General features: G+C 53.7%; 54 protein-coding genes (2 of these 54 running past the window's edge). 34 read left to right on the forward strand and 20 right to left on the reverse strand.

The annotated features are described in order from the left end of the window. From AB9F29_RS06130 to AB9F29_RS06145, 4 genes are all read left to right on the forward strand, one after another. Positions 1–725 carry the 3' portion of a DUF3108 domain-containing protein gene (locus AB9F29_RS06130; protein ID WP_369754976.1) on the forward strand. It extends 13 nt beyond the left edge of the window, so 725 of the gene's 738 nt are visible here — the last part of the coding sequence; its start codon lies off the left edge, out of view; it ends in the stop codon at positions 723–725. Beyond that, positions 664–3,204 carry an ATP-dependent helicase HrpB gene (gene hrpB, locus AB9F29_RS06135; protein WP_369754977.1) on the forward strand — a complete coding sequence of 847 codons (2,541 nt, stop codon included), beginning with the start codon at positions 664–666 and terminating at the stop codon, positions 3,202–3,204. Before AB9F29_RS06130 ends, hrpB begins: the two co-directional genes overlap by 62 nt. Positions 3,205–3,271: 67 nt before the next feature. After that, positions 3,272–3,727, forward strand: a complete 456-nt coding sequence (locus tag AB9F29_RS06140; protein WP_335584978.1) for an NUDIX hydrolase — start codon at positions 3,272–3,274, stop codon at positions 3,725–3,727. Between the two features lie 75 nt (positions 3,728–3,802). After that, positions 3,803–5,284, forward strand: coding sequence for an inorganic phosphate transporter (locus tag AB9F29_RS06145; protein WP_039002724.1), 1,482 nt, complete (start codon positions 3,803–3,805; stop codon positions 5,282–5,284). Between the two features lie 65 nt (positions 5,285–5,349). Here AB9F29_RS06145 and gndA read toward each other — a convergent pair whose 3' ends face one another. The 4 genes from gndA to AB9F29_RS06165 all read right to left on the reverse strand — a co-directional run bounded on the left by gndA (position 5,350) and on the right by AB9F29_RS06165 (position 9,914). After that, positions 5,350–6,774: an NADP-dependent phosphogluconate dehydrogenase gene (gene gndA / locus AB9F29_RS06150; RefSeq protein ID WP_369754978.1), complete on the reverse strand. Its 1,425-nt coding sequence runs from the start codon at positions 6,772–6,774 to the stop codon at positions 5,350–5,352. Between the two features lie 54 nt (positions 6,775–6,828). After that, positions 6,829–7,755, reverse strand: coding sequence for an ornithine carbamoyltransferase (gene argF / locus AB9F29_RS06155; protein WP_369754979.1), 927 nt, complete (start codon positions 7,753–7,755; stop codon positions 6,829–6,831). A 28-nt stretch (positions 7,756–7,783) separates the two neighbouring features. Beyond that, complete coding sequence (locus tag AB9F29_RS06160) at positions 7,784–8,965, reverse strand: aspartate aminotransferase family protein (protein ID WP_369754980.1); 1,182 nt, start codon at positions 8,963–8,965, stop codon at positions 7,784–7,786. Positions 8,966–9,170: 205 nt separating this feature from the next. Then, positions 9,171–9,914: an ABC transporter permease gene (locus AB9F29_RS06165; protein WP_369755091.1), complete on the reverse strand. Its 744-nt coding sequence runs from the start codon at positions 9,912–9,914 to the stop codon at positions 9,171–9,173. 217 nt (positions 9,915–10,131) lie between these two features. On the opposite strand from AB9F29_RS06165, the gene AB9F29_RS06170 reads away from it, so the two are divergent. Then, positions 10,132–10,698, forward strand: coding sequence for a GcrA family cell cycle regulator (locus tag AB9F29_RS06170; RefSeq protein ID WP_039002729.1), 567 nt, complete (start codon positions 10,132–10,134; stop codon positions 10,696–10,698). 58 nt (positions 10,699–10,756) lie between these two features. Here the strand turns inward: AB9F29_RS06170 and AB9F29_RS06175 are convergent, their stop codons facing one another. Further along, entirely contained in the window at positions 10,757–12,724 is a 1,968-nt protein-coding gene (locus AB9F29_RS06175) for an AsmA family protein (protein WP_369754981.1), read from the reverse strand. A gap of 131 nt (positions 12,725–12,855) precedes the next feature. Here AB9F29_RS06175 and rimO point away from each other — a divergent pair, with 131 nt between their 5' ends. Then, positions 12,856–14,238, forward strand: a complete 1,383-nt coding sequence (gene rimO, locus AB9F29_RS06180; protein WP_369754982.1) for a 30S ribosomal protein S12 methylthiotransferase RimO — start codon at positions 12,856–12,858, stop codon at positions 14,236–14,238. A gap of 2 nt (positions 14,239–14,240) precedes the next feature. Here rimO and AB9F29_RS06185 read toward each other — a convergent pair whose 3' ends face one another. Continuing rightward, entirely contained in the window at positions 14,241–14,693 is a 453-nt protein-coding gene (locus AB9F29_RS06185; RefSeq protein ID WP_335584986.1) for a nucleoside deaminase, read from the reverse strand. A gap of 73 nt (positions 14,694–14,766) precedes the next feature. Between AB9F29_RS06185 and AB9F29_RS06190 the strand changes: the two genes are divergently transcribed. From AB9F29_RS06190 to AB9F29_RS06215, 6 genes are all read left to right on the forward strand, one after another. Further along, positions 14,767–15,729 carry a pseudouridine synthase gene (locus tag AB9F29_RS06190; protein WP_369754983.1) on the forward strand — a complete coding sequence of 321 codons (963 nt, stop codon included), beginning with the start codon at positions 14,767–14,769 and terminating at the stop codon, positions 15,727–15,729. A 277-nt stretch (positions 15,730–16,006) separates the two neighbouring features. Continuing rightward, positions 16,007–16,879, forward strand: coding sequence for a 5-bromo-4-chloroindolyl phosphate hydrolysis family protein (locus AB9F29_RS06195; RefSeq protein ID WP_369754984.1), 873 nt, complete (start codon positions 16,007–16,009; stop codon positions 16,877–16,879). Positions 16,880–16,891: 12 nt separating this feature from the next. Then, a complete protein-coding gene (locus tag AB9F29_RS06200) occupies positions 16,892–18,085 on the forward strand; it encodes a toxic anion resistance protein (protein WP_039002734.1) in 1,194 nt (397 codons plus the stop codon). Further along, entirely contained in the window at positions 18,082–19,044 is a 963-nt protein-coding gene (locus AB9F29_RS06205) for a DUF2927 domain-containing protein (protein ID WP_369754985.1), read from the forward strand. Before AB9F29_RS06200 ends, AB9F29_RS06205 begins: the two co-directional genes overlap by 4 nt. Further along, positions 19,044–20,156 carry an SPFH domain-containing protein gene (locus tag AB9F29_RS06210; protein WP_369754986.1) on the forward strand — a complete coding sequence of 371 codons (1,113 nt, stop codon included), beginning with the start codon at positions 19,044–19,046 and terminating at the stop codon, positions 20,154–20,156. Before AB9F29_RS06205 ends, AB9F29_RS06210 begins: the two co-directional genes overlap by 1 nt. A 25-nt stretch (positions 20,157–20,181) precedes the next feature. Next, complete coding sequence (locus AB9F29_RS06215; RefSeq protein ID WP_369754987.1) at positions 20,182–21,279, forward strand: primosomal protein N' (replication factor Y) - superfamily II helicase; 1,098 nt, start codon at positions 20,182–20,184, stop codon at positions 21,277–21,279. Positions 21,280–21,919: 640 nt separating this feature from the next. Here AB9F29_RS06215 and AB9F29_RS06220 read toward each other — a convergent pair. Beyond that, complete coding sequence (locus AB9F29_RS06220) at positions 21,920–24,499, reverse strand: methyl-accepting chemotaxis protein (RefSeq protein ID WP_369754988.1); 2,580 nt, start codon at positions 24,497–24,499, stop codon at positions 21,920–21,922. A gap of 342 nt (positions 24,500–24,841) precedes the next feature. Between AB9F29_RS06220 and AB9F29_RS06225 the strand changes: the two genes are divergently transcribed. The 5 genes from AB9F29_RS06225 (at position 24,842) to AB9F29_RS06245 (ending at position 29,756) form a co-directional block, all read left to right on the forward strand. Then, entirely contained in the window at positions 24,842–25,306 is a 465-nt protein-coding gene (locus AB9F29_RS06225; protein ID WP_039003207.1) for an NUDIX hydrolase, read from the forward strand. A gap of 92 nt (positions 25,307–25,398) precedes the next feature. Then, on the forward strand, positions 25,399–25,878 hold the full coding sequence (locus AB9F29_RS06230; protein WP_369754989.1) for a DUF1178 family protein: 480 nt from the start codon (positions 25,399–25,401) through the stop codon (positions 25,876–25,878). A 121-nt stretch (positions 25,879–25,999) separates the two neighbouring features. Then, positions 26,000–27,238: an aspartate kinase gene (locus AB9F29_RS06235; RefSeq protein WP_335584996.1), complete on the forward strand. Its 1,239-nt coding sequence runs from the start codon at positions 26,000–26,002 to the stop codon at positions 27,236–27,238. 12 nt (positions 27,239–27,250) lie between these two features. Continuing rightward, positions 27,251–29,503, forward strand: coding sequence for a phosphoenolpyruvate--protein phosphotransferase (ptsP, locus tag AB9F29_RS06240; RefSeq protein WP_369754990.1), 2,253 nt, complete (start codon positions 27,251–27,253; stop codon positions 29,501–29,503). Positions 29,504–29,564: 61 nt separating this feature from the next. Next, positions 29,565–29,756, forward strand: coding sequence for a hypothetical protein (locus AB9F29_RS06245; RefSeq protein WP_369754992.1), 192 nt, complete (start codon positions 29,565–29,567; stop codon positions 29,754–29,756). On the opposite strand, the gene AB9F29_RS06250 is transcribed toward AB9F29_RS06245, so the two are convergent. Further along, positions 29,753–30,238 (reverse strand): GNAT family N-acetyltransferase, encoded by a 486-nt coding sequence (locus tag AB9F29_RS06250; RefSeq protein WP_369754993.1) that lies wholly within the window; start codon positions 30,236–30,238, stop codon positions 29,753–29,755. The two genes, AB9F29_RS06245 and AB9F29_RS06250, sit on opposite strands and share 4 nt — an antisense overlap. A 101-nt stretch (positions 30,239–30,339) precedes the next feature. Here AB9F29_RS06250 and AB9F29_RS06255 point away from each other — a divergent pair, with 101 nt between their 5' ends. Genes AB9F29_RS06255 through AB9F29_RS06265 form a run of 3 tightly spaced genes read left to right on the forward strand, consistent with a single transcriptional unit; the run spans position 30,340 to position 32,403 of the window. After that, positions 30,340–30,948: a flavin reductase family protein gene (locus tag AB9F29_RS06255; RefSeq protein WP_369754994.1), complete on the forward strand. Its 609-nt coding sequence runs from the start codon at positions 30,340–30,342 to the stop codon at positions 30,946–30,948. Positions 30,949–30,958: 10 nt separating this feature from the next. Beyond that, the gene (locus tag AB9F29_RS06260) at positions 30,959–31,837 is read left to right on the forward strand and encodes an S-methyl-5'-thioadenosine phosphorylase (RefSeq protein WP_369754995.1); all 879 of its coding nucleotides are present in this window, start codon (positions 30,959–30,961) and stop codon (positions 31,835–31,837) included. A gap of 29 nt (positions 31,838–31,866) precedes the next feature. Continuing rightward, positions 31,867–32,403 (forward strand): adenine phosphoribosyltransferase, encoded by a 537-nt coding sequence (locus AB9F29_RS06265; protein WP_335585002.1) that lies wholly within the window; start codon positions 31,867–31,869, stop codon positions 32,401–32,403. A 130-nt stretch (positions 32,404–32,533) separates the two neighbouring features. On the opposite strand, the gene AB9F29_RS06270 is transcribed toward AB9F29_RS06265, so the two are convergent. The 10 genes from AB9F29_RS06270 to coxB form a co-directional block, all read right to left on the reverse strand. Further along, positions 32,534–33,955, reverse strand: coding sequence for an FAD-binding oxidoreductase (locus tag AB9F29_RS06270; RefSeq protein ID WP_369754996.1), 1,422 nt, complete (start codon positions 33,953–33,955; stop codon positions 32,534–32,536). 8 nt (positions 33,956–33,963) lie between these two features. Beyond that, on the reverse strand, positions 33,964–34,548 hold the full coding sequence (locus AB9F29_RS06275; protein WP_039001465.1) for a GNAT family N-acetyltransferase: 585 nt from the start codon (positions 34,546–34,548) through the stop codon (positions 33,964–33,966). Next, positions 34,548–35,810, reverse strand: a complete 1,263-nt coding sequence (locus AB9F29_RS06280) for a pitrilysin family protein (RefSeq protein WP_039001466.1) — start codon at positions 35,808–35,810, stop codon at positions 34,548–34,550. The genes AB9F29_RS06275 and AB9F29_RS06280 overlap by 1 nt, the downstream gene beginning before the upstream one ends. Further along, complete coding sequence (gene thrC, locus AB9F29_RS06285) at positions 35,807–37,192, reverse strand: threonine synthase (RefSeq protein ID WP_369754997.1); 1,386 nt, start codon at positions 37,190–37,192, stop codon at positions 35,807–35,809. Before thrC ends, AB9F29_RS06280 begins: the two co-directional genes overlap by 4 nt. 13 nt (positions 37,193–37,205) lie before the next feature. Further along, a complete protein-coding gene (locus AB9F29_RS06290; RefSeq protein ID WP_335585005.1) occupies positions 37,206–37,883 on the reverse strand; it encodes an SURF1 family protein in 678 nt (225 codons plus the stop codon). Positions 37,884–37,975: 92 nt separating this feature from the next. Then, the gene (locus AB9F29_RS06295) at positions 37,976–38,776 is read right to left on the reverse strand and encodes a cytochrome c oxidase subunit 3 (RefSeq protein WP_335585006.1); all 801 of its coding nucleotides are present in this window, start codon (positions 38,774–38,776) and stop codon (positions 37,976–37,978) included. A gap of 20 nt (positions 38,777–38,796) precedes the next feature. Further along, the gene (locus tag AB9F29_RS06300) at positions 38,797–39,372 is read right to left on the reverse strand and encodes a cytochrome c oxidase assembly protein (protein ID WP_335585007.1); all 576 of its coding nucleotides are present in this window, start codon (positions 39,370–39,372) and stop codon (positions 38,797–38,799) included. Further along, positions 39,372–39,566 carry a hypothetical protein gene (locus AB9F29_RS06305; protein WP_039001471.1) on the reverse strand — a complete coding sequence of 65 codons (195 nt, stop codon included), beginning with the start codon at positions 39,564–39,566 and terminating at the stop codon, positions 39,372–39,374. Before AB9F29_RS06305 ends, AB9F29_RS06300 begins: the two co-directional genes overlap by 1 nt. Then, on the reverse strand, positions 39,566–40,510 hold the full coding sequence (gene cyoE, locus AB9F29_RS06310; protein WP_335585008.1) for a heme o synthase: 945 nt from the start codon (positions 40,508–40,510) through the stop codon (positions 39,566–39,568). The genes AB9F29_RS06305 and cyoE overlap by 1 nt, the downstream gene beginning before the upstream one ends. A gap of 86 nt (positions 40,511–40,596) precedes the next feature. Then, positions 40,597–41,517: a cytochrome c oxidase subunit II gene (coxB, locus tag AB9F29_RS06315; RefSeq protein ID WP_039001473.1), complete on the reverse strand. Its 921-nt coding sequence runs from the start codon at positions 41,515–41,517 to the stop codon at positions 40,597–40,599. A 178-nt stretch (positions 41,518–41,695) separates the two neighbouring features. On the opposite strand from coxB, the gene tldD reads away from it, so the two are divergent. The 9 genes from tldD to AB9F29_RS06360 all read left to right on the forward strand — a co-directional run bounded on the left by tldD (position 41,696) and on the right by AB9F29_RS06360 (position 52,284). Next, positions 41,696–43,117 carry a metalloprotease TldD gene (tldD, locus tag AB9F29_RS06320; protein WP_369754998.1) on the forward strand — a complete coding sequence of 474 codons (1,422 nt, stop codon included), beginning with the start codon at positions 41,696–41,698 and terminating at the stop codon, positions 43,115–43,117. Continuing rightward, a complete protein-coding gene (locus AB9F29_RS06325) occupies positions 43,117–43,584 on the forward strand; it encodes a GNAT family N-acetyltransferase (protein WP_369754999.1) in 468 nt (155 codons plus the stop codon). Before tldD ends, AB9F29_RS06325 begins: the two co-directional genes overlap by 1 nt. Positions 43,585–43,647: 63 nt before the next feature. After that, on the forward strand, positions 43,648–44,802 hold the full coding sequence (gene dprA, locus AB9F29_RS06330) for a DNA-processing protein DprA (RefSeq protein WP_335585012.1): 1,155 nt from the start codon (positions 43,648–43,650) through the stop codon (positions 44,800–44,802). Positions 44,803–44,887: 85 nt separating this feature from the next. Then, positions 44,888–47,623, forward strand: coding sequence for a type I DNA topoisomerase (gene topA, locus AB9F29_RS06335; RefSeq protein WP_335585013.1), 2,736 nt, complete (start codon positions 44,888–44,890; stop codon positions 47,621–47,623). 141 nt (positions 47,624–47,764) lie between these two features. Continuing rightward, positions 47,765–48,460, forward strand: coding sequence for a CoA transferase subunit A (locus tag AB9F29_RS06340; protein WP_335585014.1), 696 nt, complete (start codon positions 47,765–47,767; stop codon positions 48,458–48,460). Between the two features lie 3 nt (positions 48,461–48,463). Then, a complete protein-coding gene (locus tag AB9F29_RS06345) occupies positions 48,464–49,087 on the forward strand; it encodes a CoA transferase subunit B (RefSeq protein WP_039001478.1) in 624 nt (207 codons plus the stop codon). A gap of 143 nt (positions 49,088–49,230) precedes the next feature. Further along, entirely contained in the window at positions 49,231–50,253 is a 1,023-nt protein-coding gene (locus AB9F29_RS06350) for a lysylphosphatidylglycerol synthase transmembrane domain-containing protein (RefSeq protein WP_335585015.1), read from the forward strand. Beyond that, on the forward strand, positions 50,237–51,550 hold the full coding sequence (locus AB9F29_RS06355; protein WP_369755000.1) for an FAD-binding protein: 1,314 nt from the start codon (positions 50,237–50,239) through the stop codon (positions 51,548–51,550). The genes AB9F29_RS06350 and AB9F29_RS06355 overlap by 17 nt, the downstream gene beginning before the upstream one ends. Then, entirely contained in the window at positions 51,547–52,284 is a 738-nt protein-coding gene (locus tag AB9F29_RS06360; RefSeq protein WP_369755001.1) for an SDR family oxidoreductase, read from the forward strand. The genes AB9F29_RS06355 and AB9F29_RS06360 overlap by 4 nt, the downstream gene beginning before the upstream one ends. On the opposite strand, the gene AB9F29_RS06365 is transcribed toward AB9F29_RS06360, so the two are convergent. Both AB9F29_RS06365 and AB9F29_RS06370 read right to left on the reverse strand, forming a co-directional pair. Then, positions 52,281–53,714: a UbiA family prenyltransferase gene (locus AB9F29_RS06365; protein ID WP_369755002.1), complete on the reverse strand. Its 1,434-nt coding sequence runs from the start codon at positions 53,712–53,714 to the stop codon at positions 52,281–52,283. The two genes, AB9F29_RS06360 and AB9F29_RS06365, sit on opposite strands and share 4 nt — an antisense overlap. Next, positions 53,707–54,615: a lytic transglycosylase domain-containing protein gene (locus AB9F29_RS06370; RefSeq protein WP_335585019.1), complete on the reverse strand. Its 909-nt coding sequence runs from the start codon at positions 54,613–54,615 to the stop codon at positions 53,707–53,709. Before AB9F29_RS06370 ends, AB9F29_RS06365 begins: the two co-directional genes overlap by 8 nt. A gap of 357 nt (positions 54,616–54,972) precedes the next feature. Here AB9F29_RS06370 and AB9F29_RS06375 point away from each other — a divergent pair, with 357 nt between their 5' ends. The 5 genes from AB9F29_RS06375 to AB9F29_RS06395 all read left to right on the forward strand — a co-directional run. Further along, positions 54,973–55,164, forward strand: coding sequence for a Flp family type IVb pilin (locus tag AB9F29_RS06375; protein WP_369755003.1), 192 nt, complete (start codon positions 54,973–54,975; stop codon positions 55,162–55,164). Between the two features lie 141 nt (positions 55,165–55,305). Continuing rightward, complete coding sequence (locus tag AB9F29_RS06380; RefSeq protein ID WP_369755004.1) at positions 55,306–55,497, forward strand: Flp family type IVb pilin; 192 nt, start codon at positions 55,306–55,308, stop codon at positions 55,495–55,497. A gap of 197 nt (positions 55,498–55,694) precedes the next feature. Further along, positions 55,695–55,880, forward strand: a complete 186-nt coding sequence (locus AB9F29_RS06385) for a hypothetical protein (RefSeq protein WP_335585022.1) — start codon at positions 55,695–55,697, stop codon at positions 55,878–55,880. 143 nt (positions 55,881–56,023) lie between these two features. Further along, on the forward strand, positions 56,024–56,863 hold the full coding sequence (cpaB, locus tag AB9F29_RS06390) for a Flp pilus assembly protein CpaB (protein WP_335585023.1): 840 nt from the start codon (positions 56,024–56,026) through the stop codon (positions 56,861–56,863). 213 nt (positions 56,864–57,076) lie between these two features. After that, positions 57,077–57,671, forward strand: the beginning of a protein-coding gene (locus tag AB9F29_RS06395; RefSeq protein WP_369755005.1) for a type II and III secretion system protein family protein. It continues 845 nt past the right edge of the window; the window shows 595 of its 1,440 coding nt (coding positions 1–595); it begins with the start codon at positions 57,077–57,079; its stop codon lies off the right edge, out of view.

The raw sequence follows: 57,671 nt of genomic DNA on the forward strand, positions 1-57,671 counted from the left end.
ATTTACGCCTTATTGCAGCCAGCCTTGGCGTGGCGACTCTGCTGGCGATCGGCGGCACCACCGCGCAGGCGCAAGCAGAAAACGGCGATTTCAAGCTCTATATCGGCGGCATCCCTGCAGGGCAGCTGACAATTAGCGCTCAAAACAATGGCAAGGCCTATCAGGTTGCGGGCTACGTGCGCAGCACCGGTCTTATCGGCTCACTTGTTAAGGTCAGCTACAAAGCGCAGGTCAAAGGCGCGGTTAACAACGGCAAACTCAGCCCACAATCCTATGCCGAACAGGCGGACACGGGGCGGCGCGAGCAAAGTTCGCAGTTGAATTACAAGAACGGCGTGCCGCAAGTTCTCAAACTCGATCCACCGCGTACCAAACGGGACTATGATGTGAATCCCGCGGGGCAAAAAGGCACGCTCGATCCGCTCTCCATGATCTATAGCGCTTTGCGGAACGTGGAAGAGAGTGACGCCTGTACCTTGAATCAGAAGATGTTTGACGGGCGACGCCTGAGCGAAATCGTACTCGGTGCTCCAAGCAAGAACGGGAACGAAATTTCCTGTAGTGGGGTTTATCGCAGGCTCGGTGGCTTCTCCCCCGAAGACATGCAAGAACGCACCGACTTCCGCTTCACCTTGACCTATGGGGCCTTAAGCGACGGCCGCTATGGCGTTCAGCGCATCAGTTCTGAGTCCCTTTTTGGCAAGGTCGTCATCAAACGAAAGTAACGACGTGCGCCACGAAAAACTGCCTATTGATGACGCCCTCCCTGCGCTGGTTGCGGCCCTCCGAAGCGAGGGCCGTGTCGTTTTGCAGGCCCCTCCTGGGGCGGGGAAAACGACACGCGTTCCTTTGGTACTTCTGGAAGCTGGCCTCGCGGATTTGAGCGAAGGTGGCGGGCGGATTCTCATGCTCGAACCCCGCCGTTTGGCCACCCGTGCTGCGGCGGAACGGATGGCGCAATCCTTGGGCGAGAAGGTTGGCCAGACGGTTGGCTATCGCATTAAAGGCGAGAGCGTCGTCGGCCCCACCACCCGCATCGAGGTCGTGACCGAAGGCATTCTTACGCGGATGATTCAGTCCGACGCAGAGCTTTCTGGCGTGTCCGTCGTGATCTTTGACGAATTCCACGAACGCAGTTTGAATGCCGATTTGGGCTTGGCGTTAGCTTGGGAAATCCGCGGCGCTTTGCGGCCCGATCTCAAACTTGTGGTCATGTCCGCCACGTTGGATGCCGCCCCCGTCGCCGCTTTACTTAACGACGCACCGATTGTCACCTCGGAGGGGCGGGCCTTTGCCGTCGAGACCTTGCACCTACCCAAACCTCTTGCCAAAACCATCCGTTTTGAACAGGCCTCCGCGGATTTGGTTGCGCAGGCGGCCCAAGAAACCGAGGGTGGCATTCTTGTTTTCCTCCCCGGCGAGGGCGAAATACGGCGCGTCGCAGGGCTACTTGCGGGACGCGTTTCTTCCGACATCACCATCCATACGCTTTTTGGCGCCATGAGTTTCGCCGATCAACGCGCCGCAATTTCCCCCGCAAAATCGGGGCGAAAGATTGTTCTGGCCACCTCCATCGCCGAAACCTCCCTCACCATTCAGGACATCCAGGTCGTGGTTGATTGTGGCCGCGCGCGCCGTGCGCGGTTTGATCCCAATTCTGGCATGTCGCGCCTTGTGACCGAGCCCGTGTCCCGCGCCGAAGCAGAACAACGCCGTGGCCGCGCGGGGCGGGTCTCTGCTGGCACATGCTATCGACTTTGGACCAAGGGCCAAGAGGGCGCCCTGCCCGCCTTTGCGCCCGCCGAAGTCGAAGCCGCAGACCTGACCTCGCTTGTGCTTGAACTTGCCCTTTGGGGGGCCGCCTCACCAGACGAGTTAGCGTTTCTCACACCGCCGAGTGCGGGTGGCTTTGCTGAGGCAAAACGGCTCTTGCTGGAGTTGGGCGCGCTGGACGTAAGCGGCAGAATTACACCGCATGGCCGTAAAATCGCCGCCCTTCCCGTACATCCGCGACTTGGACATATGCTCCTTTTGGGCGGCGCGGCGGGTGCACCACTGGCCGCGCTTATTGCAGGCCGAGATCCCTTAAGGGGTGCCCCGTCAGATGTCAGCCTGCGTCTGAAAGCGATTGAAAGCCCGAAGGAGTTTCAACGCTCGCACCCGTACACGCTACATCGTGCGGCGATCGAAACCTTGCGCAGCGATGCGAAATCGCTTGCGCGGCTGGTTTCACATATCAAACATTCTGGCCCTAAATACACCACTGCCGAACTGGCTGCTTTGGCCTATCCAGACCGTATTGCTTTGCGGCGAAATGGGCCTGCGCCTCGCTTCCTTCTCTCAGGGGGCAAAGGGGCGATTATGGATGAGGTTGATCCGCTAGCAAAACTTGACCTTTTGGTGGCAACGGACTTGGATGGCGCGTTGCATGAAGCCCGTATTCGACAAGCAATCCCCCTGCCCGCGTCAAGCCTTCGCGCCCTTTTCCCAGATCAAATCCGATGGCAAAATACCTGTCGGTGGTCGCGGCGGGACAAAAGGGTTATTGCGCGGCGCGAGGAGCGTTTGGGGGCGTTGGTGCTGACGGATCAGCATTGGAGCGACGCGCCAGAAGGCCAAATTGCCCAATCCGCGCTGGAGGGGATTCGCGAAATCGGCCTACCGCACACTGCGGCCTCGGATCGCCTTCTTGCGCGGATTGCCCTGTTTGAATCGGATGGCTTTCCCCTGACGGAAAGCCAAAGCCTTTTGGACAGCGCCGAGACATGGCTTCTCCCCCATCTACTGGGCCTCAAAACCGAGGGACAACTGCGGAATTTCGATCCATCCGAAGCCCTGCGCCAAATGCTGACGTGGGAGCAAACCCAAACCCTTGACCGCCTCGCGCCCGCGAGTTTTGTGACGCCGCTTGGGAATAAAGTACCGATTGACTACGCGGGAGAGGCGCCCGAAATCGCCGTGCGTTTGCAAGAAATGTTTGGCGTTTCGCAGCATCCAACGGTTGGCCCTACGCGCATCCCTTTGCGAATCACTCTTCTTTCGCCCGCACGCAAACCCTTGCAAACAACGGCGGATCTTCCGGGGTTTTGGGCGACATCCTATGTGGATGTGCGAAAAGATATGCGGGGGCGCTATCCGAAACATCCGTGGCCGGACGACCCGACGCAGGAAAAACCAACCCTGCGCGCCAAGCCTCGGAAGTAGGCAAACGTTGCCTTTTACTTAAAATTAACGTATATTTGGCAAAAATAATAAAAACGAGGCGAGTAGAATGACGAATGCACTCAAGAAAGCTTGGGCAGAATACGTGTCCCCAATATTCAAACGCCCCGCGCGTGTGCAGGTTGCTGCGCTTTGCTATCAGGGCAAGGGAGTGGACAAACGCGTCCTTTTAATTACCAGCCGCGATACGGGCCGCTGGATTTTACCAAAAGGTTGGCCCATTGACGGACTCGATGCGCCCAACGCTGCGATGCAGGAAGCTTGGGAAGAAGCGGGCGTCAAAGGCGAAGTCAACAGCACCCCCATCGGGCAATTTTCGTACGAAAAGTCGATGGATTCCGGTGGAATTTCTTGGTGTGATACGTCCGTATTTGAAATGACCGTGACGGAAATTTGCGATAAATTCCCTGAAGCTGATCAGCGCGAACGCAAATGGGTGACGCCAACGGAAGCGGCGAATATGGTTCAGGAACCAGAACTAAGTGCTATTTTGGCGGCATTGTAACAGTTTCTCGACAAAACTCTTGATCCACTCGGCTGCGACGTTTAGCGCTTCCGCAACGTAGCCGAGGGGTAACACATGTCGGATTCTCCAAAGACCAACCAGTGGCAGACGCTGGACAAAGATCTTAACCGGATCAGCCAGCTTGAGTCAGCGACCGCATATGTGTCGCGGCCATTGGTGGCTCCAGGTATCGCGCTCGCCTTTATTGCGCTGACCATCATTACCGCCGCCATTTTCTTTGACGCCACCTCTTCCAATTTCGTTGTGATCGCCGCGGCAGGTTTTGGCGCGTATATGGCGATCAATATTGGCGCAAATGATGTTGCAAACAACATGGGTCCAGCGGTTGGCGCCAACGCCCTGACTTTGGGATCGGCCATTGTTATTGCTGCATTTTTCGAGAGCGCGGGGGCCTTAATTGCTGGCGGAGATGTTGTTTCAACGATCTCAAAAGGGATTATCGACCCTGCGAGCTTTACGGACACCAAAGTATTCATCTGGGCCATGATGGCCGCCTTGATCAGCTCGGCCCTTTGGGTCAACCTCGCAACCTTCGTCGGCGCACCTGTTTCCACCACCCACTCTGTGGTTGGCGGCGTTATGGGCGCGGGGATCGCGGCGGCTGGCTTTTCTGTAGTGAATTGGCCAACGATGGGAACAATTGCGGCAAGTTGGGTAATTTCTCCGGTTTTGGGCGGCGCAATCGCGGCGGCGTGTTTGGCGTTTATCAAAGCGAAAATCATCTATCAGGACGACAAAATCGCAGCAGCGCGCAAGTGGGTGCCTGTTTTGATGGGCGTCATGGCGGCGGCTTTTTCGGCGTATCTTTCGCTTAAAGGCTTGAAAAAAATCATCGAAATTGACATCGGCATGGCGTTGTTGATTGGCGCGGGTATCGGCGCGGTTGTCTATGTTGTTTCTGCGCCGCTGATCAAACGTCAGTCTGAAGGGCTTGAGAATCGCAACAAATCCCTCAAGGCGCTTTTTGCGGCCCCCCTCGTGATTTCGGCCGCCATGCTATCGTTTGCGCATGGGGCCAATGACGTTGCGAATGCGGTGGGGCCATTGGCGGCCATCGTCCACGCTGCTGAATTTGGCGACTTTTCGTCGAAGGTTGAAATTCCCCTTTGGGTTATGGTGATTGGGGCGCTTGGCATTTCGTTTGGTCTCGTGCTGTTTGGTCCAAAACTCATCCGCATGGTGGGCAGCCAGATCACCAAGCTCAACCCGATGCGCGCCTATTGCGTTGCCCTTTCCGCTGCGGTCACCGTAATTATCGCCAGCTGGTTGGGCCTGCCTGTGAGTTCAACGCATATCGCAATTGGCGGAATTTTCGGCGTTGGATTCTATCGCGAATGGAGTACGGAACGTCGCCTTGCCAAGAGCCGCGAAACGCGTGCACCAGAGAAACGCATCGCGGTTGAGGAGCGGCGTCGGCGCAAATTGGTGCGTCGCAGCCACTTTATGACAATCATCGCGGCATGGGTGATCACCGTGCCCGCAGCCGCGATAATGTCGGCTGGAATCTTCTACTTCCTCAACTTCGTCATTGGCTAAAACAAGAACGCCGAGAGTCTTACTGGACTCTCGGCGTTTCAATTAGTGGTGGCTTAGGCCCGTATTTACTTAGGGTTCATCGCCCATGGCCCGTGATGAGCGCCGGGTTGATCAACCCGTTCAAACCCATGCGCCCCAAAGAAATCGCGTTGCGCTTGCACCAAATCGGTGGTGCCGCGCGCTTGGCGCATCGTGTCGAAATAGGCCAAAGCGGCGGAGAACGCAGGGGTTGGCTGGCCGTTCATCGCGGCGGAGGCAACCACACGGCGCAATGCCGCGGAACCTGCAATCAGGCGTTTGGCGAAGGCGGGGGCAAGGATCAAGCGCCCTTTGGGCATGTCGCCACGGAAGGCGGCCGAAATATCATCAAGCAGAGCCGAACGAATGATACAGCCTGCGCGCCAAATTTCGGCGACCCGCGCCATATCCAAGTCCCATTTATAGGTTTCGGATGCAGCCGTTAGGATGTCAAAGCCCTGTGCATAGGCCAAAATTCGCGCGGCAAGGAGTGCCTCGGCGAGATCTTCTTCGCTCACAGATGCGCCGCCTTCGGGAGTGACTTTCAGGATTTCGGCTCCCGCTTCGCGCACGTCTTTGGCTGCTGACCAACTGCGGGCTCCGACGGCGGCCTCAATCGTGGAGGCAGACTGTCCAAGGCCAAGGGCTTCGATCACCGTCCAACGGCCTGTGCCTTTTTGCCCAGCGCGGTCGAGGATAATGTCGACCATCGCTTTGCCGGTTTCAGCGTCGACGGAACCAAGTGCTTTACCTGTGATTTCAACAAGGTAGCTCTTGAGATCACCCTCGTTCCAGTGGTCGAACAAGGCCCCTGCTTCGGCTGCGGATTTCCCCTGACCGTCGCGCAAAATACCCCAAACTTCGGCGATCAATTGCATGTCGGCATATTCGATACCGTTGTGAACTGTTTTTACGAAGTGACCAGCGCCATCGGGACCAAGATGCGCGGCACAGGGGTCGCCTTGATATTTCGCGGCAATGGCCATGATGATCGGCTCAATCGGGGTGAAGCTTTCGACGGGGCCGCCGACCATGATGGACGGGCCGAAACGCGCGCCCTCTTCACCACCAGAAACGCCCATGCCAATGAAGCGGAGCCCTTCGGCGGCAAGGGCTGCGTCGCGGCGACGGGTGTCGTGGAAGTTGGTGTTGCCAGCGTCAATGATGGTGTCGCCTTGGTCGAGATAGGGCTTCAGGGCCTTAATTTGATCATCAAAAGCTTGCCCTGCGGGCACCATCAAAATGATCGCGCGGGGCGTTTTGAGGGATGCGACGAAGCTTGCGATATCATCGCATCCAACAAGGTTTTTAGCCAAATCTCCGGCGTCGCGCGTAAATTCCGCGACGCGGGAAACTGTGCGGTTCGTCACCGCGATTTTATAGCCATTGTCCGCGATGTTGAGCGCAAGCGCGCTGCCCATTGTGCCAAGTCCAATCAGGCCGATTGCAGCCTTATCCCCATTATCCGACATGTGATGTCCCTTAAATCTGTGGTCGTGTTTGCGTTAACGACCACAAATAGGACTTTAAACGCCAAGACACCAGCGCATCACGGCTTTTTGTGCATGAAGACGGTTTTCGGCCTCATCAAAAATCACCGATTGCGGGCCGTCCATGACCTCGTTTGTCACCTCTTCTTCGCGGTGGGCCGGAAGGCAGTGCATAAACAAAGCGTCGTTTTTTGCGTTTTGCATCAAGCCTTTATTCACCTGATAGGGGTAAAGGAGGTTGTGGCGACGTTGGCGCGCGGATTGGGGATCATGCATGGAAACCCATGTATCGGCGACCACGAGGTCGGCGCCCTCAACGGCTTTTTCAGCATCGCGTTCAATCTCGATTTTGCTGCCTTTTTCCCGCGCGGCGGCGATAAATTCGGCTTCGGGATCAAGTTGTTCGGGCCCCGAGAATGTAAGATCGAATCCAAACTGGCCCGCGGCATGGATGAAGGAGGCGGCGACGTTGTTGCCATCGCCCATCCAAACGACTTTCTTGCCTTTGATCGGGCCGTTGTGCTCTTCAAAGGTTTGGATGTCGGCCATGATTTGGCACGGATGTGTGCGATTTGTCAGGCCGTTGATCACCGGTACAGAGGCGTTTTCGGCAAGCTCCAAAAGGGTGGATTCCTCAAACGTGCGGATCATAATCAGATCGACATAGCGCGAGAGAACACGGGCGGTATCGGCGATGCTTTCGCCGTGGCCGAGCTGCATATCACTGCCAGACAGAACCAGCGTTTGGCCGCCCATTTGGCGCACACCCACGTCAAAAGAAACGCGCGTGCGGGTTGAGGGTTTTTCAAAGATCAGCGCGACCATTTGGCCCGCGAGGGGTTGTTCAGCGTCAAGGGTGCCCTTTGGCAGGCCAGCGCGCGCTTTTTTCATTGTGTGCGCTTGTTCAATCATCGCCCGCAAATCGGCGGGATCAGTTTTGTGGATATCGAGAAAATGGTTCATTTGTAATTCCTTAGCGAGCCGAGGTTGCTTAGAGCAAGGCGTTTTCGATCGTTTTTGCTGTGGCATCCAGGCGCGCGAACGCTTGGGCGATATCTTCGTCGGTGAGGTTTAGCGGGGGCAGCAGGCGGATGACATTATCGGCGGCAGGGACAGTGATAACCTCATTTTGGTAACCAGCTGCAACAACGTCACCAGGGGCGGGCACACATTTGAGGCCGAGCATGAGGCCCATTCCGCGCACCTCGGTGAACACGTCAGGATGGGAGGCGACAAGCCCTTCTAGCCCCTGCCGTAAGAGGCCCGCTTTGCGGTTCACCTCGGCGAGGAATTCGGGCGTGTTGACCTCTTTCATCACGGCATTTCCGACGGCACAGGCCAAAGGATTGCCGCCGTAGGTCGATCCGTGCGTGCCAGCGGTCATCCCGGAGGCGGCATTTTCGGTGGCGAGAACCGCACCAATCGGGAAGCCGCCGCCGATACCTTTGGCAACCATCATAATGTCGGGGGTAATCCCCGCCCATTCATGCGCGAAAAGGCGGCCTGTGCGGCCCATACCGCATTGAACTTCATCAAGAATAAGCAGAATTCCTGCCTCGTCACAGATCGCGCGCAGGGCCTTGAGGTCGGCGTCGGGAAGCACGCGAATGCCGCCTTCGCCTTGGATGGGTTCAATCAGGATTGCTGCCGTTTTGTCGGACAGTGCCTCTTTGACGGCCTCAGTATCGCCGAAAGGTAGATGGACGAATCCAGCCACAAGGGGGCCAAAGCCCTTGGTCATTTTTTCCGATCCCGCCGCAGCAATACCTGCCGCGGAACGCCCGTGGAACGAGCCGTCGAACGTTAGGATTTCGACACGTTCAGGTTCGCTTTTATCAAACCAATATTTCCGCGCCATTTTCACGGCGAGTTCACAGGCTTCGGTACCCGAATTGGTGAAAAACACGGTGTCGGCGAAGCTGGCTTCGACCAAAGCATTCGCCAGCGCGGTTTGTTGGGGGATTTCATAGAGGTTGGAGGTGTGCCACAGGTTTTGCGCCTGCTCGGTCAAGGCCGCAACAAGTGTGGGGTTTGCATGGCCCAAAGCGGCGACAGCGATCCCTGCCCCAAGGTCCAAGAATCGGCGTCCGTCAGCTTCAATCAACCAAGCGCCTTCGCCTTTAACGAAGGTAAGGGGAGCGCGATTGTAGGTCGGAAGAACGGATGAAATCATCGGGTTGGTCCTTGTAAAAGAGACTTTGGTGCCGCATGGGCACAGGCATGTCAAGATTTTGGAGAGGGGTGCGCGATTTTGCGCAGGATCAATAGCGAATGGGCCGCAGCTAAATTAGCGTCGGCGTCGGCTCGAGATATTTGTGCTTATGATCATGCCGTTGCGTATATCGACATCTCTGCCCCTTGGGAAGAATAAATTTCCGTTAAGCTTTAAGGCGGTAGCCTTTGGCGAACCAAACCCAACACAGAGCCATCACTGCCAATGTCGCCGCCGTACACACAACAAGACCAAGCCACGGCGTTTGGGTATGGCCGATCACGCCATAGCGCGCACCATCAATTAGGTAATAGACCGGATTGGCGCGGGTGATGGTTTGAATGAGCGGCGGCAGGGTGTCGATGGTGTAAAATGTGCCCGAAAGAAACGCGAGGGGGGTAACGATAAAATTGGTGATCGCGGCCATTTGATCGAATTTATTGGAATAGATTCCGGCCACAATTCCCACGGCGCCCATCATGGAACTGCCAAGGAAAACAAAGACAAGAGCCCAAATCGGATGCTGAATTTCAATTCCGAGGAAAAGGAGCATGCCAAGTCCAATCGCGACGGCAACCATCATTCCGCGTACTACTGATCCCGCCATATAGCCAAGGAGAAGTTCGAGGGCGGACAGTGGCGGCATGAGGGTGTCGACGATATTCCCCTGCACTTTTGAGACCACAATTGACGAGGAGGTATTGGCAAAAGCATTCTGGATGACGGTCATCATTAGGATACCGGGCGCGAGGAAATGCAGGAACGGCACCCCTGCGATATCGCCACGCGTTGGGCCGATGGCGACGCTGAATATGGCCAAGAAAAGGGCGGCCGTTACGAGGGGGGCGAGAAGCGTTTGTGTCCAGACGACGACAAAGCGGCGGGTTTCGCGGCGGGCAAGCGTTGCCATCCCCAGCCAATTGATGCGACCGAAACGACGTTCTCCGAGGGTATTTTCGTTATGCACTGCCATTTTCCTTCAACTTATCGTAGCGATTCACGTGGATTCCGACTCTGTGCCTTGTATCCCGTGTCAGGGTGTTTAAAATAGAGGGAGAATAGAATTCTTTCAGGCTGCAGGTGCGGGCCATTTTTGGTGCGCGCGTAGCCCTACTTAAGGAACAGATATGTCCTGGACAGATGAGCGCGTAGAGACCCTCAAAAAGATGTGGGGCGAAGGACAATCTGCGAGTCAGATTGCTAAAGAACTTGGTGGCGTGACGCGCAATGCCGTTATCGGCAAAGTGCACCGTTTGGGTCTGTCTAATCGCACGACCACGGCGAAAACCACACCCGAGAAGAAAGCCGCCCCCGCGAAACCTGCGGCACGGACAAAGGCCGCCGAACCGCGCGTTGAGCCTAAAGTTGAGGCCAAGCCGGTGAGCCCCGAGCCGACGCGCCCGATCCCAATTCGCAAGGCCATCATTCCTGCGGGCCAACCCTTGCCGCCGCAACCCTCGGCAAATGAGATCAGCCCTGAAGCCATGGCCTCCGTGCGCGAAGTTGAGAAAACAGCGAAGAAGCTGACCCTCATGCAACTAACCGAGCGGACCTGCAAATGGCCGATTGGTGACCCTGCGACCGAAGAATTTTGGTTCTGTGGTTTGGACACCAAGGCCGGCAAACCCTATTGCGAAGCGCATGTGGGCGTGGCCTTCCAGCCGATGAGCAGCCGCCGCGAGCGTCGCCGCTAGACAGTCGGAACAGTATTTTAAAAGGCGCCCGTTTGTGGCGCCTTTTTTATTTGTGTGATTAGTTTTGCCCTAGGAGTTTCAGCAATTCCTTGGTCGCGGTTTCTTCAAGAGTGCGCCGCGCCGCATCTTCGAGGCTTTCGTCTTTTTTCTGCTTCACGCCAAGTTTTTTAATCGCATTGGCTTTTGCAGCCTTCTCAGCGTCTTTCAGCTTTTTCTCTAGAACCGCTTTTTCCGCGCTCAACTCCTGATTAACGATCGCCTCAAGATCGAGCGAAAAACGAAGGTCGGCCCATGGACCACGTATAAGCAACGGCACGCGAACCCCGCCAGTCCCGTCAGGGGAAACAAGCGCGGTCGGCGTTAGGCGATAGACCAATAATTTCTGGCTTAGATTGGTTTTTCCGCGCCCTTCCGCAATAAGCCCGTTGGCCTTAAATGCGAGGTCGGTCCCCGACATAATCCCATCGGTGATATTAAATGTCGCATCAATACTTTCGAAAACGGTGCGCTGCCCCGTGCCTTGATACCCAAGATCCAAGGTGCGGATCATTTGCTCAACATCGACCCCCTTCAGGACGCCTTTTTGGACATTGATCCCGCCCTGCCCCGAGAGGCTCTTTACAATCGCATCCAAATTATTACCAACCCCAAGGAATTTCACCCGAACATCTGCCGGACTTACAAGGCGATCAAAGTCAACGAGCGCCCCGAGAAGTTGGTCCGTCTGAACGCCCTTCATGGTTAAATCGCCGCCAACCGAAAGCCCCCCACGCCCATTCACCACGAATTCACCCGCGAGATCACCGCCATAAGCTTTGACCTTTTTGAGATCAAAAACCGCCCTGCCTGCGTTCAACTTCATCAGGACTTGGCTAGGTCCAAATTCGACGACACCAAGATCAAGAGACGTCGCCGTCAATGAAATTTCCGCGTCTACCGCAGAGAGGCCTGAGACATCAATTGGAGCCTTCGACCATCCGCCGGAGTTTGCGGTCAGACTTGTCTGGCTTTGCGTGCTCGCCCCTTGAAGCTCAGGGAGGCTCAAGTCTTGGGCGGTAAATATCCCTTTGATGACGGGCCGATCTTTGCCAGCTTTAAAATCAATATCCCCACGCAGAACTTGGGTTCCGATCTTATACTCGCCACCCCGCACATATGTTGCCCCATCCGGAGTGCGAACAAGTTTCCCCTTCATGCTTAGGGCCTTGGGACCCGCGTTGTTCCCCGCATTTATCGCGTTCAAAAGGGGCGATCCTGCGGCAATTGAGGCCACCAAATCTCCGTCCATAACCAGTCCGGACAAACCGAGCTTGCCCGTATAGGAAATTTTGGCGCCCCCTAACGACGCGGTTGTGTCCAAAGTGGCAATATCGCCCAGCAAAAAGCCCATCGGACGATCCAAACCCGCCTGAACGTCCAGACTGGCCCCTTTGTATTGTCCGCTCAAAGACACCCGGATTTCCCCGTCAGATTCGGGGAAACGCGCTTCAAAGTTTACGTCACTGAGAGATTCCCGCAGCCCTGAGGCATCGTCATAAAAATGAATCTCTCCGTCTGTAATGCCTGCGTATTCAACAGTAACGCGCCGCGGTCCGCTTGAGGGCGCTTTCGCCACTTGGGCCGTTGCCGCCGCCGTGGGTTTTCCAGAAAAGTCCCAGTTTTTTCGACCATCTTTTGCCACCGACAACCGAATGTTGGGTTGCAGGATTTTAATGTCTCTAAACTCAAAATTTCCCTGCAGCAGGGGCAATAACTCCACCCCAATCGTCAGGCCCTCGGCCGTGAGCAACGGCGCGTCTTCGGCCCAAGGCGCGTTCGCAACCGCGATGGGGCCCGTCGTTACCGAAAGGCGGGGGAATATTTTGGTCGTCACGTCGCCCGAGAGGGTCACTTCGCGGCCCGTAAATTCCGCAATCTGCCCGGCGGCGATTTCAGCGAGTTTCTTGCCGGGAATCAGGGCAATCGCGAAGACACCCAGCACAGCCAAAGTCGCAACAATCATGAAGGCTCTAAAAATCCACCGCATCGTTCACCTCACTTTTTTCTATTCCCTTTAATCTAGGGGGGATGGATGCATGAAACAATGGGCGCATCCTCCACTGCGCAACACAACAACGCGATATTGCTCCGTCGCGAACTCGGGTGTATAGCGCAGGGATGAGCCAGAATCCTCCAGAACTCCGCCCCGATCTCGCGCCCCGCGCGATCATCACCGATCCTATCCGCGCCGATCAGCCCAAAATTGGGATGGTCAGCCTTGGTTGCCCCAAGGCCCTTGTCGATAGTGAGCGGATTCTGACGCGTTTACGCGCCGAAGGATACGCGATTTCGCCAGATTATGCGGGTGCGGAAGCCGTGATTGTGAACACCTGCGGCTTCCTTGATAGCGCGAAAGCCGAGAGCCTTGAGGCCATCGGTGAAGCCCTTAAAGAAAACGGAAAAGTAATTGTTACCGGATGCTTGGGCGCGAACCCCGAGTATATCACGGGGGCGCATCCCAGCGTTTTGGCTGTGACAGGCCCGCATCAATATGAGCAGGTTTTGGACGCGGTGCACAGCGCTGTTCCGCCGAATCCAAATCCGTTCATCGATCTTTTGCCCGCCCGTGGGGTTTCACTGACGCCGCGTCATTTCAGCTATCTCAAAGTTTCTGAAGGGTGCAATCACAAGTGCAAATTCTGCATTATCCCTGACATGCGCGGCAAGTTGATGAGCCGCCCAGCCCATGCGATTCTTCGCGAGGCTGAAAAGCTGGTGGAAGCGGGTGTTCGCGAACTTTTGGTGATTTCGCAAGATACCAGTGCATATGGTCTGGACAGAAAATACGATTTAAATCCGTGGAAAGACCGCGAAGTACGTAGCCACATCACCGATTTGGCGCGGGAACTTGGCGATATGGATGCGTGGATTCGCCTCCATTATGTGTACCCGTATCCCCATGTGCGCGATCTTATTCCACTGATGGCGGATGGGCTTATTCTGCCCTATCTCGACATTCCGTTCCAACATTCGCACCCCGATGTCCTGCGCCGCATGGCGCGTCCGGCAGCGGGAGCAAAAACCTTGGACGAGATCAATGCGTGGCGCGAAATTTGTCCTGACATGACTTTGCGCAGCACGTTTATTGTTGGTTTCCCTGGCGAAACGGAAGCGGAATTTGAGCATTTGTTAGAGTGGCTGGATGAGGCCCAACTCGACCGCGTTGGATGCTTTAAATACGAAGACGTTGCGGGTGCGCGCAGTAATGCCCTGCCCGATCACGTGTCGCCAGAAGTGAAAGAAGAACGCTGGCATCGGTTTATGGAAAGATCACAGGCCATTTCAGCCGCAAAGCTGGAGAAAAAAGTTGGATTTGTGCAAGAAGTCATCGTGGACGAAGTCGACGATGAAGCCGCGACATGTCGCACAAAGGCCGATGCTCCGGAAATTGACGGCAACCTGTTCATCGACGAAGGGTTTGAAAATCTGAAGCCGGGCGACATTGTCAAAGTCATGGTCGACGAAGCCAGCGAATATGATCTGTGGGGGACGCTGGTTTAAAACTAGCGCCTTTCTTGGAAGAAACTCTTGAGTAACTCTTCGGAATCACGCGCGCCAATTCCATCATATACTTCGGGTACGTGGTGCGCTTGGGAATGCGCGAATATACGTGGCCCGCGCTCGACCCCACCGGATTTGGGGTCACTCGCGCCGTAATATAAGCGCCGAATCCGTGCCGCTGAAATCGCCGCCGCGCACATTGGACAGGGCTCAAGGGTGACATAGAGGTCGCAAGCAGACAGCCGCTCAGACTTTAACAAGCGACACGCTTCGCGCAGAACGAGGATTTCCGCATGCGCGGTGGGATCACAATCCGCACGCGTCTGATTCCCTGCGACGGCCAAAACCTTCCCGTCGGGGCCAACCAACGCGGCGCCGACCGGTACCTCGCCACGAATGGCGGCCGATTTGGCTTCCAAAAGGGCCAGATTCATATAGCTTTGAAACGGTTGCATGCTGCTTTGTGCCTGTTTCGTCGCCACGTGCCAAGCGGCTTTCTATTTCCCAAATGGTGAGGTAAAGCGGGTCATGGAAAATTCTAGTGAAAAAACCGGCGAACGCATCGCCAAGATTATGGCTCGCGCAGGCGTCGCATCGCGCCGCGAAGTGGAGCGCATGATTGAAGCAGGCCGTGTCTCGGTGAACGGCAAGATTATTGAAAGCCCCGCGTTGAACGTAACGGGGGCGGACAAAATTTGCGTTGATGATCAGCCAATTTCCGAACCTGAACACGCCCGCCTCTGGCTCTATTACAAGCCGCTGGGCCTTGTGACATCCAATAGCGATGAAAAAGACCGTGAAACAGTTTTTGATACGTTGCCGGTCGAACTTGGCCGCGTTTTGAGTGTTGGTCGCCTCGATATCAACTCTGAAGGATTGCTCCTTCTGACCAACGACGGCGGGATCAAACGTAAGCTCGAGCTCCCTTCAACGGGCTGGCTGCGCCGCTATCGTGTGCGGGTAAACGGACGCCCAACGGAAGAGTCTTTGGCCCCCCTGCGCGCCGGAATCGTTGTTGATGGCGAAAAATTTCAGCCGATGAACGTTAGTTTTGACCGCCAACAAGGGGCCAATGCGTGGCTTACTGTATCGATTCGCGAAGGTAAAAACCGTGAAATTCGCCGTGCGATGGCCGCAGTTGACCTGACAGTAAACCGATTGTTGCGCGTGTCTTATGGGCCGTTTCGACTGGGCGAACTTAAGCCAGGCGATATCGAAGAAGTAAAAACACGCGTTCTTCGCGATCAACTTGGCCAAGAGCCTTTGGCCGATGAAGATGAAAAACCTCGTATCGTGCGCCAGCGCAAACCCGTCGGGAAAATGCCGCGTCACGGAACCGAGCTTGATGCTCCTGCCAGCAAAGGTCCACGGGGCGGCGGCAAACGCACGGGTAAACCTGCGGAGAAACGGTCCTTCCCCGATCGAAGCGGTGGAAAATCCGCGCCTTCCCGTCCGAGTGGTAAACCGCACGGAAAACCGCGTGGCAGGTAAGCCCTAAAGGGCCTGTATCCACCCATTTTTTGTGGAGCCATTCCCTTTAACGACCTCAATTCTCTGGCGAAGGCTCGCCGGAGATCACACTTATATTGAAAATACACTTTCAACTTTGGGGCCTTTTGCTATCATGAAGCCCTAAAGTGCTTTATAAAAAATAAATGTTTCCACACATCTCATCGAGGGACCCTATGGCAGAGACCGGACTTAAAAAGCTCTCATTTGTCATGCTTATCGCACTCGTCCTCTACGTGACTTTTTCGGGGGTGGTATAATGGCGCAGCGGTATGGTGGGCAATTTAGCCCCCAAGGTTCGTCTTCCCAGACGGATGCGCCCAATCCGTTCCGTGGTAAGAAGCCCGCTCCCGCACGAGCACGGATTAACCTTTTGTTTGCCGCGCCTATTCCCCTTGCCATACTGGCGTTTTTCCGGTCGCCAGCAGAAATGGCGGCGTCCCTTCTCGCTGTCGCGCTACTTCTTGGGGCCGCTTGGTTGACCCGCGAGGGTGTCGCTGCGCAAGTAGCCTATGAAGCCAGAAGTGTTGCCCGCCGCCCCGCCTTTCCCCGAAAGTTATTTGCGGCAATCTTAATGGGCGTAGGCCTGTCCGTCGCCGGATTCGCAAGCGCAAGCGCCTTGTCGGCTGTGATAATATTTGGGGTCCTTGGCTCTATTCTGCATTTATCGTCTTTTGGATTAGACCCAATGAAGGACAAAGGCGCGGATGGGGTCGACCTGTTTCAGCAAGACCGCGTTGCACGTGTTGTCCAAGAAGGTGAAAGCTATTTGACGAGCATGGATGCCGCCATCAAGCGTACAGAGGACCGCCGATTGATCGCTCAAGTCCAAGACTTTGCGGACGTTGCCCGCCAATTGTTTAGAACCGTGGAAGAAGACCCGCGTGATTTAACGTCGGCGCGAAAATTCATGGGCGTTTATCTAAAGGCTGCACGCGACGCGACCATCAAATTTGCCGACATCTACAACCGCAATCAAAACCAAACAGCCCGCGAGGACTATGAGGGGTTGCTAGAATATTTAGGCGACAATTTTGCTGCACGCATTTCAAAACTGCTCGAGGACAATACCGTCGACCTAGATATTGAAATTGAGGTTCTTCGTGAGCGCCTTGCTCGCGAAAATTTGTAACGAGGAAATTTTATGACCGAAACTATTCGCAAAGAAGCCGAAAAAGCCAAGCCATTGGTTGATGAAGTTGTGGCCATTGAATTGCCAGAGCCCAAGACCGATCTGGTGCCGCTCAAGGCCGCCCCCGCCCCCATTGCCGCTGAAATCCAACGCCGCATGGACGAGTTGGATATGAGTGATACGGGATCGATCGTGAATTTCGGGTCCTCAGCCCAAGCCGAACTTCAGGTCATCAGCCAAGCCATGTTGGCGGATGTTAAAAATAAGGACGTGGGTCCTGCAGGCGACAGTTTGAGTGGAATCGTCTCGGCAATTCGTGGCTTTAGCGTTTCCGAACTGGATGTCCGCCGCAAGCGAAGCTGGTGGGAAAGAATCACGGGCCAAGCCGCACCTTTTGCCCAATTCCTTGCACAGTTTGAAGACGTACAGGGCCAGATCGATAAAATCACCGACGACCTATTGGCACATGAACACACGCTCCTCAAAGACATCAAATCTCTGGATCAGCTTTATGGAAAAACCTTAAATTTCTATGATGAGCTTGGGTTGTATATCACTGCTGGGGCGGAAAAGCTGGAGGTGTTGGACGGTACCGATATTCCCAAGAAAGAGGGTGAAGTAACCGCCGCGGACCCCGAACACGCCGTTATGGTTGCGCAAGAACTGCGCGATTTACGATCTGCGCGTGACGACCTTGAGCGCCGCGTGCATGACCTCAAGCTCACGCGTCAAGTTACGATGCAAAGCCTTCCGTCCATTCGGCTTGTGCAAGAAAACGACAAATCTTTGGTCACGAAAATCAACTCGACATTGGTGAACACAGTTCCCCTTTGGGAAACGCAACTGGCGCAAGCCGTTACGATTCAACGCAGCAGCGAAGCCGCGCATGCAGTGCGTGACGCCAATGATTTAACCAATGAATTACTCACCTCCAATGCAACCAATTTGCGTCAAGCGAACACGGTCGTCCGCAAGGAAATGGAGCGCGGTGTGTTTGATATTGAAGCAGTTAAGATCGCCAACCAAGAGCTTATTGGTACGATTAACGATAGCCTCGCGCTTGCGGACGAAGGGAAACGGCGCCGTGCGGAGGCCGAAGTTGAACTTATCAAAATGGAAAAAGACCTCAAGGAAACTTTGGCAGCCGCGAAATCACGTGACGACGGTACGGGGCATCAGATTGGGGCGGCTGTCGGAAGCGAATGAGGCTCACTGCTCCGATAAAACTGGCAATGTTCGTCATCGGCCTCTCGCTCCTTTTGGGGTGCGAGGCAGACGTGGTATCAAGCAAGCCACCGGAGCCTAAACCGGTCGCGCCACCCAAAGGGCGGTCAGAGTTAAGTCAATTCTACCTGAATAGCTTTAGCCGGCTGCAAGAAGATTTTCTTGTGAAGGGGCTTTTGCGGACAGATGGCGGCGGTGTGGATGTGGCGTTTACTGCCAACGATCTGGCCGAGAACTTCATGAAAATCGCTTTTTTTGCGGAGTTTTCCATGGTCAACGGACGGCTCGTGGCACAGGAAGTCGCTTTCCCGATGCGTCGCTGGCAAAATCCCGTGGTCATAAACGTTATTCTTGGTGAAACCCTAACGCCGTCCCAACAACGCGCGGATCAAGCGGAAGTTAAGCGTTTTGCAAGTCGTTTGGAACGCGTTACCGGCCATCCGATTCAAATGGGATCACGGCAATCGGCCAACTTATTTGTGCTGATCTTAAACGAAGATGAACGCCTTGCTGCGGGCCCATTATTGCGGGAAATTATCCCAGAAATTTCGAACTTCGATATACAAGCCCTCACTCAAATTACGAAAAATGACCTGTGTATCGCGCAATCCTACAGTGAGGGGCATGCCTCCAAATACATCGGGCGCGCGCTTGTGATCATTCGGGACGAACATCCCGACCTCCTGCGCAAATCCTGTATTCACGAGGAAATCGCACAAAGCCTCGGCCTTTCAAATGACAGTGACGCTGCGCGCCCCTCCATTTTCAACGACGACGAAGAATTTGGACTTTTAACCACGCATGATGAATACCTTTTGCGCATTCTCTATGATCCGCGCCTTACCCCCGGAATGGATGCGCAAACAGCCCGCCCGATTGTCGATCAAATTGCCCGCGAGCTGATGGCCCCCGAAACACCTGAAAAGATTGGAAGAATATAATGGGAATTTTTGATTTTTTAACGGGTGAGTTTATTGACGTCATTCAATGGACGGATGACACGCGTGACACAATGGTTTGGCGTTTTGAACGGGAAGGTCACGAGATAAAATACGGGGCAAAGCTGACGGTGCGTGAAGGTCAATCGGCGGTTTTCATCCACGAAGGCCAAATGGCGGATGTGTTCACCCCCGGGCTTTATATGTTGGAAACCAACAACATGCCCGTGATGACAACGCTTCAACACTGGGATCACGGATTCGAAAGTCCGTTCAAGTCCGAAATCTATTTCGTAAATACAACGCGCTTTAACGACCTTAAATGGGGCACCAAAAACCCGATTATGTGTCGGGACCCCGAATTTGGCCCTATTCGCCTGCGTGCCTATGGAACCTATTCAATTCGCGTGACAGATCCCGGGGTATTCCTGCGTGAAATCGTTGGGACGGACGGCGAATTTACGATGGATGAAATTAGCTTCCAAATTCGCAATATCATTGTTCAGGAATTTAGTCGCTCCATCGCGGGCTCTGGCATTCCTGTCCTCGATATGGCCGCAAACACTGGCGACCTGAGTAAGCTTGTTGCCGCCCAAATCAGCGCAACGCTGGCGGAATACGGCCTCTCGATCCCCGAACTTTACATTGAGAACATCAGCCTCCCGCCCGCCGTCGAAGCTGTTTTGGATAAACGCACCTCTGTTGGACTCGCGGGCGACTTGGGGAAATACACGCAATTTTCCGCCGCTGAGGCCATGACCTCGGCGGCCCAAAACCCCGCAGGCGGCGGTATGGCCGCAGGGCTTGGTGCGGGCATGGGCATGGCGATGGCGAGCCAATTTGCCGGACCATGGGGCGCGCATCCTGTGCAGACAGCGGCGCCCGCGACTCCCCCGCCCGCGCCGGTTGAACACGTGTGGCATACAGCAAACAATGGCGAGACATCCGGCCCGTTTTCGCGGGCAACAATGGGACGCATGGCACAGGACGGGCAACTCACGCGCGAGACATTTGTTTGGACTGCGGGGCAAGACGGGTGGAAAAAGGCTTCTGAAATTGGGGCGCTCGCCACTTTGTTCACCATAATGCCCCCTCCCCCTCCTGGTGCTGAATAGTCAGAGAATCGGAGCGTTTCGCGTTATGAATACCATTGAGAATACGCCTCAAGAGGAGCACCTATTTCCGTGCGAAAACTGTGGGGCAGACCTGAGATTTTCCCCCAAAACAGGTGTGCTCACATGCAATCAATGCGGCTTCCGAGAAGGCCGAGTGGAGCCCAAAACGACCATTCCTGAATTGGATTTCAAATCTGCTTTGGCAGATGCGCTGCCATCCGCCGAAATCGAAGAGAACCGCGTCACAAGTTGCCCCAATTGCGGGGCGCAGGTGGGGTTTGACGGAGAAAACCACGCATCCGAGTGCCCTTTTTGCGCCACTCCGGTTGTTGTTGATACTGGTTCTCACCGTCAGATTAAGCCAAGTGCTGTCCTCCCGTTTCAACTCGACGAAACAACCGCCCACGATGCGATGTCTACATGGCTTGGACGGCTGTGGTTCGCTCCGAATGGACTAAAAGCATATGCAAGAAAAGGGCGAAGAATGCAGGGGATATACGTTCCCTACTGGACATTTGATGCAGATACTAAGTCGCGGTATCGGGGGCAACGCGGTACGGAGTATCAGACAACATCAACTCATTTTGAAAATGGAAAAAAAGTTCAACGCAACGTAACCAAGGTTCGATGGACCCCAGTATCAGGCCGCGTTTCGCGCCTTTTTGATGATGTTTTGGTGCTCGCCAGTAAAGCTTTGCCGACCCGTTATACACAGGCGTTGGAGCCATGGGATCTAAGCGGATTGGAACCGTTTCAAGCGTTTTACCTTGCGGGTTTCAAGGCAGAAGGTTACTCAATCGACTTGGAAAATGGATTCTCGTTTGCGCGAGAGAAAATGGATCGCCAGATTTTACGCGATGTGAAGTTTGATATCGGCGGGGATCGCCAACAGGTTGGCGCAATCGAAACCTCCGTTAGCGACGTAACTTTTAAACACATTCTTCTACCGGTTTGGCTCGCAGCCTATAAGTATCAAGGCAAAACATACCGTTTTGTTGTAAATGGTCAAACTGGCCGCGTAGAAGGCGAGAGGCCATATTCGGCATGGAAAATCGGATTTTCAGTCCTTTTGGCCTTGGGGCTCGCCGCCGTTTTTGGGTATTTTTACGCGCAGTCGACCTAACGCATTTCTAACCTTAGACACAGATTTTAAGTCGAGGTGTTTTCCCAAAGGGTAATTGTGACTGAGCAAGCCTTAAGGGACGATTTTCAATCAACTTTTTTGGTGGGGCGTAACCCTACTCAAATTCATATTGTTCAGAAGGTTGATTTCACGGTCTATTTCCACGCCCAGAGACCTGTGCTCTTTTCGACGGCATCGTTGAGTAGCCCAGCTTACTACATCGTTTCACTCGCCAGATTTCATTTGTGCCGCCACGAGGGTTTCAGACAAGAACTAACCAATGCCTTAATCCAAAACCACAGCAGCCTTAAACTTGTCCGAAAAGTTTCGCCGCTTCGTCATTCTCGTATCCATTCATTCGTGTTGGATACACCTTAGCACGCGGTCCAGTTTTGCCGGACCACTTCAGTGGCCCAAGGTCGGCGGAAAGTGTACATTTACCCCAAGGGCTGCGGTCAGCCTGGAGGCAACTTGGAGCGCAGGTAAGTTGGCGTAAAACTTATACCACAATCGAACGCATTTAGGCGAAGACCGATGGGTTTATGAGAAACATTTATTGCTTACTAATTCAGGAAAAAACCGGCTCACATTTTTACTGTTGCCCAATAATTAATTGGACAACAGTTTGTTTGTTTTCGAACTAAAAATCTTCCCAACTCTCAGCTGTTGAGGAAAGCACTTGGCCTCCATTCCCCACCATTCTTACATTCGCCGTTGGTTTTTCAGTTGGCTTTTGAGCTTCATTTTTTTGCATTTGAGGTGGTCTTCGAGCGGCATCCCCCTCGCGAGATAAAAGGAATTGGGCCATAGTCGTCGCGAGGTTCTCAGCCTCGCTGGTCAATGCGTGACTTGCGGCAGTCGTTTCTTCAAACATTGCAGCGTTCTGTTGCGTGACCTGATCCAGTTGGTTGACCGCGATGTTTATTTCCGCAAGACCTCGAGATTGTTCATCTGCTGATACAGCAATTTCTCCTACATGTGTCGAAATTTCAGACACGCGATCAAAAATCCCCCTCAATGCATCACCCGTTTGGTCAACGAGTTGCACACCTCGTTTCACATGCCCCTCACTGGCTGAAATGAGAGCATTAATCTCGCTTGCGGCTTGTGACGACCGTTGAGCAAGATCACGCACTTCGGTTGCCACAACTGCGAATCCTCGACCTGCATCGCCCGCATTCGCCGCCTCAACACCTGCGTTCAGTGCCAAAAGGTTTGTTTGAAAGGCAATCTCGTCAATTACCGAAGTAATCTTTGAAATCTGTTGTGAAGAGCTTGCAATTTCGCTCATCGCTGCGACTGCTTCACGAACCACTTCACCGCTGGCCTCCGCATTATCACGCGCTTCGATTACCATTTTCCGCGCGATACCTGCCCCTTCCGCCGCTGAACTCACTGAAGATGTCATTTCATCAAGTGCTGCCGCGGTTTGCTCAAGGGTTGCTGCCTGGGTTTCGGTACGGCGAGAAAGGTCGTCTGCCGCCTTGGAGATTTCGTTGGTTTCCCCCCGGATCATTTCAGAATTTTCAACAACACTCCCCATGGCTTTTCGCAAGGCGTCAATCGCTTCATTGAAGTCACTACGGAGTTGCTCGTACTGTGGTGAAAACTCTATTTCAATTGATGCTGTTAGGTCACCTTTGGACAAACTATTGAGACCTGCTCGTAGACCCTCGACAACCGCATCCTGTTCTTTCGTTGAAGCCTTACGCTGCTCTTCCGCTCTTTGGATTTCCCGTTGTGTGGTTGTGACATCTGTACCGATAAAAACCAGACGGTTCACGTTTCCTTGGCGACCAGTTACAGGGCTAAAGCTTCCGTCGAAGATAAGATTTTCGCCAGATGGGATGCCGCACTCAAACTGTCCAAAAAATGGCTTACCTTTAGAAAGCGTGGGCCAGTAATCTCTTTCTTCTGCAGAAGCCTCCAAATTCTCGGAAAAAACATCGCGGCAATGATGCCCGAGAAGTTGAGTTTCCTCACTCCCGTAAGATCTGCAAAAGTTATCGTTAGCTTTTACCAGTTCTCCGGCGGCGTTAAATTCCACACGCACTTGACTGGAATCTAACGATGTAAGGATCGCCTGATTCAGTCGTTCTTCCGTTACATCTTTCCATTCAATGACTCGACCAATCGAATTTCCATTAACGTCGACTACATCGTTGATCGATTGCTCCACACGGGTTTCGCCCATGACAATGTCGGATATATGTGGAAGATTGTCTGAATCCTCCGGAATACTTTCCGCCCCGCTACCTTCTCCGTGAAAAATCGAGAAATGTTTACCAACAATTTCCGACGGATTTAGCTTTTTGAGTTTGCTGGAAAGGTTCTCTTGGTTTGCCATCATAATCTTCGAAAAGGCACTGTTAATGTAGTTAATCGTTAGGTCCTGATCTACCATCAGCATAGCAGAGGATGACGATTCAAATGCGGCCCCCTTAAACAAGCTCTCTCGAGACGTCGCTTCCGCCTCTAATAGGGTTGTCCTAAAGTCTTCGAGGGTTCGCGCGATGTCTCCGATTTCATCTTTGCGTTTGAGGTTTGGAACCTCGATTGTGTAATTTCCATGCGCAACATCATCCATCGCCGTGCGATGACGTACCAACGGCTTTGACAAAAAGCCACGCAGCAAAATCGAAACAATGACAAGAGCAACAAGGAACACTATCCCTGCTATGAGGTTTGTCTTTTTTTGAAGATCCGCTATGTGTGAGATCGCTGGATCTGGGCTCCAGAGCATAGCGACAACACCTACCACGCTGCTGTCCTTTCCAAATAGCGATGGGACCGCCACGTAAAACCCATCTCCAGCGGTCTCGATTTTACCCGTCTCCATCGCTTTCGTCGCTAAGTTTTTGAGATCTGAAACAGAAACTTCTTGTCCCAAGTATGTATACAAGACCTCCCCTTTTGCATCCAGAACGATAGCTTCCAACGCGGAGTCGCCAGAGGACTGAACTGCTCCCTGGATGATCGTTTCTAGAGCCTGCGGGTTTGAAAACCTTATCGAGCCCGCACTTTGAACTGCCGAAAAGGATGTGAGATTTATTGCCAGTTCCTTTGTATTTTCTCGAGCAACATTGTACTGGGCATCCAGAGATAACGCCGTCATTGTGCCTGCAACAGCGGCGGTGCAAAGGGCGACAATTGCGGAGACCCTAAAGAAAACCGTTCGCGTGGTGCCTTTAAGGTTCTTAAAAATAGATATCACTTTCATACCGGTTTCCTCATTGAGACGATCTATTGGGGAAGTGCATGACGCTAGACGACCTAACTGCGCACTCTTGCCTTTTTGCTAATGGGAAACTCTTACAAGAAATTTAAAACTGGTCGTTTTTTTTGCCCAGCTTGAAAATAATTTCATTCAAATTGATGTCATTCTTCTTCAAACTCTTACTTTTCACAACAAATCCAAACACCTAGCGCCATGGGGCATATACTTTACGGTTTTAAAAGGAAAACTCTAGGTTTCCCTTGCAACCTCTGAAACAAGCATAGACAAATTAGGCGCGCCCGCATTGGCGCTTGTTGGTGTACTTAAGGGCATGAAAAGGCTCACATGGTTAAGAACATACAAAAGGGATCGGCCCTTTCGCTAAAGAGTAAATATGATCTGCGCACGCAATTTGGCGCTATCTGCTATCGCGTTGCGAATGGAAAAATCCAGATACTCTTGATCACGAGCCGACGCTCTCGCCTGTGGATTGTTCCCAAAGGCTGGCCAATCAACGGAAAAACACCTGCTCAATCGGCCGCCATTGAGGCGTGGGAAGAAGCGGGCGCGATCGGCGTTATGGGTGACGCTTGTATCGGCTTGTATTCGCATACTAAAAAGGCAACTAAGGGCGAAATCCTTCCGGTTATGGTTTCCCTTTTTGCCTTACAGGTGAAGCGTACCGCGAAAAAGTTTCCCGAAAAAAGCCAGCGCAAACGTAAATGGGTGAGCCGTAAGAAGGCAGCAAGTATGGTTTCTGACCCCGAACTTGGAAAAATTCTGCGCGGTTTCACGCCAGAAAATTTCTAAATGCGGATTCAGGTGTTGGTTGGAGAAATTCACAAGGTCATGTTAACCTTGTTACGGCAAAACTAGTTTGCACATAGCTTGAAAGGCCCGAAATGATCCGCTTTGCCCTGAAATGCGACCACGACCACTGTTTTGAGAGCTGGTTTCAATCTGGTTCTGCATTTGACAAGGTCAAATTGGCGGGGATGGTATCGTGCCCAGCCTGCGGCTCAACGGATGTCGTCAAAACTTTGATGTCCCCTCAGGTTCAAACAACGCGCAAGGCGACCAAGGAGGGTGAGACGCCACTGACAGACGCTTCATCCCTTCCGGTACCGTCTGATCAATCTGAGTTTTTCCAAAGACCGTCAAAAGAACTTGAGGCCAAAATTGCCGCACTTAAGGCCCATGTCGAGGCCACCTCAGACTATGTTGGCAAGAATTTCGCCAAAGAAGCGCGCGCGATGCATGAAGGCGACACCCCAGAGCGCACAATCTATGGCGAGGCAAATATGGCAGAAGCCCTGTCGTTAATCGAAGACGGCATAAGCGTGGCTCCCCTCCCCTTTATTCCCGCGCGTAAGACAAATTAGGGGCAAACGGCGCTCATTTGGCATAATAATCGACACGGAACGCCCCTTCTGACCCTTCCCCGCTTGCGCTGAACCAAACTTCCTCCTAAGACACCAGCGGTTTAACCCTAAAGGAGCATCCATGCCTCTTCTGGTCATGAAATTTGGCGGCACGTCCGTTGCCACCCTCGATCGCATCCGCCGCGCCGCAAAGCGTGTTGGCGTGGAAGTCGCGAATGGCTATGACGTCATCGTCATTGTTTCGGCGATGTCCGGCAAAACGAATGAGCTTGTCGGGTGGGTTCGCGAGACCTCCCCTATGTTTGACGCGCGTGAATATGATGCCGTTGTCAGTTCGGGCGAGCAGGTCACGGCGGGGCTTATGGCCCTCACGCTTCAGGAAATGGATGTTCCGGCGCGCAGTTGGCAAGGCTGGCAAGTTCCGGTCAAAACGACGTCTGCGCATAGCGCCGCCCGCATCGAAGACATTCTCACCGAGAACATCAACGGCAAATTCGCCGAAGGAATGCGCGTTGCAGTTGTTGCTGGCTTTCAAGGCGTGAGCCCTGAGGGGCGGACGACGACGCTTGGACGCGGAGGTTCGGACACAACGGCTGTGGCGTTTGCTGCGGCCTTTGGCGCGGAGCGCTGCGATATTTATACCGATGTGGATGGTGTCTATACCACCGATCCCCGCATCAGTTCCAAGGCGCGCAAACTTGACAAAATCGCCTTTGAAGAAATGCTCGAATTGGCTTCGCTGGGCGCCAAGGTCCTTCAGACCCGCTCTGTCGAACTGGCCATGCGCTATAAAGTGAAATTGCGCGTCCTTTCGAGCTTTGACGAACAAACAGACACATCCGGCACCCTAGTGTGCGACGAGGAGGAAATCATGGAAAGCAATGTAGTATCTGGCGTCGCCTATAGCCGCGACGAAGCTAAAATGACCTTGATTTCGGTTGCTGACCGTCCGGGTATTGCCGCCGCGATCTTTGGGCCACTGTCCGAAGCGGGCGTCAACGTCGATATGATTGTTCAGAACATATCCGAGGAAGGCCGTACGGATATGACCTTCTCCTGTCCTACCGAAGACGTCCTGCGGGCCGAAAACGCGATGGCGACAGCCAAGGCTGCGGGCCACATCAATTATCATGATTTGGTCGCGGACACGGATGTCGCGAAAGTCAGTGTCGTTGGCATAGGTATGCGCTCACACGCGGGTGTCGCCGCCAAAATGTTTGGCGCACTCAACTCTGAGGGGATCAATATTAAGGTCATCACAACCTCCGAGATCAAAATATCTGTGCTGATTGACCGAAAATATATGGAACTTGCGGTCCAAGCCCTGCATGATGTTTTTGAACTGCACAAATCACCATAATTAAGGGGCCAAATGCCCAATTTATCAGGAAAGTCTACCCAAAGTGAGAGCCGAAAGCTGCTTGGGCGGCTTCGCGAGGCATTGGCAGAGGATTCCGAAGGTCAAAAACGCCTCGACCGGATCACGAGTTTAATCGCGGATTCGATCGCAACTGAAGTATGTTCGATCTATTTGTTTCGAGATCAAGACACTTTGGAACTTTGCGCGTCCGAGGGCTTGAAAGCGGAAGCGGTCCACCAAACGCGGCTACGCCTCGGCGAAGGCCTCGTGGGGCGCGTGGCCAAAAGCGGCAGCATCGTCAACTCCGCCAACGCCCCCAGCGAGCGTGGGTTTCGCTTTATGCCAGAAACGGGGGAGGAAATTTACTCCAGCTTCCTTGGGATTCCAGTGCAGCGTTTGGGGGAAACACTCGGGGTTTTGGTCGTCCAATCCAAAGACGCTCGGAGCTATTCCGAGGACGAAGTTTACGCGTTAGAAGTTGTTGCTATGGTTCTCGCTGAAATGGCTGAACTTGGGGCCTTCGTGGGCGACGGCGCAGCCCTCTCGGCGCGTCATCAACACCCAGTTATGATCCGCGGCGGCGTCGGCCAAGAAGGCACCGCAGTTGGCAATGTCTACTTGCACGAGCCGCGCGTCGTGGTCACAAACCCAATTGCCGACGACCCGCAGGCCGAAGAAATACGTCTGGATGCGGCCGTAGATACCTTGCGCGTCTCCGTGGACGAATTGCTGCTCGGTGCGGTACAAGGGGACAAAGAACAGTTGCAGGTCCTTGAGACCTATCGGATGTTCGCCAATTCCAAAGGGTGGATGCGGCGCATCAAGGAAGACATCTCGCGTGGACTGTCCGCCGAAGCTGCGGTTGAAAAAGAACAGTCCACCGCCCGTACGCGGATGAGCCAAGTGCCCGATGCCTACTTGCGCGAGCGCTTGCACGATTTAGACGACCTCTCTAATCGGCTGCTTAGAATTCTAACGGGGCAAGGCAAAGATACCGGCGCGGAGATGCCACAAAATGCTGTGCTGGTCGCACGAAATATCGGCCCTGGTGAACTGCTGGAATACGGCAGATCGCTTCGAGGTATTGTTCTAGAGGAAGGGTCTGTGGGCAGCCACGCGACCATTATTGCCCGCGCCCTTGCGATCCCTTTGATTATCAACGCCAGCCGCATCACGACCGAAGCCCTCAATGGCGATTATATCCTTGTGGATGGCGAGCAGGGCATCGTTCATTTGCGTCCAGACGATTCCGTCAAAGCAGCGTTTCACGACAAAATCGCGATGCAAACCACCGCGGCGGAGCGCTATTCGTCCATCCGCGACAAGCCGGCAATAACGCTCGATGGCACTGAAATTCGTCTATCGATGAACGCGGGGCTGATGGCAGATTTACCATCTCTCAAGAGTTCGGGCGCGCAGGGTGTCGGGCTTTTTCGTACCGAGTTGCAGTTCCTCGTCCGCAATAAAATGCCGCGTCGTGGTGAACTTGTTGAGCTGTATAAACGCGTCTTGAACGCGGCTGACGGGCAGCGGGTGAACTTCCGAACGCTTGATATTGGGTCTGACAAAGTACTGCCCTATATGAAGCCACAGGATGAACCAAACCCCGCGATGGGTTGGCGAGCAATCCGCCTTGGGCTCGACAAACCTGGTGTCATGCGCATGCAACTGCAGGCCTTTATCCGAGCCTGCGAAGGGCGTCCCTTGACGGTGATGTTCCCGTTTGTAGCGCAATTCGATGAGTATATTCAGGCGCGGGAGATTTTTGAGAAGGTACTCGAAAACGAAGCCCGTTTGGGTCATATTCTTCCAGAGCGCGTCGAAATTGGCGCGATGCTGGAAACCCCTTCATTGGCGTTTGCGCCGGAGCAATTCTTTGAAATGTGCGATTTTATTTCCGTGGGCGGGAATGATCTCAAACAGTTTTTCTTTGCTGCCGACCGCGAAAACGAACGGGTTCGCAAACGCTACGACACGTTGAACGTAAGCTTTTTGAGCTTCTTGGAGGGGATCGTCGAACGCTGTGTTGCCTCGGGAACTCCTATATCCTTTTGCGGTGAAGATGCCGGTCGCCCGGTCGAGGCCCTCTGCTTTGCGGCTATGGGATTTCGCGCCCTTTCGATGCGCCCTGCTTCCATTGGTCCGGTGAAAAACCTGCTGCGGCGCGTTGACCTCGCGGAAGCAAAATCGGTTATCGACGCGGCACGCGCCTCTGGTGCGCAATCTGTTCGACCTGCCGTAGTAGAGTGGATCTCCAACCTTTAAGCTGGAAAACCAATATGTCTGGCGCCATTTTTTACGAGTATTTTTTGTTTGGAGATCGCCTGTGATTGGGCCTCTTATTTTTGCATCTATTGTCGCGGGTCTCGCGGCCGTTGCAGCCCTGTTGAACGGCAGCACTCTCTTGGGTGCATTTATCGTTTATTCGGGAACAGGCGCGGTGACGGTACTTTGCGTCGCGCTCTTAATGTACACTTTGCCGCGATTGCGCAGATTTTTCGGTTTGCAAAACGACTAGACGTATTTGCAAACCTCCCCCACACACATATCCCACGCGCCCGACGTCAGCGAATAGCCCAGCACACGCGCAGGGTTGCTTGGCGCTGGCATGATAACGTCTGGCAAGATGTCAAAACCAAAGCGCTGGTAATACGGCAGATCCCCGACAAGGAGCACCCGTTTCCATCCCGCGACGCGTGCCAAATCAAGGCTGGTGCGCATCAGTAAGTCGCCCAAGCCTTCGCCCTGCCGAGTCGGATGAACCGCAATCGGGCCTAGGAGCAAGGCCGCCTTCGGGCCGACTAAAACGGGCCAGTACCGGATCGCCGCGGCAAGGGTGTTATCGGTGTCCCGCGCCACAAGGGAAAACTCTGCAACTTGCGAAACGCCTTCACGCAACCGGTAGGACGACAGCGCCTCGCGCCCCGGCGCAAAGCACAGATCGTAAAGCGCCTCAACTTCCCATAGGTCCGCTGGTTTTTCTTGCTCTATCCTGTACACGCGGCGCTCCGAAAATGGGTTCTGATGCGAACCTGCTCTTTTTCTCTGGCAACGCCACTAGCACAGCGTTACCTCTTGTTCAAACACAAGAAAGGCCGTCAATGTTTTATGAACCTAAAAATGGGCATGGTTTCCCGCATAACCCATTTAATGCCCTTGTTACGCCCCGCCCCATTGGATGGATTTCCACGCGGGACAGAAACGGAAACGACAACCTTGCACCCTACTCGTTTTTCAACGCGGTCGCCTATGAACCACCACAGGTTATGTTCGCATCAACGAGCGCAAAGGATGACCGCGACGGCACAAAAGACAGCGTTGCCAACATTCGCGAGACGGGGTTTTTCTGTGTGAACATCGTTGAATATGCCATGCGCGACGCGATGAATGTGACCTCGGGAAGCTATGCAAAAGATGTCGACGAATTTTCCCTCGCGGAGCTTGAAAAAGCGGAATGTTCAGTTATTTCGGCCTCACGTGTCGCCCTTGCCCCGGCGAACTTGGAATGCAAGCTGACCAAGATCGTTCAATTGCCTGGTGAAGCCAACTTCGCGGTTTTCGGCGAGGTAGTGGGCGTGCATTTGCGCGATAATTGCCTTGTGGACGGTGTTTTTGATGTTTCCACATTCAGCCCACTCGCGCGACTGGGGTATAAAGACTACGCGCGTGTTGAAACGGTTTTCAGCCTCAAACGTCCCGGCGAAGAATAGGAGTTTTGATATGCGCGACACGATGATTGGTGTGATTGGCGGCTCTGGCCTGTATGAAATTGACGGGCTTGAGAACGCGGAATGGACGCGTGTTGAAACGCCTTGGGGCGACCCGAGTGATGCCGTTTTGACGGGCGTTTTGGATGGCGTTAAAATGGCCTTTTTACCGCGCCATGGACGTGGGCACCGCCTTAGCCCGACAACCGTACCGTATCGGGCAAATATTGACGCATTGAAACGCATTGGCGTTACGGATGTGATCTCGGTTTCGGCCTGTGGCAGTTTTCGCGAAGAGATGGCACCGGGTGATTTCGTGATTGTGGATCAATTCATTGACCGCACCTTCGCGCGTGAAAAATCGTTTTTTGGCACAGGGTGCGTCGCGCATGTTTCCGTCGCCCACCCCACCTGCCCGCGCCTCTCAACGGCCTGCCTTACGGCGACAAAAGATCAAGGGATCACCGTCCATGATGGCGGCACGTATTTGGCGATGGAGGGGCCGCAATTCTCGACGCTCGCAGAAAGTAAAATGTACCGCGAAAGCTGGGGCGCAGACGTGATCGGCATGACAAATATGCCCGAAGCAAAACTCGCCCGCGAGGCCGAACTCTGCTATGCGTCCGTCGCGATGATCACCGATTACGACAGCTGGCATCCCGATCATGGCGAGGTCGACGTCACCCAAATCATCCAAACATTGATGGGCAATGCAACCAAAGCGCGCGGCTTGGTCGCACGCCTGCCCACCCTCTTAGGAGCACAGCGCGACGATTGTGAACATGGCTGTGACAAGGCACTGGAATACGCCATTCTCACGGCCCCCAACGCAAGGGACCCAGCCCTTGTCGCCAAGCTCGACGTTGTCGCGGGCCGCGTGCTCAACCGATAATATTTCGAACGCATAGAATGGACAAAACGATGCAGAAAAAGACCGTTCAAGACTACATCCGCACGATTGTAGATTTCCCGCACGAGGGCATCCTTTTTCGCGATGTCACAACCCTTTTTGCCGACCCACGCGGGTTTCGCATGGCGGTAGACCAAATGCTGCATCCCTATGCGGGCATGCGGATCGACAAGGTGGTTGGACTTGAGGCCCGCGGATTTATCCTTGGTGGCGCGATTGCGCACCAGCTTTCGGTCGGTTTTGTGCCCGTGCGCAAAAAGGGCAAACTGCCTGGCACCACGATCAGTGAAGAATACTCGCTGGAATACGGCGAGGCGATTGTGGAAATCCATGATGACGCCATCAAACCGGGGGAAAAAATCCTTCTGGTTGATGATCTGCTTGCGACAGGTGGTACCGCCGAAGCCGGAATTAAGTTGATTGAACGTTTGGGCGGTGAAATCGTGAGCTGTGCGTTTGTGATCGACCTTCCTGATCTTGGCGGACGTGAAAAGCTCGAAAAAATGGGTATGGATGTCACATCGATTTGTGAATTTGGCGGACTGTAATCGTCTCTCGAAGTAATAGTTTATTAAAACTTTAGTCTTAGACCCATGCTTGCCAGTTGGGAGCAGCTGGCATTTGCTTACATGTTCCGATTGACGCCTCGTCGTTCGCGGCGGGGCGTTGATTTTTCAACTATGCGTGCAAATTGCCGATGACGGCTCCGGGATTCATGATTCCGTTCGGATCAAGGGCCGTTTTGATCGCCCGCATCGCCGCGAGTTTTCCCGGATCACCATAATGTGCCAAGTCCTTGGCCTTCAGGCGTCCAATTCCGTGTTCGGCACTGATGGAGCCGCCCATTTCGCTTACCAAATCATGCACACAGCGCTGAATATCATCACGTATAGCATCGTATTCGTGGCGGTCGCGCCCGCGTGCGGGGAAGGCATTGAAATGCAGGTTCCCATCACCGAGATGTCCAAAACAATTCACCCGCATATCGCCAAGCTTTGCAAGACGCGCGAGCCCTTCAATGACAAAGGCCGCGATACTTCCAAGCGGCAGAGAAACATCATGCGAGACAATGGAGCCAATCGCCTTATTGGCTTGGGGAATCCGCTCTCGGACCTCCCAAAACTGGCGCCGCTGGGCTTCGTTTTGTGCGATAGCTCCGTCCGAAATCAATCCCGCCGCATGCCCTTCCTCAAACAAGCGCTCGAGCAAAGCGTCCGGATCACGCCCTTTTGCAGTTCCTAGGTCAATCAGAACCATCCACTCTGGTTTGTTCTCAAAGGGTTGCCGAACATCCGGTAGCTTCTCTGAAAGGAACTCGAGGCCCGTTTTGTGAATGAGTTCAAAGGCAGAAACTTCGCTCGGTGCAATGGTTTGTGCGAGATTAAGCAGCGCGAGGGCCGCCGTTGGATCCTCTACAACAAAAACTCCCGTGCAATTTTCGGCAGGACGCGGGTAAAGTTTCAACGCAGCGGCGGTAATCACGCCCAATGCGCCCTCGGAACCGATCATCAAATTGCGCAAATCAAACCCCGTGTTGTCTTTGCGCAAGCGCGTCAGCCCGTTCCAAATTTGCCCCGAGGGGAGAACCACTTCGAGCCCCAAACACAAATCACGCGTATTTCCGTATCGCAACACATTCAAACCGCCCGCATTTGTCGCCAAATTACCGCCAATACGGCACGATCCTTCGGAAGCAAGGGATAGGGGGAACAAACGATCCACAGCTTGTGCCGCAGATTGCACATTGGCCAGAATTGCGCCCGCTTCAGCGATGAGGACGTTTTCTTGTGGGTAAGTTGCCCGAATTTGGGTCATACGCTCAAGCGAGAGAATGAGCGGTAAGGGCCCTTGGGGGGCAACTTGCCCGCCAACCAAACCCGTCCCGCCACCGAAAGGAATAACGCCAATCCGCGCCGCATTGCAGGCGGTGATGATCTTGGAAACCTCCTCAACCGTGCTTGGCGTGGCGACATGTGTGCCCAAACCTATATAGCGACCACGCGGCTCCTCCACGTCGGCAGGTGTGGCAAGGCGCAGGGCCTTATCGGGCAACATCGCAGACAGCTTCTCGACGAAATCGTTGGTGAGCGGATTGAGCATAGGTCCTCCTAACGTACGCCGGTTCTCCCCCGACGATCGCCCCGTAGATTGGCATATAGAACATGGTTGCGCCAGCGTCCCGCGATCTGAAGGTAGCTTTGCGCGACCCCTTCATACTTGAAACCTGACTTCTCTAAGACGCCCCGCGACGCGACATTTTCAGGAAGGCAGGCCGCCTCAATGCGCGACAAATCGAGCGTGGAAAACGCATAGTGGCTCAGCGCCTCGATGGCCTCACGCATGTAGCCTTGGCGCGCGTATTCTTCGCCAACCCAATACCCAAGTGTGCCAGATTGCGCGGGGCCACGGCGAATATTATCCAAAGTGACCGCCCCCAAAATCTCTCCCGATTGGCGCAAGGTTAGAAACAATGGCAACGCGGTCCCTGTCGTTACGGCGCGTTGTGCCCAATAAACACGATTGGTAAAGGCTTTGCGCGTCAAATGATCCGCCGCCCACGCGGGTTCCCATTGCGATAGGTGAGATTGGCTGTTGTGACGCAATGCGGCCCAGTTTCGGTAATCCGAATGTTGTGGCAGCCGAAGCGTCATGCGCTCCGAATCCACCAGAACTTTTCTACGCTTAAAAAGCATCAGCCAACCAAACGCCCACGGATACCCTCGATTGAAACCGATTTCGCGTTTGGCCCATAGGTAGCTAGTGAAATACGCGCATTTTCGGCCATTTCACGGGCCATATCGGCGACACCTTGCCGTGAAACCGCATCAATTTTAGTAACGGTTTCGGACAAGCTTGGGACACGACCCCAAATTGAAATCATCCGCGCAAGGCGTTCTGCGCGGCTTGACGGGCTTTCCAGGCCCATGAGCATTCCGGCCTTCATTTGTGTACGGGCACGATCGATTTCGCGTTCCGACATGTCCTCGGCGGCGCGGCGGATTTCGCTCACGGTGATTTCGGCCAATTCGGGCAACTTTTCGCCAGACGTACCCGCATAAATCGTGGTTGAGCCGCCGTCCGAAAACGCGCCCGCTTGAGCGAAGATCGTATAGCAAAGGCCCCGTTTCTCTCGAACCTCTTGGAACAAGCGGCTCGACATACCGCCTCCAAGAGTTGAGGCAAGGACTTGGCTGGTGTAAATAGCGTCGTCTGTATAGCTGGGTCCATCGAAATTAAGCGCGAAATGCGCTTGCTCAAGATCCTTTTCAACACGGGTCTCGCCGCCCTTAAAGGTTGCCGTGACTTCCTGAGCGCTGTCTCGATTTGGCAGATGGCCAAAAAGCGCGGTCGCGGCTTCAACGAGGGCCGCGTGATCGACCTCCCCTGCTGCAGATAGGATCATTTGTGCGGGGCCGTAACGTTCCTTCACAAATCCAACCAGATCGTCACGGGTGAAATTCTTCACGCGCTCTTCGGGGCCAAGAATCGTTCGGCCAATCGGCTGGTCCGGATAGGAAACGTTCTGGAGCCAATCGAAAATCACGTCGTCCGGTGTATCAAGCGCTTGGCCGATTTCTTGCAAAATCACGCCACGCTCAATCTCGATTTCTTCGGGGGAAAACGTGGGATTGAGCAGAATATCGGAAATAACATCAAGGCCAAGGGGCACGTCCTGCCCCAAAACACGCACGTAATAGGCTGTCATTTCGCGGCTGGTATAGGCATTGATATAGCCGCCCACATCCTCGATCGCTTCGGCTATTTCGAGGCTACTGCGCGTTGTCGTGCCTTTGAATGCCATATGCTCAAGAAAATGCGCGATGCCGTTTTGCTCAAGCCGCTCGTGACGACCGCCTGCCATCACCCAAATGCCGATGCTCGCGCTTTTAAGTCCGGGCATGTTTTCAGAAACAATGCGAAACCCGTTATCGAGAGTTGTAAGTTGGCTGGTCAAAGAGCGCGCCTTTCGTGAACCAACGCCATAAGCGCGGCCAAATCATTTGGAACGCGGGTCACGCGTTCGGGTTTGTTGCCGAGATCTGCCATATGGGCGGGCAACGTAGGACGAACACCGCAGGCCGCCTCGACGGCTGCGGGGAATTTAGCGGGATGTGCCGTTGAGAGCGTGATCATGGGAACCGATCCCAGATGCTCTTTTGCGACCTTAACGGCTACGGCTGTATGCGGGCAGAGAACTTGGCCCGTTGTGGCGGCCATTTCTTTGATCGTTGCGGCGCATTCTTCCTCGGACGCGCGACCAGAGGTGAAGGTTTCGCGCAGGCCTTCGAGTGGGCCTTGCGAGATTTTAAAGCTGCCTGATTTCAACTCTTCCATCAGTTGCGCCACGGCATTGCCATCGCGACCATACATATCAAACAACGCGCGCTCGAAATTACTGGAGACTTGAATGTCCATGCTGGGGCTGCTGCTTGGGATCGTTTTGGCCTTGGTATAGGCGCCAGTTACCAAGGTGCGGTGCAGAATGTCGTTTTGGTTTGTCGCAATCACGAGTTCGCGAATAGGCAGGCCCATTTTCTTGGCAATGTAGCCTGCAAAAATATCACCGAAATTGCCGGTCGGAACCGTAAAGGAGACTTCGCGATATGGCGCGCCGAGCGCCACAGCTGATGAAAAATAATAGACGACCTGAGCCAGAACTCGTGCCCAATTGATCGAATTCACCCCCGCAAGTTTGACACCTTCGCGGAAGTCAAAGTCGTTAAACATATCCTTGAGGCGGGCTTGGCAATCATCAAAATCCCCGTCCATCGCGAGGGCGTGAACGTTGCTCTCGGTGGGGGTGGTCATTTGGCGACGTTGAATCTCCGACACGCGACCGTGGGGAAACAGGATAAAAACGTCGACATTGCTAAGGCCTTTAAAGGCTTCGATTGCTGCGGACCCTGTGTCGCCCGATGTGGCCCCAACGATAGTTACACGCTTGCCTGAACGGCTCAAGGACGCTTGAAACAATTGCCCGATGAGTTGCATCGCGAAGTCTTTGAAGGCGAGCGTCGGGCCGTGGAACAATTCGAGTAGAAAGTGGTTTTGATCCAACTGCACCAGCGGCGCGCGCGCGGTGTGGCGAAAACCTGCGTAAGCCCGTGCAATGATCGCTTTGAATTCGTCGTCCGTGAAGGCGTCCCCAATGAAGGGGCGCATCACCGCGAAGGCGATTTCTTCGTAGGATTTTCCCGCAAGGGCTGCGATGTCTTCGGGGGACATGACAGGGATTTCCGCAGGCACAAAAAGGCCCCCGTCCCGCGCAAGGCCAGTCATCATCGCATCTTCAAAACTCAGTTCGGGCGCTTGGCCCCGTGTCGAAATATAGTGCATTTTTCTCTCGCCTCTAGACGGTTCTCTGCCTGATACGCCACAGAAGGAACGCTGTCATCCCAAACCATACCAACGCCAGCCCAAACCACGTCACAACATACTCCAAATGCTTGTTTGGGATGCCCGCCGAATCGACAGGGAACGAGGTCGTGACCAGATTTGGCTCTGTTGACGTGCGCTGAACAAGCATGACGGGTTCGGTGTTAAGGGCTTCGGCCATGGCTGGAATATCGCGCCCGAACCAGATGCCTGCGTTGAGGTCTGGCGGCGGGGTCGCGTTACTGATTTCATCGGGCCAGAGCAAATTACCGACGATTTCGGCCTCAACGGCGGGGCGGGGCGCGTTTTTCGCTGAAATCGCAACGAAACCACGATCCAATAGTACGCGACGTCCGTCGGCCATTTCCAGCGGCGCAATCACCCGATAACCCGGTCCGATTTTTTGAACGCTGGCTAAGATGGTAATTTCCTGTGGACCGATAACTCCTTTGGCCTGCACGGGCAGGAATTGATCCGTCGCTTCGGTTGGGTTTAGCGGAATATCAACAGGTTCAGACAGAATTTTCGTGTCAATTGCGGCCAACACTTCTGTTTTCCACGTCAGACGTTGGAGCTGCCACGTCCCAAGCGCGCACAGAATCGCTGTGCCAATCAAACCAAAGATCAAAGGGATGAGCATTTTGCGGCGCATGGAGTGCAACCTTATTACTTAAAACTGGAAAGGCGCGGACGATGCCCGCGCCTTTTTTATTTTATAACGGCGCCGTTAAGCACCCGTCAAATTTAGCCGCCCCAAACGTAGACCGCTGCGAAGAGGAAGAGCCACACAACGTCCACAAAGTGCCAGTACCAAGCAGCAGCTTCGAAGCCGACATGGCTTTCAGGAGTGAAGTGCCCCTTGAGGGCGCGGATCAAACAAACACCCAAGAAGATTGTGCCGATGAGAACGTGGAAACCGTGGAAACCCGTCGCCATAAAGAAGTTCGCGCCGTAAATATTGCCCGAGAACGCGAAGGCCGCATGGCTATATTCATAGGCTTGGAACAAGGTGAACACCGCGCCAAGACCAATTGCGAGAGCAAGGCCAGTTACGAGATCTTTGCGGTTATTTTCATGTGCGAGCGCATGGTGCGCCCAAGTCGCTGCGGCACCGGAGCACAGGAGGATCAACGTATTGATCAGCGGCAAATGCCAAGGATCAAATGTTTCGATACCGATTGGCGGCCAAACGCCATCGATTGCCGGTGAATCTGGACCCATTGGATAGATCGCGTTTTTAAAGAAACTCCAGAACCATGCGGCAAAGAACATAACTTCGGACATGATGAACATGATCACGCCATAGCGCAGACCGATTTTAACAACTGGCGTGTGGTCGCCTTGTTGGGCTTCGGTCACCATCTCGCTCCACCACGCGTACATAACGTAAAGGACGCCCGCGAGGCCGATGAAGAACATGAACGGAGTGATATCACTCATCCACATAACCGCACCGAAAAGCATAATGAAGCCCGATAATGCGCCCAAGAGCGGCAGGATCGAAGGGTTGAGAATGTGGTAGTCGTGATTTTTAGCGTGTGCCATGGGGATCCCCTGTTTGGGACTTAGTTAACATTAGCCGCGGGTGTGGTCGAGAGGTTCGCCACATCTTCAGGCAGTTCGGTTTCGTAGAACGTATAGGACAGCGTAATGTGATGCACGTATTTTGCATCCCTGTCCGTAACGATTTCGGGATCGACGTAAAAGCTGACCGGCATCATGACGGTTTCGCCCGGTCGCAACACCTGTTCGGTGAAGCAAAAACAATCGATTTTCGTGAAAAAGCCGCCCGCTTCATAGGGAGCAACATTATAGGCGGCGGTTCCCGCGATAACGCGGTCGGTCGGATTTGTGGCCTCATAGAACGCAAGGCCGGTTTCACCGATACGTATTTCCATCTCCCGAACAACGGGTTTGAATTCCCACGACATGCCGCCAGCCACATTGCCGTCAAACCGAATGGTGATGGTTTGATCGAGTATCTCGTCAGAGCCAGCCGCGGCAACGCCCGTGGTGCCGCCAAAGCCTGTGACTTTGCAGAACCAGCTGTAAAATGGCACCGAGGCCCATGCGAGGGCGCCCATGAGGACCACCACGCTTACTGCTTGCGCGGCCGTTTTATGGGTGTTTTTCATCGCCATCAGTTCGTGCCCCCTGTTACCGGCTCTAAGGTCCGGCTCGGCGTATGGTCATAGGCTTCGACCGGTTCGCCGCGCTGCACTTTGGCCAGTGTCAGGGCAAAAACGATAACGACGAATGCCAGTAAAAGCCCACCGACGCCGTAGTTGCGGCCTTGGCGGCGCTGGTGAAGTTCGTGCTCAACGTGCGGTGCCATTATAGGATCGCTCCCCAGGTAAGGCCCACGGCGGATTGCACCAAGAGGGCTGTGAAATGCAGAAAGAGGTAGTAAAGCGACAGGCGAAAGAATTTACGCTCGCTTTTGTATTTGTCAGCTTCCGCGTCGGCTTCTTGGCGTTTCCAAAGGCCAAAAGCTCCCCAGATAAACATGAGGTTCAGAACAGCAGATACCGCAAAGTAAATCGGACCGCCGATGGACGTAAAACTAATGCTCAACGCAACAGGGGCGAGCAAAAGCGTATAGACCAAAATATGGTTTCGGGTGGATTTACGGCCATGGGTTACCGTTAGCATCGGCACTTTGGCTTTGGTGTAATCGTCGTTCATAAACAAAGCGAGCGCCCAGAAATGCGGAGGTGTCCACATAAATATAATCGCAAACATAAGAATGGATTCGATAGAAATACCACCGGTCGCAACCGCCCAGCCAATCATCGGAGGGAAGGCACCAGCGGCCCCGCCAATCACGATGTTTTGAGGCGTCCAACGCTTGAGCCAAATGGTATAAATCACAACGTAAAAGAAGATCGTAAAGGCCAGAAGCGCGCCGGCAAACACATTGCCCGCAAGTCCCAGCATGACAACGGCAATGCCAGAAAGCGCCATGCCGATGCCCAACGCCTCGCCTTCGGCGACTTTGCCGGAGGGAATTGGGCGACCTTGGGTGCGTTTCATCACGCGATCAATATCGGCGTCCCACCACATATTCAGCGCGCCAGAAGCCCCGCCGCCCAGTGCGATAAAGAGAATAGAGGTAAAAACCACAAAAGGATGCACGGGATTGGGCGCAACCAACACGCCCACGAGGGCAGTAAAAACGACCAGCGACATCACCCGTGGTTTCAACAGAGCAACAAAGTCGCCAAAACCGGCTTCGCCTGTATCGGCGGAGGTATGAGTCTGTAGGCTTGCGTCGCTCATGTGGGTTTCCTTGGGGCAGATCTTGGTAGGTCAATGGCTCTGCGGCGTCCTGTACGGACACCGCAAAATCGCTCGAATAGGTTGGTCTAGTTGCTTGAGGCAACCGTAAGAGGCAGCGGTATACCCGCATATTCTTCGATCGCACCAAGGAGCCATTCGTCATAAACTTCTTGGCTCACAACCTTAACCGTAATCGGCATGTAAGAGTGGTCTTTGCCGCACAACTCGGAGCACTGGCCAAAATAAACGCCTTCTTTTTCCGCAGCAAACCAAAGTTCCGCAAGGCGACCAGGGACCGCATCCTGTTTCACGCCAAATGCGGGAACAGTCCAGCTGTGGATCACGTCGGCACCTGTCACCTGAACAACAATCGTTTTGTTCACGGGGATCACAAGCGCAGTTGTTGTCGCCAAGAGGAACTCGTCGGGGGAATACCCGTGACGCTCAAGCATAGCATCCATAGCAGCATCGCGCACATAAGGCGTTACGTCGCCGTCTTCTTCTTCCAAAGATGCGGGCTGGCCGAGCATGTAGCTGTCGAATTCAACACCGTGGTCAACGTATTCGTAGGTCCAAAACCATTTATTCCCAGTGGCTTTGATCGTAATATCAGCAACCGGAATGGTTTGTTGCTTGAACAGAACGGGCAAGGAAAACGCGCCGATAAAGACCAAGATCACAATAGGTACGAGGGTCCACGCAACTTCGAGGGGCGAGTTATGTGTGAATGTCGCGGGATTTGGGTTGCGTTTGGCAGAGTAGCGAAATGCGATCCAGAGGATCAAACCCGTTACGAAAATCACAATCGCTGTGATGATATAGAGAATCATGCCATCGAGCCATTGAAGCTCGCGCGCAACCTCGGTCGCGGCGAATTGAAAGCCTGTAGCTTTGTCGACAGGTTTGCCGATAACTTCTAGATTGCCCAATGCATCTTGAGCATTTGCTGCGCTGGCGAACGCTAGCATCGAAGCTGAGAGGCCTGAAATCTTGGTCAAAAATCGCATAGTTGTTTCCTGTTCGCTCGGGCTTTAGAGCCCCTGCTATAGCCTTCATCCCGCCCTTCGGCTGGAATCCCATTGTGTTTGTTGCGTCAAAAACCATATTAGACGCAACAGAACAAGCAATTTACGCGCGGCAAACAGCCGCTTCACCTCTTTTTGGTGTAAAATCTGGAGAATATCCATGCCCAATGATCGTTTTCGCCCTTTCGACACGATAATAGATAAAGCTGCGGCCCTTTCCGTTTTGCAAAATGCAACTTCTGGCGCGGATGATGGCGAATTGTTTTTGGAGCGTCGCAGTTCGGAAGCTTTGGTTTTTGATGACGGACGGGTGAAAACGGCGAGCTATGACGCGAGTGAAGGATTTGGCCTTCGCGCGGTGCGTGGCGAAACTTCCGGCTATGCCCATTCCACAGAAATGACCGTCAAGGCGATGCTACGTGCGGCAGAAACCGCGCGCCTTGCGGTTGGTGATGGCGGCGGCACCCTCGCCATGGCTCCCGTCCAAACGAACCGGCGCCTTTATTCCGACGACAACCCGATTGAGCAAACGACCTTCCCCGTCAAAATCGACCTTCTCAAGGAAATCGATGCTTTCACGCGCGGCCTCGACAAACGAATCATTCAGGTTTCCGCGACCCTTGCGGCCTCCATGCAAGAAGTCGAAATCCTGCGCCCCGACGGATTGCACGTCCGTGATGCCCGCCCCATGAGCCGTTTGAACATTTCGGTGATTGTTGAAGAGAATGGCCGTCGCGAATCTGGTGGCACGGGAGGTGGTGGTCGCGCCGCCTTAACTGGTTTACTTGAACCGGAACATTGGCAGTCTGTAGCCCGCGAGGCTTTGCGCATTGCGCTGGTGAACTTGCGTGCTGTGCCCGCCCCTGCTGGGGTTATGGACGTGGTACTTGGCGCAGGTTGGCCCGGAATTTTGCTGCATGAAGCGGTCGGGCACGGACTTGAAGGCGATTTTAATCGCAAAGGGACCTCGGCTTTTAGCGGTCTTATAGGCCAACAAGTTGCTGCTAAGGGCGTGACAATTCTGGACGATGGCACAATTCCTGATCGGCGAGGCTCCATTAGTTTTGATGACGAAGGGACTGCTAGTGGCAAGAATGTCCTTATTGAGGACGGCATTTTGGTTGGCTATATGCAGGATCGCCAAAACGCGCGCCTCATGGGGGTTGAACCTACGGGCAACGGGCGGCGTGAAAGCTATGCGCATACGCCAATGCCACGGATGACCAATACTTATATGCTTGGTGGTGACACCCCCCCTGCCGATATTGTTGCCGACCTTAAAGACGGTATTTATGCGGTTGGATTTGGCGGCGGACAGGTTGATATTACGTCAGGCAAGTTCGTTTTTTCCTGTACCGAAGCCTATGCCGTGAAAAACGGTGTCATCGGAGATGCCGTCAAGGGAGCAACCCTGATCGGCGACGGCCCAAAGGCAATGCAGAAAATTCGCGCTATCGGCAACGATATGGCCCTTGATCCCGGCATCGGAAATTGCGGTAAGGCCGGACAATGGGTGCCCGTTGGCGTGGGGCAACCGACCCTGTTGATCGGAGGATTGACCGTCGGCGGAAGCGCCGCATAGTGGACCGCGTCCGCGCCTTTGATCCACGCGATGAGGCCGCCCTTGCGGTTTTGTGGCACGACGCGTGGCATATGGCGCATGGTGCCCATGTGCCCGCAACCTTGCTCCCCAATCGGCAATTGGATTATTTCCAACGCACCCTCCAAACCTTTGCCGCGCAGACGCGCGTCATTGGACAGGTGGGTGCACCGTTTGGGTTCTACTTGCGCATTGGAAACTATGTTGATCGACTGTTCGTTGGCGTGCGCAAACGGGGGTATGGCGCCGCACTCTTAAACGATGCCGAAACCGAAATGCGGCGAGAGGGGATATCGGAGGGCGAACTCGGATGCCTTGTTGAAAACACCCCCGCACGAGGATTTTACGAAGCGCAGGGCTGGCAGCTTATCCACATAAAAACAGAGGCAATACTGGAGGAACACGGTGGTGGAACCCTAAACGATTGCATTTATCGCAAAAAGCTCTGAATTTGTTCACAAGTTATTAACCATCCTGATTCTAGTCTGAAGGAGTAAGCAGACGGAGCCACGATGACCGAAGATACTATTTCTTCTACCCCACCCCTCACCCCACCCACCACGGAAGAAATGCGTGCGTCGTGGCTCCGTCTTTTACGCTCTCGCCGCGTTGGTATTTCCACTTTCTACCGCTTGCTTAACGAGCATGGCTCCGCAGAGGTCGCACTTGAAGCGCTTCCAGATGTCGCCCGTGCCGCCGGAGCCTTCGACTATCAAATTTGCCCAATCGGCGTTGTAGAGGCAGAACTTCGCGCTGCATATAAAGTTGGCGCGCAGATGATTTGTTACGGCGACCCGCGCTATCCCAAAACCCTCATGGAACTCGAAGACGCCCCACCCCTGTTTTGGGCGATTGGCGACACCGCCCTCCTTGCCCGCCCGAAAATCAGTATCGTCGGCGCGCGAAATGCAAGTTCCCTTGGTGAACGCATGGCGCGCAAATTGGCCGCGGGCCTCTCGGAGCAGGGGTTCGTCGTGGTTTCCGGACTTGCCCGCGGCATTGATGCAGTGTGCCATGACGCCGCCCTCAAAGGGGGCACGATCGCGGTTCAAGCAGGGGGCGTTGATAAAATCTATCCACGTGAGAACACCGATCTTTTCTGGGAAATCGGCGCCAAGGGTTTGCGCATTTCCGAAGACCCCATTGGTCTCACGCCACAGGCCCGCCATTTCCCTAAGCGCAACCGGATCATCTCTGGGTTATCCCGAGGTCTTGTCGTTGTCGAAGCCGCCGCGCGTTCGGGTACTTTGATCACAGCGCGCAATGCCCTCGATCAAGGTCGCGATGTCATGGCCGTTCCGGGGCATCCCTTTGACGCCCGCTCGGCAGGAAGCAATATGCTGTTGCGCGATGGGGCGACAATGGTGCGCCACTTGGACGACGTTCTCGAACAACTTTCCGGCATCGTCGGCGATCTTGAACAAACGCTCGCGCCGCAAACACCCCAATTCGAAGTTTTCAAAGAACCACCCGCGCGCACCTTGAGCGACACATCACAACTGCACCAAATGATCCTCAACCGCCTCGGCCCGACGCCTCTCGCTGAGGACCAATTGATCCGCGACCTAAATCTCTCGGCCCATCAAGTCAGTTCCGAACTTGTAACTTTGGAGATCGACGGGCACATAGAGCGGGCAAGTGGCGGGCTTTTGACGCGTGTAAATTAGGAGTTTCATCACTCCCATTGACAATCAGTCCAATCCGACCACATTTTGCGCCGCCAATAGCTCCCAGTGAGTCGAGAGGAAATTTATGCCCGTTGTTGTCGTTGAATCGCCCGCGAAAGCCAAAACAATCAATAGCTATCTGGGGAGCAATTACACCGTTCTCGCCAGTTATGGCCACGTTCGCGATTTGCCCGCCAAGAACGGTTCCGTCGATACGGACGCCGATTTCGAGATGAAATGGGAAATCGGATATGACAGCCGTAAGCACGTCAAAGCCATCGCCGACGCACTTGCCCTAGACAATGAATTGATCCTCGCGACCGACCCCGACCGCGAAGGAGAAGCGATTTCTTGGCACCTTCAGGAGGCCCTGACCAAACGCAAAGTGATCAAAAAAGACACGCCCGTCAGCCGCGTGGTCTTTAACGCCATCACGAAATCTGCCGTCACCGAGGCGATGAAAAACCCGCGTCAGGTCGACACGCCGCTCGTCGAAGCCTATTTGGCCCGCCGCGCACTCGACTATCTTGTTGGCTTTAACCTGTCGCCCGTTTTGTGGCGCAAACTGCCCGGTGCGAAATCCGCAGGGCGGGTGCAATCCGTTTGTTTGCGTCTCATCGTTGAACGTGAGGCGGAAATCGACGCCTTTGATGCGCGCGAGTATTGGTCCGTCAAAGCGATGATAGGCACACCCCGTGGCCAACAATTCGAAGCCCGTCTGACCGTATTGGGCGGCAATAAGCTCGATAAATTCGACCTGCCTACAGCCACCGATGCGGAATTGGCCGTTCAAGCTGTTTCAAGCCGGTCCTTGTCTGTACTCATGGTTGAAGCCAAACCCGCCAACCGTAGCCCGTCCGCGCCCTTCATGACATCGACCCTGCAGCAGGAAGCCAGCCGCAAGTTTGGCTTTGGTGCACGTCAAACCATGAGCACCGCGCAACGCCTGTATGAAGCGGGTTACATCACTTATATGCGGACAGACGGCATCGATATGGCACCAGAAGCCATCACCGAAGCCCGCGCCGCGATCACCGACAGATATGGTGCCAACTATATCCCTGAAAAACCCCGTGTTTACAAAAACAAAGCCAAGAATGCCCAAGAGGCCCACGAATGTATTCGCCCAACGGACATGACTTTGGATGCCAGTAAGTTGGCGAAACTTGAGGCCGATCAACGCAAGCTTTATGATCTCATTTGGAAACGTACTTTGGCCAGCCAAATGGCCGGTGCGGTTCTGGAACGCACCTCCGTGGATATCGGCTCTGACGACGGCCAAGTAGTGCTGCGTGCGACCGGTCAGGTTGTTGCGTTTGACGGTTTTATGAAGGTCTATACCGAAGGCCGCGACGATACCGATGACGAGGACGAAAAACGTCTGCCGCAAATTTCCGAAGGCGATGCTGCCCCCCTCGTCGCGGGCGCATTGAGTGCTGATTTTGCTAAAGGTGAAAAATCTGACAGTGTTGTTGAAGCTGTGGGTGCTGGGATGCAACGCAATAGCGGCGCGATCATGACAGAAAATGCCGCTATTTTGGGCCAACAGCACTTTACCCAACCGCCCCCTCGCTTCACCGAGGCCACTTTGGTGAAACGCATGGAAGAATTGGGCATTGGCCGCCCGTCCACATACGCAAGTATTGTGACCACGATTCAAGACCGTGAGTATGTGCGCAAAGACAAAAATCGCCTTATTCCCGAAGACAAAGGCAAAATCGTTACCGTCTTTTTGATGAATTATTTCCGCAAATATGTGGGGTATGATTTCACGGCTGACCTCGAAAGCCAGCTCGATGACGTGAGCGCGGGCGAACGGGATTATAAAGAGGTGTTGCGGCATTTCTGGAAAGACTTTTCGGTCGCCATTGGAGAAACCACGGAACTACGGATTTCCGAAGTTCTCGACCACCTTGATGACGTCCTTGCGCCAACACTCTATCCACCGCGCGAAGATGGGTCCGACCCCCGCATTTGTCCAAAATGCGGCGAAGGCCAACTACACCTAAAAACCTCCAAAACCGGCGGTTTTGTTGGCTGTGGCAATTATCCAGAATGCCGTTACACCCGCCCAATCGGTGGCGAAGGCGACGCAACAGGCGAACGTGTTTTAGGCGAAGACGCCGGAGACGAAATCAGCCTGCGTTCAGGACGTTTTGGACCCTATGTTCAACGGGGCGAAGTCACCGAAGAAAACAAAAAGCCGCCGCGTGCGAGCTTGCCGCGCGGCTGGGAACCCGACGCGTTGGACCTTGAAAAAGCACTGACATTGTTGAGCCTCCCCCGCCAAATCGGCCCACACCCCGAAGACGGGGAGATGGTCGAAAGCAACATCGGACGCTATGGCCCATATGTGAAGCATGGCAAAATCTACGCGAACATTCCTGATGTAGAGGAAGTCTTCACCATCGGGATGAACCGCGCCATGGAAGTGCTGGCGCAAAAGGCAGCCAAAACGGGCCGTGGCGCAGCCGTCGCCCCGTTGAAAGAACTCGGCGAACATCCTGAAGAGGGCGGCCCAATTAATGTCATGGAAGGCCGCTATGGCCCGTATGTAAAATGGGCAAAGATCAACGCGACAATTCCAAAAGACGTTGAGCCAAACGACGTCACAATGGAACTCGCGCTAACTTGGATCGCTGAAAAAGCCGCGAAAAAGCCAACGCGGAAAAAAGCGGCTCCTAAAAAAGCAGCCGCTAAGAAACCCGCGGCCAAGAAGGCGCCCGCCAAGAAACCCGCTGCCAAAAAGACTGCAGCTAAGAAAGCCCCCGCGAAGAAAACGGCGGCGGCGAAAGCGGATGATGGCGACGTCGTCGAATAGAACAAACCCACATCTATAAATAATCAAGCCGCGCCCTTCCTAAGGAGCGCGGCTTTTTTCTGCGTCGCAGCAAAGTCGTTGACACGCGCCCGTACAAAGGCAAAACTCCGCCATCGAGAGAGAGCAGTTAGGGAGTTTGAAATGAAAAAGATCTACGGATCAGCAGCCGAGGCCCTTGATGGCTTGCTGTTTGATGACATGTTCATCGCAGCGGGCGGGTTTGGCCTTTGCGGCATACCGGAATTGCTTTTGGCCGCAATTCGGGACGCAGGCACCAAGAATCTGACCTTTGCATCCAACAATGCGGGTGTTGACGATTTTGGTATTGGAATTTTGCTGCAAACCAAGCAGGTCAAAAAAATGTTGTCCTCATACGTCGGAGAAAACGCAGAGTTTATGCGCCAATATCTATCCGGCGAATTGGATTTGGAATTCAACCCCCAAGGAACTTTGGCGGAACGCATGCGCGCAGGCGGCTGTGGAATCCCCGGTTTCTACACCAAAACGGGCGTTGGCACCGTTATTGCAGAAGGCAAGGAACACAAAGATTTCCGTGGCGAGACCTTTATCCTTGAAGAAGGTATTTTCGCCGATCTTTCTCTCGTTAAAGCATGGAAAGCCGACGAAACTGGCAACCTCGTGTTCCGCAAAACCGCCCGTAATTTCAATCCCCCCGCCGCAATGTGCGGCAAGGTCTGTGTGGTTGAGGTTGAGGAAATTGTACCTACCGGAAGCCTTGACCCTGACTCGATCCATTTGCCCGGCATTTATGTGCATCGGATCATTCAAGGCGATCACGAGAAACGTATCGAACAACGCACAGTGCGGGGGGCCTAGACCATGTGGGATCGCAATCAAATGGCCGAACGGGCCGCGCAGGAATTACAGGACGGCTGGTACGTGAACCTTGGGATCGGCATCCCAACACTCGTTTCCAACTACATTCCCGAGGGTATCGAAGTGACTCTTCAAAGCGAGAATGGTATGTTGGGCATGGGCCCCTTCCCCATTGCAGGCGAGGAAGACGCCGACCTGATCAACGCTGGGAAACAAACGATTACCGAACTGCCGCAAACCGCATATTTTGATAGCGCGCAAAGCTTTGGCATGATCCGTGGTGGCAAAATTGCCATGGCTATTCTCGGTGCGATGGAAGTTGCCGAAAACGGCGACCTCGCGAATTGGATGATTCCGGGCAAGCTCGTCAAGGGTATGGGCGGCGCGATGGACCTTGTTGCCGGCGTCGGTCGCGTTGTGGTTGTGATGGATCACACGAATAAAAAGGGCGAAAGCAAACTTCTTAAGGAATGCACTCTACCCCTTACTGGACAAAAATGTGTTGATCGCATCATCACCAACTTGGGTGTTTTCGATGTGGTCGAGGGCGGATTAAAGCTTATTGAACTTGCCGAGGGGGTGAGCGAAGAAGACGCACGCGCCAGCACGCAAGCCACGTTGGTTTAAACCGAGATCAGAATATTTTAGGGCTGCATTTCTGGATGTGGCCCCAAATAGTAATCAAAATTTAGCTTTTTCACGGTTTTTGTTCCCAATTTGGAAACAGCATCATATTCTTGCCCTAATTAGCATCTAAATCGCAGGCAATGATGACGAGCACCCATACCCCCAAAACGGTAGAAACCGTCGCGCCCCTGCGCCTGCCACCTGTGCATAGATGGCGCGACATTGCGCTATTTGCGGGTCTTTTCGGGCTGGTGATTGCGGGGCTCTTTGGTATTGCCGCCGCAACAGGCTGGGAAGAAACGTGGACTCACATTAAAAACCTCGCCGTTTGGCAAGTTGCGATTTTGCTTCTGCTTTCCCTTGTGAACTACGTCATGCGTGGCCTGCGTTGGCATATTTTGGTGCGTCGGTTGGGGCTCGATTTGAACTTCTCTCAAAATCTACGCCATTTTCTGGGCGGCTTTGCAATGAGTGTGACCCCCGGGCGTTTGGGGGAATTCGTGCGTATGCGATGGATTCGCCGTGAAACTGGGATGCCCGCGGAAAAAACCGCGCCATTGATGTTGATGGATCGGGCGAGCGACCTCGCCGTTATGGCGCTCCTGCTGGCGATCGGTTTGCTGGCGGCGGCAAGTGGGCCCCGTGGTGCGATACCGGTTGCTATTGTCGCTTTGGTAATGGCGTTTGTGGTTACTCGCCCCGCTCTGCTAAGGTTTGTGGTGAATGGCCTTTATAAAACCATCGGCCGCAAGCCACGCTTTTTTGTCCGTGTCCGGCGCGCGTCCGACAGTCTTGCCCAATTTTCACACGGCCCTACGATGTTTATGGCGCTTATACTGGGCGGTATCGGTTGGTTCGCTGAGGGCACATCTTTTTACTATTTAATGAGTTGGCTGGGTTCGGACATTTCGCTCGCAACCTGTGTCGTGATCTTTGTCTTTTCAACACTGGCAGGTGGGCTGACGGGCGCACCGGGTGGAGTGGGTGGAGCAGAAGCGGCGATGATCGCGCTGCTGTCGCTCGAAGGCATTCCGCTTTCAATGAGTATTCCGGCGACTGCCGTAATTCGCCTAACGACCCTTTGGTTTGCGATTGCCATCGGGTTTGTGATTTTTCCAATTGCCGAGAAATATTCGAAACGAGGGGCCTATGCGCTGGAAGTCTGAAAAAGTAAGTGGATGGGGCCGCGTGTTGAGCGCATCAAGTGAAGTTGCACGTCCTGAACGGATGCATGCCTTTGAAACCCTATCCGAAGGTGATTTGGCTCCGGCATTTGGCAATTGCCGCTCTTATGGTGATGCGCCCCTAAACAACAATGGCCGCAGCATTGATATGACGCGCCTTGATCGCATCCTTGGATTTGATGCCGAAACAGGCATTTTGGAAGTCGAAGCTGGGTGCCGGTTGGGCGAGTTGACCCGCCTTTTCGCGCCCCAAGGCTGGCTTCCTGCTGTGCTTCCGGGAACAGGGTTTGCGACCATTGGCGGCGCGATCGCGATGGATGTTCACGGGAAGAACCATCACGGCGCGGGGAGTTTCGGCCAACATGTTGTGTCGATCACGCTGCTTGTGAATGGCAAGAAAAAGACGATCTCGCCCGAAAGTAATGCCTCCCTTTTCAAGGCCACTCTCGGCGGTCTAGGCCAAACGGGCATTATCCTTTCTGCTAAAATCACGATGCTGCCCTGCAAGGGCGACGTCATCATGGTGACCGAACGGCGCGTGGATGGGTTTGACGAATTCCTCTCCCTGCTCGACACCTCATCGGCGACTTATACCGTTGGCTGGATTGACGCGACGGCCAAGGGGAACGCCTTGGGACGCGGCATTTTGGAAGAAGGAGAAACGGGGTCTGGCCTTGTACCTGCACGACAGAAATCCAAATCTATCCCTTTCAACGCGCCTAGTTTTGCGCTTTCGCCGCTCACCGTACGCCTGTTCAACAAGCTGTATTTCAAACGGGTGCCAGATCATGGGCGCACATTGGTTAAGCCGATCACCGATTTCTTTTTCCCACTCGACCGGATTCACGACTGGAACAAACTCTATGGGAAACATGGTTTTCACCAGTTCCAATGCGTAGTGCCAATTGATCAGGCCCCTGCTCTGCGCGAAATGCTCACGCAAATAGCGCATTCTGGATTGGCCAGCCCGCTTGCTGTCTTGAAACGGATGGGCGAAGGGAGTGCTGGATTCATGTCGTTCCCGATGGAAGGCTACGCCTTGGCTGTGGATTTTCCCAACACCGAAGCGGCACGCGTTTTGATCCCGCGGCTTGAAAAACTCACCGCCGAAGCCGGTGGCCGGATTTACTTGGCCAAGGATTCTATGTCCAGTGGCGTACGTATCCGCTCAATGTATCCCGATTATGAAAAATGGCGCGACGAGGTCGAAAAATCCGACCCGAATGGTGCTTTAAAAACCGACCTTATCCGCAGACTCGAGCTTAGGAGCACAAAATGACCGAAACATGGATCATTCTCGGCGCAACCTCGTCCATGGCACGCGCCTTTAGCCGTGCCGTCAGCGAACAAGGCGCAACTGTCCTCCTTGCAGGCCGAGACATGGACGATTTGAAAACCGCGGCCTTGGATTGCAAAACGCGCGGCGCGCGCAGGGCCGAAGCCGTTAAGTTTGACGCCCGCAAGCCTGAAGGCTTTGAAGCGATCATTGAGCGAGCCTGTGCCGAAGAAGGTCTCATCAACGTCGCCTGTTTTGTCGGCTCGATGCCCGATCAATCGGAAATCGATGCGGACCCGAGTTTGATTGCCGGTGTCGTAACCGACAGCTTCACCGGCCCCGCGTGTTTCTTGCAAATGATCGCCCCCGAGATGGAAGCGCGCGGTGGCGGCGCGGTCATTGGGGTCGGGTCTGTCGCTGGAGACCGAGGTCGTATTGGCAACTATGTCTACGGCGCGGCCAAAGCTGGATTTCACACCTATCTTTCGGGATTGCGCAACCGTTTGAACCGCTCTGACGTGCACGTGATGACCGTGAAGCCGGGATTTGTGGACACGGCAATGACATGGGGAATCGAGGGCATGTTCCTTGTCGCCTCGCCCGACGATGTTGCCGCAACCCTTCTCAAGGCCGTGAAGAAAAAGAAAAACACACTGTATACACCGTTTTTCTGGCGCTACATCATGTTGATCATTCGCTCCATTCCAGAGCCGATTTTCAAAAAGCTATCGGTTTAAAACCCGAACCACTGTTGCCATAACCCCGCTGCGTAAAACATGAGTGACAGTGTAAACATCAGGATCCCGAGTCCCTTTTTGTCTTTCAACGCAAAGATTATGGGATCGTGGTCCTGTTTGCCTTGGTAACCAAGAACTAGCATGCGCACGAGCCAAATCGAAATCGGCAAAAGTGCGAACCAAAGCAATCCTTGGGAGGGGTAGAGGCTCGCGGCGTGGTCTGTGAGGCTGTAGAGAAAAAACAAGATGAGCGCGCCGATAATGCCGATAACCCCTAGATACAAAAGGGGTTTGCGATCTTGGCGCGAATACCCTCGCCCGGGTAAGCGCGCATCATCCGTGGCGCCATGCAGTTCAGTTAATCGCTTCACACTTCCTAGGGTTATGAAAATCGGGAAGATAAACACCAACATATAAAGGGAAACGTGAACCCCTCCTGCAGCGGCACCAGCAACTACACGTAGCGTATAGAGCGTCGCAAGCATAATCACATCAACCCAGCGCATCCGTTTTAATCGCATCGAATATGCCAATGAAATCGCCATATAGAGCACGATGATAGCCATGAACTTCGCGCCCAGTAAGGAACTGATCCCTAAGGTTACAAGAGTCAGCACCACATAAAGCAACATGCCATGCTTGATGGAAACTGCACCGCTGGCAAATGGACGGTACTTCTTTTTCGCGTGGACGCGATCTGCCTCAAGATCCAAGAGATCGTTAATAATATAGATGGACGACGCCGCCGCGGAAAAGGCCACAATGCCCAGCGCAACACTCAACCATGACGCAAGCGCGAAATCATGTGCCGCCAAAAGAGGGAGCAAAAGGAGGATATTCTTGACCCATTGATGCGGCCGCATCGCCCGAAGGACGTCTTTTGGAGCGGTGCCATCGTCGATTTCGGTAACAGTCCGCCCGCGCGCGCGTAGCTGGGCCGCTTCTTTTGGAGCCCCGACAACAATTGCAGCGTCGCCCTTCTCCCATATTTGCATATCAACGGGTTCATTCCCCGCATAGTCAAACCCGCCTTCACCAAACCGTTCGACAAGGGCCGCCGCTTTTGTCGAACCCTTCATGTTTATAACACCGTCGGAGGCAAATGTTGTGCCTGTGTGCCCACTGGCCTGCGCAACTGCGGACACCAACTTCTGGTCAGACGCCGACGCCAAATGAACGGGCCGGCCTTGCCCCTTGGCTGCTTGTGCGAGGGCCTCGACCTGTGGATTCACGGGCAACAAGTCACAATTTAGATCGGCGATCTCGGCAAGTTTCGCCTTAAGGAGCGCGCGATCATTAATATGCGCCACGCAAACCTTGAAGGTTTTGGTTGGATGTTTACCAAGCCCAGCCCAAAAACATTCGAAGAGCATGTCGGTCTTGAGATAGGTTCCATCCACATCCAAGACCAACGGTTTCTGATCACCCACCTGAAACCTCGTTTTTATTTGCAAAGACACACCCGTCTGAAACCAATTGCGGTGGGGTGAGGCACATTCCGCGTGCGACCTCCCAAGCAGCGAGGACTTTAGGGACGTAGCCCCGTGTCTCTGTATAGGGAGGCACACCGCCATTTTTGATAACAGCGTTTTCGCCCGCGTTATATCCAGCGAGCACCATCATTGGGTCGCCGTCGAATTTTTCCATCAGCCAATCGAGATAGGCCACGCCGCCCGTGATGTTTTGTTTGGCGTCCGTGGTGTCTTTTACGCCAAAGCGCTCAGCGGTTGCAGGCATGAGCTGCATCAGACCATTTGCGCCCGCCGAGGACGTCACATCCGTACGCCCCCCCGATTCCACGCTAATAATGGCCAATGCCAAGGCGGGAGAGACTTTCGTGCCAATTGTTGCAATCATTATCTCTGTGCCGTGGGCAAAAGTAATATCCTGCAAGGTCTGCAAGCGGGGACTTAGGTTTGCAAGCCCTGATGGCGCTTTTTTGAGATGCAACACCGCCGCGCCCAACCTACCCGGCCCGGAATCTGAAATTTTTGGTGAAATAACCGACCAGTACCATTCGAAAGCATCTTTTTTGGCAATGACCTCAGCCAAGATTTTTTCACCGTCTTCTGTTTCCTCCTGAGGAGCCTCTTCACTCTCTGTTCCATACAGACGCTCGTTTAACGCACGCGCACGCGCCACGGCGGCCTCCTGCACACGGGCTTGCTCAACGGGATCAATCTGAACAGTAATTTTTGGCGGCGCCCCCCGTTGCGGGACTTTAAGGCGCTTGAAAGTAAAATCCTCTACGGGCGCTGGCGACTCCGCCTGCGCGCTCATAGCAAAACAAACTGCTACTGCTCCGAATATCCGCCCGTAGGTCCGCTTCATGCGGTTTTTATCCTGCTCGTTTATTATTTCTACGTGCAGTGTCGCAAATAAATCGACTTCTCGCTAGCAAAACCCATGAAAAAGATTGGCAAAACGGCCATATTCTGTCCGAAACTCAACCACTTCAGAAGAAAATAGAAACAATTATAAGTATTAAATCCATTGTTTTCATATAGATAACTAAAAAAGTGGTAATTATTAACGTCCCCTTAAATATGTACTTTTCGTGCCCAAATGCTGCCCCAATCCGAGGGCTATATATGTACATCCAAGACGAACACGGGGCCAACAAGAGGCCGGCCTACACAACGTGAACGTCAGGGCGAATGAGCAAAATGAATTCTTAGGAGAGACACAATGACTAACTTTATCAAAAACTTCGCAAATGACGAATCCGGTGCCGTAACTGTTGACTGGGTTGTTTTGACAGCCGCAATCGTTGGCCTTGGTGTTGCAGTTCTTGCAACTGTTAAAGACGGCGTAACTACTCTGTCCGAAACAATTTCGACAGAAGTTGGCGCGATCACTGTTGACAACGGTCAACCATAAGAACAGCCGCTGACGAATAAATTCCCGCAGGATTTGGCTGCAAAAACACCAAGCAACATTCAAGATGTCGCCACAATTTGCTGCCAAACTTCATCCAAGACCTGAATTCTCAGGCAAACAAACTTAGTAAGGATTAACAACATGACTAACTTTATCAAAAACTTCGCGAACGACGAATCTGGTGCCGTAACCGTTGACTGGGTTGTTCTTACAGCTGCAATCGTTGGCTTGGGTGTCGCAGTTCTCGCAACTGTACGTGACGGCGTAACAACATTGTCGGAAACTATTTCGACACAAGTTGGCGCGATCACTGTAGACAACGGTCAGCCATAAAACCCGTACAAACTTAGGTTTGTATCCGCCGCGCTCCTTTAGTTAGGGCGCGGCATTTTTCATGGAATGCCCATTCTCAATGGACACAAACATACCGTGTGAAATGCAAAAATCTGCCACAATCCCTCCCCACAATACCTACAGATCTCGGTGAGAAAATCGGTGTTAAATGTCCTACAGAAAGAAGGAATGAAGCCATGACTAACCTTTTCAAAGCTTTTGCAAAGAGCGAATCCGGCGCAGTCACTGTTGACTGGGTCGTACTAACGGCGGGCATCGTCGGTTTAAGTATTGGTGTGATTTATTCACTCGCGAGCTCCTCATCCAATGTCGCCAGCAACATCAGCGAACAAGTGGCCGAAATTGAAGTCATTTCCGAATGATATTTGTTTCCATTTTAGAGGGAATTCATAATTTTCCCGCCGAAACTCCACGGATTTGACACAATCAGCGCGCAATATTGGTTATCGAGTAACGGCTTTTCCGACAACGTCTGAGAAAAGCAACAATAATGAAAGGGCAGAAAATGCGATTGGTTTTTGGATTGGTCCTCATGCTTGGCTTAGGCCTAGCTGGTTTCGCAGTATATACCGCAAAGGGCTTCATTGAAGGCAAAGAAAACCAGTTGGCCCGCGAACGCGCTGCTGCTGCGAAAATTGTTCCGACACTTGATGTTTATGTTACGACACGCCGCGTAGTATATGGCGAGCGTCTTACTCTCAAAGATATCAAGACCATTGCCTGGCCAGAAAACGCGATCCCTGAGGGTGCTTTTACTTCGGAAGAAGCGCTTTTCTCTAAGGGGAAAGATGAGCCACGTACAGTATTACGCACCATGGAGCTCGGAGAGCCCATCATGGCCGTCAAAGTTACCGCCCCCGGCGAAGATGCTGGAATTACCTCGCGGCTAACCAAAGGAATGCGCGCGTTTGCCATCAAAGTTGACGTCACAACAGGTGTTTCCGGGTTCTTGCGTCCGGGTGATCAGGTTGACGTTTATTGGTCCGGTTCTAGCAACGGTAATGATGTGACCAAACTTATCGAAACCAATGTTCAGTTGATTGCCGTCGATCAGACCGCGAATTCGGACCGCTCCGATGCGGCGATTGCACGAAACGTAACCGTAGAGATCACGCCACAGCAGGTTGCGGCATTGGCGCAAGCGCAAGCAACCGGTCGCCTTGCCCTGTCACTTGTCGGGGCTCAGGATGACACAGTTGCTGATGCAAATATCGAAATCAACCAACGAGACCTATTGGGCATTGTTACCCAACAAGTCGTGGAAGTCGAACAACAAGAAGTTTGTACTATTCGAACACGCCGAGGCGCGGAAGTTGTTGAAATTCCAATTCCCTGTACCAATTAGAACATTCTAAAAATCTGAAGGGCGCACACTCTATATAGAGTCTGCGCCCGACCCCAATCACAACAGATTGTTTTGTGTTGCGACTTATCCACATCAATATCCCCCCTCAATGCTTTGATTCTTGCAATGAAAATTGCTTTGCGTCATTGTAGCTTTAAAATGGGCAACAAAAGACCCAATAAATAGAGGCGTGGTCGGAGAGGCGGGATCACAATGATGATCAAAAAAATACTTACAGCAGCATGTTTTGGCGCAATTTTGGGCTCAGCAGTCCCACTATCAGCACAAGCAGAAACACTTAAAGTCCTGCGGGGGTCGACCTCAACTGCGTTGAGCGTCCCGATGAACCGCGCGGTCGTTGTGGAAAGCGAAACTCCTTTTGCGGAACTTTCCATCGCAAACCCAGGAATCGCGGACATTTCCACACTTTCTGATCGAACGATCTATGTTTTGGGCAAAGCGCCCGGGCGGACGACGTTGACCCTTCTTGGAGGCGACGGAAATCTTCTTACAAACGTAGAAGTTCAGGTCACGCCAGACATTGCTGAATTCAAAGAGCGTTTGAAACAAATCCTTCCGAGCGAGCAGATTCAAGTCCGCACAGCAAATGACGGTATAGTCCTTTCTGGTACGGTTTCCAGTATTGCACGCTTGGATCGTGCGATGGACCTTGCGCAAAGATACGCTCCTGAGCGCGTCTCCAACCTCATGGTTGTTGGCGGCAATCAGCAAGTCATGCTCAAAGTTCGCTTTGCAGAGATGAACCGCTCCGTGCGCAAGAGTCTTAGTGCAAGCGTCGGTGTTACGG

Origin of the sequence: Falsihalocynthiibacter sp. S25ZX9 (genome assembly GCF_041205405.1) — a bacterium.
Lineage (GTDB): Bacteria > Pseudomonadota > Alphaproteobacteria > Rhodobacterales > Rhodobacteraceae > Falsihalocynthiibacter > Falsihalocynthiibacter arcticus.

Excerpts from the sequence above, each read along its gene's own strand:
- AB9F29_RS06260 (WP_369754995.1), top strand. The coding sequence starts at position 30,959 with ATGCGCGACACGATGATTGGTGTGATTGGCGGCTCTGGCCTGTATGAA.
- AB9F29_RS06370 (WP_335585019.1), bottom strand. The coding sequence starts at position 54,615 with ATGAAGCGGACCTACGGGCGGATATTCGGAGCAGTAGCAGTTTGTTTT.
- AB9F29_RS06340 (WP_335585014.1), top strand. The coding sequence starts at position 47,765 with ATGAAAAAGATCTACGGATCAGCAGCCGAGGCCCTTGATGGCTTGCTG.
- tldD (WP_369754998.1), top strand. The coding sequence starts at position 41,696 with ATGCCCAATGATCGTTTTCGCCCTTTCGACACGATAATAGATAAAGCT.
- thrC (WP_369754997.1), bottom strand. The coding sequence starts at position 37,192 with ATGCACTATATTTCGACACGGGGCCAAGCGCCCGAACTGAGTTTTGAA.
- AB9F29_RS06380 (WP_369755004.1), top strand. The coding sequence starts at position 55,306 with ATGACTAACTTTATCAAAAACTTCGCGAACGACGAATCTGGTGCCGTA.
- AB9F29_RS06300 (WP_335585007.1), bottom strand. The coding sequence starts at position 39,372 with ATGGCGATGAAAAACACCCATAAAACGGCCGCGCAAGCAGTAAGCGTG.
- AB9F29_RS06205 (WP_369754985.1), top strand. The coding sequence starts at position 18,082 with ATGAGGCTCACTGCTCCGATAAAACTGGCAATGTTCGTCATCGGCCTC.
- AB9F29_RS06165 (WP_369755091.1), bottom strand. The coding sequence starts at position 9,914 with ATGGCAACGCTTGCCCGCCGCGAAACCCGCCGCTTTGTCGTCGTCTGG.
- AB9F29_RS06350 (WP_335585015.1), top strand. The coding sequence starts at position 49,231 with ATGACGAGCACCCATACCCCCAAAACGGTAGAAACCGTCGCGCCCCTG.
- AB9F29_RS06270 (WP_369754996.1), bottom strand. The coding sequence starts at position 33,955 with ATGCTCAATCCGCTCACCAACGATTTCGTCGAGAAGCTGTCTGCGATG.
- AB9F29_RS06160 (WP_369754980.1), bottom strand. The coding sequence starts at position 8,965 with ATGATTTCATCCGTTCTTCCGACCTACAATCGCGCTCCCCTTACCTTC.
- AB9F29_RS06190 (WP_369754983.1), top strand. The coding sequence starts at position 14,767 with ATGGAAAATTCTAGTGAAAAAACCGGCGAACGCATCGCCAAGATTATG.
- dprA (WP_335585012.1), top strand. The coding sequence starts at position 43,648 with ATGACCGAAGATACTATTTCTTCTACCCCACCCCTCACCCCACCCACC.
- AB9F29_RS06140 (WP_335584978.1), top strand. The coding sequence starts at position 3,272 with ATGACGAATGCACTCAAGAAAGCTTGGGCAGAATACGTGTCCCCAATA.
- cpaB (WP_335585023.1), top strand. The coding sequence starts at position 56,024 with ATGCGATTGGTTTTTGGATTGGTCCTCATGCTTGGCTTAGGCCTAGCT.
- AB9F29_RS06290 (WP_335585005.1), bottom strand. The coding sequence starts at position 37,883 with ATGCGCCGCAAAATGCTCATCCCTTTGATCTTTGGTTTGATTGGCACA.
- AB9F29_RS06360 (WP_369755001.1), top strand. The coding sequence starts at position 51,547 with ATGACCGAAACATGGATCATTCTCGGCGCAACCTCGTCCATGGCACGC.
- argF (WP_369754979.1), bottom strand. The coding sequence starts at position 7,755 with ATGAACCATTTTCTCGATATCCACAAAACTGATCCCGCCGATTTGCGG.
- AB9F29_RS06275 (WP_039001465.1), bottom strand. The coding sequence starts at position 34,548 with ATGCTTTTTAAGCGTAGAAAAGTTCTGGTGGATTCGGAGCGCATGACG.
- ptsP (WP_369754990.1), top strand. The coding sequence starts at position 27,251 with ATGCCCAATTTATCAGGAAAGTCTACCCAAAGTGAGAGCCGAAAGCTG.
- AB9F29_RS06145 (WP_039002724.1), top strand. The coding sequence starts at position 3,803 with ATGTCGGATTCTCCAAAGACCAACCAGTGGCAGACGCTGGACAAAGAT.
- AB9F29_RS06305 (WP_039001471.1), bottom strand. The coding sequence starts at position 39,566 with ATGGCACCGCACGTTGAGCACGAACTTCACCAGCGCCGCCAAGGCCGC.
- AB9F29_RS06200 (WP_039002734.1), top strand. The coding sequence starts at position 16,892 with ATGACCGAAACTATTCGCAAAGAAGCCGAAAAAGCCAAGCCATTGGTT.
- topA (WP_335585013.1), top strand. The coding sequence starts at position 44,888 with ATGCCCGTTGTTGTCGTTGAATCGCCCGCGAAAGCCAAAACAATCAAT.
- AB9F29_RS06235 (WP_335584996.1), top strand. The coding sequence starts at position 26,000 with ATGCCTCTTCTGGTCATGAAATTTGGCGGCACGTCCGTTGCCACCCTC.
- AB9F29_RS06255 (WP_369754994.1), top strand. The coding sequence starts at position 30,340 with ATGTTTTATGAACCTAAAAATGGGCATGGTTTCCCGCATAACCCATTT.
- AB9F29_RS06170 (WP_039002729.1), top strand. The coding sequence starts at position 10,132 with ATGTCCTGGACAGATGAGCGCGTAGAGACCCTCAAAAAGATGTGGGGC.
- AB9F29_RS06355 (WP_369755000.1), top strand. The coding sequence starts at position 50,237 with ATGCGCTGGAAGTCTGAAAAAGTAAGTGGATGGGGCCGCGTGTTGAGC.
- AB9F29_RS06215 (WP_369754987.1), top strand. The coding sequence starts at position 20,182 with ATGAATACCATTGAGAATACGCCTCAAGAGGAGCACCTATTTCCGTGC.
- AB9F29_RS06195 (WP_369754984.1), top strand. The coding sequence starts at position 16,007 with ATGGCGCAGCGGTATGGTGGGCAATTTAGCCCCCAAGGTTCGTCTTCC.
- AB9F29_RS06225 (WP_039003207.1), top strand. The coding sequence starts at position 24,842 with ATGGTTAAGAACATACAAAAGGGATCGGCCCTTTCGCTAAAGAGTAAA.
- AB9F29_RS06220 (WP_369754988.1), bottom strand. The coding sequence starts at position 24,499 with ATGAAAGTGATATCTATTTTTAAGAACCTTAAAGGCACCACGCGAACG.
- AB9F29_RS06230 (WP_369754989.1), top strand. The coding sequence starts at position 25,399 with ATGATCCGCTTTGCCCTGAAATGCGACCACGACCACTGTTTTGAGAGC.
- AB9F29_RS06265 (WP_335585002.1), top strand. The coding sequence starts at position 31,867 with ATGCAGAAAAAGACCGTTCAAGACTACATCCGCACGATTGTAGATTTC.
- rimO (WP_369754982.1), top strand. The coding sequence starts at position 12,856 with ATGAGCCAGAATCCTCCAGAACTCCGCCCCGATCTCGCGCCCCGCGCG.
- coxB (WP_039001473.1), bottom strand. The coding sequence starts at position 41,517 with ATGCGATTTTTGACCAAGATTTCAGGCCTCTCAGCTTCGATGCTAGCG.
- AB9F29_RS06385 (WP_335585022.1), top strand. The coding sequence starts at position 55,695 with ATGACTAACCTTTTCAAAGCTTTTGCAAAGAGCGAATCCGGCGCAGTC.
- AB9F29_RS06295 (WP_335585006.1), bottom strand. The coding sequence starts at position 38,776 with ATGGCACACGCTAAAAATCACGACTACCACATTCTCAACCCTTCGATC.
- gndA (WP_369754978.1), bottom strand. The coding sequence starts at position 6,774 with ATGTCGGATAATGGGGATAAGGCTGCAATCGGCCTGATTGGACTTGGC.
- hrpB (WP_369754977.1), top strand. The coding sequence starts at position 664 with ATGGCGTTCAGCGCATCAGTTCTGAGTCCCTTTTTGGCAAGGTCGTCA.
- AB9F29_RS06375 (WP_369755003.1), top strand. The coding sequence starts at position 54,973 with ATGACTAACTTTATCAAAAACTTCGCAAATGACGAATCCGGTGCCGTA.
- cyoE (WP_335585008.1), bottom strand. The coding sequence starts at position 40,510 with ATGAGCGACGCAAGCCTACAGACTCATACCTCCGCCGATACAGGCGAA.
- AB9F29_RS06345 (WP_039001478.1), top strand. The coding sequence starts at position 48,464 with ATGTGGGATCGCAATCAAATGGCCGAACGGGCCGCGCAGGAATTACAG.
- AB9F29_RS06210 (WP_369754986.1), top strand. The coding sequence starts at position 19,044 with ATGGGAATTTTTGATTTTTTAACGGGTGAGTTTATTGACGTCATTCAA.
- AB9F29_RS06175 (WP_369754981.1), bottom strand. The coding sequence starts at position 12,724 with ATGCGGTGGATTTTTAGAGCCTTCATGATTGTTGCGACTTTGGCTGTG.
- AB9F29_RS06185 (WP_335584986.1), bottom strand. The coding sequence starts at position 14,693 with ATGCAACCGTTTCAAAGCTATATGAATCTGGCCCTTTTGGAAGCCAAA.